We start from the raw sequence: 57,671 nt of genomic DNA, 5'->3' as shown, positions 1-57,671 counted from the left end.
ATCAGTCATTAATAATTCAGATAGTTTTTGAATATTTTCCATATGTTCTTCTGGATTTTTTGCAGCTAAGGTAAAAAATAAACTCGCTTTTTTCTCTTCCTCTGGGTCTTCAAAATAAATATCTTGCTTCATTTTCGTAAAAGAAATTGCTGTCCCAAAAACACCTTCACTTTGCTCTGATGAATGTGGCATTGCCACTTCGGGAACAATTACAATATATGGACCATGCTCCTTCACACAAGCAATAATTTCTTCAATATATGCTTCATTGATAATTTTTTTGTCTAATAAATTTTGACAACTTTCACTGATTGCCTCTTGCCAATCAGTAATATTTTTATCTGAGTACGTTACTAAGTCATTTTCGTAAAAATATTTTAACATCTAAACTCGCTCCTTTTTATAAGAATGAAGGAAATGGTGTATCATTTTCTACTGAGAAAGCATCCTCAAATCCACGATAAAAATTAAATTCCATATCATCTTTGTTCGTTGGATAAGTAAATTTTCCACCTACTTGCCAAATATATGGTTTAAAATCATATTTTAAGCGGTCTTTTTTCATTTTCCATATCTCAGTTATTTCCTTTGGGTCTGCCATAAAATTAGACCAAATATCGTAATGAACTGGAATTACCACTTTCGTCTTCAATGCTTCCGCCATTCTTAACATATCTACAGAAGTCACTTTATCTGTAATTCCTCTTGGATTTTCCCCGTAAGCTCCTAGACAAACATCCACTTTATACTCGTTACCGTGTTCTGCAAATTTATTACAGTAATGTGAATCTCCCGCATGATAAATATTTCCACCCGATGTACAGAATAAATAGTTAACAGCAATCAAATCCATATCTTGTGGAACTTTTCCTCGTAATGACTCTTCTGGATTATCCCAAGTTACTAAAGCAGTACGGTCGAAAGCTTCTAAGGCAACAACTTCAATATCTTTTACTTTAATTTTATCACCCGGTTTAACAATAATTGTTTTTTCTTCTGGAACGCCCCATCCTAACCACGTGTTAACAACTTCTTTTGGACCAATAAATTTTGCCTCTGGACAATTTTTATTAACAGCAGCTGCTGTATTGATGTCTAAATGATCTGAGTGAATATGCGTAACTACTAATGCATCCACATTTTCAATTTCAAATGGATCTAAAACAAAAGGTTGCGTTCTTAAATTGGGTTGCATTTTTTTGACACCACTCATACGCATCATTTGATGACCTTTTTTCATCATACCAGTACCGTGTGTTCGTTTACCTGAACCACACCATAAATCACATAAAATATTTGTTCCTTCATGAGATTTAATCCAAATTCCCGTACAACCTAACCACCACATTGAGACAGTACCGTTTGCTACTTTCTCATCTGCAATTTCTTCGTTTAACCAAGTTCCCCATTCTGGGAAAACAGAATTAATCCATTTTTCTTTTGTAATATCATTTATATTATTCATCATACGACATTCCTCCATTTGATTTTATTTATTGCTATAAATTAATATTACCTATAAAAAAATCAATTGAAAACCCTTTTATATGATTGTTTGAACATTTTTTGATTTTTTAATCTTTTTTTTATTCATTTATGCTACTATTAGTTCATAAAAGAAGGAGGGAAATAGATGAGAAGTTCTGTAAAAACCATTAATCTACGGATGAATAAAATTTTAGATTTGTTACAAGAGCATGGTCAATTGACAACTGACGAATTAGCTGAATTACTCACTACCTCGATTAGTACGGTACGAAGAGATTTGATTACCCTAGAAGAAAAAAATGAGATTATTAGAAAGCACGGATTTTGTTTGTATAATTTTAAAAATAGAGATAACTTTGATGAGTCAGGTCCCGAAAGATTAAAAGCTATGATTGGAGCAAAAGCTGCCGAATTAATATCAAATAATGATTCGGTTTTCATCAATACTAGTTCAACTTCTTTAAATTCTATTAAATATACTAAAGCTACAAATCTCACTATTATTTCTAATAATCTAAAACTGGCTTCACTTAAATTAGATCCTCAATCTTCTTACATACTGACTGGAGGGGAGTTACGAGTACCTAAAGAATCACTTGTTGGAGATATTGCATTTAATACAATTAATGATATGAATGCCGATATTTGCATTATTGGTTGTTCTGGTGTAGACATTCAGCATGGAGTGACAACAAAAATTCTCAACGAAGCAAAAATAAATAAAGCCATGATTGAGAAAACGACAAAAATAAAAGTTCTCGTTGCAGACCATCGAAAAATTGGACTAATTTCTAATTTTAAAATTTCTGATCTGACAGTTTTTGATTACTTAATCACAGATGAATATGCTTCTTCAACTATTATTAAAGAGTATTCCAAATTAGGTTTAAAAATAATACAAGTGTCTGGAATTTAGTATAAAAAAACGTTCAAACCATTATAGTTTGAACGTTTTTTTAATATAATCTTGAATGCCATTTACGCGTGTTTTCTTTATTTCCAGTATAAACTTTACCTTCAATTCCTAAATTGATATTAGTTTTAACTTCTTCTACCACATCTGTACTTTTAAGAATATCTCTGTAATTTAATAATTGATCTTTAATTTTTTCTTTTAAATCTGACATATTTTTTCTCTCCCTTATAAATAATATGATAAGCATAACATAAATAAAAAAAGCTAACAAATTAATGTTAGCTTCTATGAACTGGGCTAGCTGGATTCGAACCAACGATGACGGAGTCAAAGTCCGTTGCCTTACCGCTTGGCTATAGCCCAATAGATAGGCGACTGATGGGAATCGAACCCACGCATGTCGGAACCACAATCCGATGTGTTAACCACTTCACCACAATCGCCATAAAAAAATGGAGGGGGGCAGATTCGAACTGCCGAACCCAAAGGAGCGGATTTACAGTCCGCCGCGTTTAGCCACTTCGCTACCCCTCCAGCTAGTCGCGTTAAAAACCCGACTCAGTAATCATACCTAATTTCACAAAAAAACGCAAGCTTTTTTTTGAAATTAATTATGTAAATTCCAATTTCTTAGAACTTCTTCATAGCCTTGATCCATCGTTTTAGCAAATAACACAAAATTGTCATCACATTTAACTTCAAATTTATTATTATCTACTTCTAAAACTTCACCAATCATTTTTTTTCCAATAAATAATTGATGATAAGCTTTTATTTCTCCATCTTTTTGAAGTGTCTCTTCTTTAATTTCTACTTCAACAGGTTTATTTTTTTTCATTCATCTTCACCTCTTAACTTATTGAGGATAGCATATTTTTTTTGATTTGTTAAGTCATAAAAAAATAAAGTATTAAGGTTTTTCTTAATACTTTATTTCAGCTTATCTTTTTTTGGTTTGAATGGCAGAAATAACATGATACCCAGCATTTTTTAGTATATTTTTTATTTTTTTACTTTCTTCAGAAGTAGTTTGAATCACAATAATAGGTCTTTTTTCTTTACGATAAACAACGATTTGAATAATATTCAAGTTATTATTAGCAAAAATTTGAGTCAAATCTGCTAAAACTCCCTCATGATCTTTTTCAATTTTTATCGCAATTCTAGTTCCAGGCTCTTTGTAACCTGTGATATTCAAAAAAGCATCAAAAATATCATTATTTGTTATAATTCCAACTAGTTCATGACTCGCATTCAATACTGGTAGTACATTAATCTTATATTGTCTCATTTGAAAAATAGCATCTTCCAACAAACAATCTTCTAAGATAACTTCTACTTCATTAATCATGACATCTTCAACTATTGTTTTATTTAACAAATAGTTAGCTTCATAAACACTCAAACTTGTTGCTTTTGATGGCATTGCTTCTTGAATAGTTCCTTCCGTAATCAAACCAATAATAGCATTATTCTCAGTCACTGGGATACGATGAATATTTTTTTGATTCATTAATTCAATAGCATCAAAAATTTTAGTTCCTTTACTAATCGTAACAAGATTCTTTGACATGTAATCTTTAACTAACATAATTAACCTCCTAAATAGGCTTTTTGGATATCTGGACTATCTAACAATTCTTTTCCACTGCCTTTTAAAACGACTTTCCCTGTTTCTAAAACATATCCACGATCTGCAATACTTAAAGCCATTTTTGCGTTTTGTTCAATCAATAATACAGTTGTTCCCTGTTCTTTAATTTCTTCAATAATCGAAAAAATTTCTCTAATAAAGATTGGTGCTAATCCCATGGAAGGTTCATCTAGTAACAATAACTTAGGTCGAGACATGAGCGCTCGTCCCATTGCCAACATTTGTTGTTCGCCACCTGAGAGAGTGGCTGCGTCTTGATTTTTTCTTTCCGCTAAAATAGGAAAACGGTCAAAAATATGTTTCAGTATCAATTCACTTTCCTTTTTATCTTTGTATAAAAAAGCCCCTAACTCTAAGTTTTCCATCACTGTCATTCCTGTAAAAACATGACGACCTTCCGGCACTTGAACTAAGCCATTTTTCACAATGTTGGGAGAGGTTTCTTTTTCAATTTTTTCCCCTTGAAAAGAAATTGTCCCACTACTTGATCTAACTAATCCTGAAATTGTGCGCAAAATCGTTGTTTTTCCTGCTCCATTTGCTCCAATTAAACTGACAATCTCACCTTCATTCACCTCAAAAGAAACTTCTTTTACAGCTTGAATCATGCCGTAATGAACTGAAATATTTTCCACTTTTAGCATTACAAATCACCGCCCAAATATGCTTTAATCACTCGTTTATTTGTTTTTATTTCTTCCGGTTTACCTTCAGCAATCATTTGACCATATTCTAAAACATAAATTCTTTCACAAACATCCATGACAAGTGACATATCATGTTCAATTAAAAGAATCGTTAAATCGAATTCACGCTGAACTTTTTTTATTAATTCTGTTAATTCTACTGTTTCTTGCGGGTTCATTCCTGCTGCTGGTTCGTCTAAAAAAAGCAGTTTTGGCTCTGTTGCCAATGCTCTAACAATTTCTAACCTTCTCTGTTCACCATAAGAAAGGTTTTTGGCTAACGTTTCTTCTTTATTTTTTAAATCAAAAATTTCTAATAACTCCAGTGCTTTTTGTGTCATTCTTTTTTCTGATTTATAAAAATTAGGTAATCTTAGAATTCCAGTTAGAACACCAACCGGTTGTTTACCATTCATCGCAATTAAAACATTCTCTAAGACAGTTAAATCTTTAAATAAACGGATATTTTGAAAGGTTCGGCTTAACCCTTTATTGGCAACTTTAAACGGTTTAAGTCCATTCAAACGCTCCTCTTTTCCCTCATCATAAAACAGAATATCACCTTCACTGGGTTCGTAAACACCTGTTAAAAGATTAAACAAAGTTGTCTTACCTGCACCATTTGGCCCAATCAAACCTACCAATTCATTTTTACCTACTTCAAGATTGACATTCGATACAGCTGCTAATCCACCAAAATTTTTAGTTAAATTATTTATTTTTAATAGGGGCATTTTTACGACCTCCCTTATTAAAAATTTTCTTAAATGATAATTCTTTCATTCCTAAAAGTCCTGATGGCTTAAAAATCATAATAATAATCAACGCTAAAGCATAAACAATCATTCTAATAGTGCCCGCGTCTTGTAAAAACATATTTAAGAAACCTAAAACTATCGCAGCAATAAACGTTCCTGTGATACTACCAACACCGCCAAACACAACAATAATTAAGATATCAATTGATTTCATAAAATCAAAATTTGCCGGAACAATGGTTTGAATATAGCTCGCATAAAGTCCACCTGCTACAGCTGCTGTCATTGCACCTATCACAAAAGCAACTACTTTATATTTAGTTGTATTAACTCCCATCGACTCTGCAGCAATTTCATTTTCCCTAACTGAAAGAGTTGCTCGACCAGCGGCACTGTTAATAAAATTCGTTGTAATAATCGTTGTGAGGCAAACAATGACATAAACCATTGACCACGTTACAAAGGGCGTGATTCCAAATAATCCTGCTGGACCATTTGTAATCCCATCTAAATTCATAATTAGAATGCGAATAATTTCAGATACACCCAAAGTAGCAATAGCTAGATAATCACCTGATAAACGTAATGTTGGGATCCCAACGAATAAAGCAATCAATCCAGATATAATGACACCAACTAATAATCCTATCAAAAACCCTAGTAGTGTTGGATTTTTCATAGAAATAATCGCTGTGGCATAAGCGCCAATTGCCATAAAGCCAGCATGACCTAATGAAAATTGACCTGAAATACCAATCACAAGATTTAATCCGACACCTAGGATAATATTAATGCCGATCATAACCAACGCAGTTTCTAAAACAGGTGACATCATCCCCATACTGTACATTGTTCCTAAAATAATAAATCCGATTACCATTAATCCAACCCAAGAAAGATTGGCCTTTAAATTATTTTTCATCCTTATCACCTACACTTTTTCTTTAACATTCTTACCTAGTAACCCAGCTGGTTTAACCAGTAACACAATAATCAAAATAGCATATACAACTGCATCACGATACGCAGTAAATCCTAGAGCACTAACAAAAGTTTCAATAATTCCAATCACAAACCCACCCAAAGCTGCTCCTGGAATAATGCCAATCCCACCAAATACTGCTGCAATAAAGGCTTTTAGACCTGGTGCAACTCCCATCATCGGATCAATACTATTATAGTAAAGACCAATTAAAACACCTCCTGCAGCTGCTAAAGACGACCCAATAGCAAATGTAAATGAAATCGTATGATTAACATTAATTCCCATTAATTGAGCTGCATCTGGATCGACACTTACAGCTCTCATCGCTTTCCCCATTTTTGTATGTTTAACAATCAGTTGAAGTAAAAACATTAAAAAGATGGAGGTGGATAAAATAATTAATTGAATTTTACTAATTGTAAATAATTTCATATCATAGTTCGTATTTTCGATAATTTGTGGAAAAGGTCGTGTATCTGCTCCAATAAAATAAACCATCAGAGACTGGATTAAAAAAGATACACCAATCGCTGTAATTAAAGCTGCTATACGGGTTGATTTCCTTAGTGGACGGTAAGCTAAAAATTCAATTAGAACACCCAAAATCGCACATATTGTCATTGAGATTAATAAAGTTGGTATTAAACTTAATTTAAACTGATTCGTTACGTAATATCCTACAAAAGCACCCATCATATAAATTTCTCCATGAGCAAAATTAATCAATTTAATAATGCCATATACCATGGTATACCCTAGTGCCAGTAGGGCGTAGATACTACCTAATGACAAGCCATTTATTAATTGCTGAAAGATATCCATCTTCAACATTCCTCCTTTTAATAAAAAGAGACTTCGACAACAACTTAAAAGTTATGTCACAGTCTCTTAATTCTTTACTTGAACAATTTTTATCTTTCCTTGTCTTTATGGATTAACAACATCTGCTGTTTCTTCCACTCCATCTTTAAGACCGATAACAACTGCTGCTTTTTCTGGGTTATGATTTTTATCCATACTCATTTTTCCAGTAACACCGTCAAAATCTTTTAAATTGGCTAACTCTTTAGTGATTTTCTCACTATCTGCTGAGCCTGCTCTATCAATCGCGTCTGCAAACATATAAACTGAATCATAAGCTAAAGCATTAAATGAACTTGGTTTTTTACTGTATTTTTTATCAAAAGCATCAATAAATGTTTTAACTTTATCTGAAGCTGGTGCCTTCTCAGAAAAATGAGCAGTATAGTAAACTGAATTCATATTTTCTTTACCAGCAATATCGATTAACTTAGCATCTGAAAAACCATCTGCTCCTAAAATGGGTTGTTCAATGCCCATTTCTCTTGCTTGTTTAATAATCAATCCCGCTTCTTCGTAATAGCCTGGAAGATAAATAAAATCAAAATCTTTGTCTTTAATTTTAGTCAAGATTGCTTTAAAATCTTTATCTTTTTGATTAAATTTTTCATCCGCCACAATATCCCCAGTAAACGTATCTTTAAATGATGTTGATAATCCTTTAGCGTAATCACTAGACACATCTCCAATGACAACAGCTGTTTTAGCTTTTAAATTAGTCATCGCATAATTCGCTAGAATAACACCTTGAAACGAATCTTGGAAACAAGCTCTGTAAATATACTCTTGTACCTTATCATTTAAAACAGTAATTGAATCATCTGTCCCTGATGGTGTAATAACAGGGACTTTTGCTTTCGTAACATTTGGTATTTGAGCCTTAGACGCTCCTGATGTCGCAGGTCCAATAATCGCTACTACATTTTCTTTTGTTGTTAAATTAGCTGCCACTGCGGCTGCTTCGGCTGTATCAGACTTATTATCTTTAATGACCAATTCAATTTTTTTACCATTTATACCACCCTTTTCATTAATTTCATCTACTGCTAGTTGCGCTCCATCCTTTTCTTGATTACCATAAGCTGCCACGGCTCCCGATAATTCAAGATTTAAGCCAATTTTAATGGTATCTGATTCCTTAGATGTTTCTTTGTTACTACTTCCACTAGATCCACCACCAGGATTTCCGCATGCTGTTAAAAGTATGGTGCTTGCAAATAACAGTCCAATTATTTTTTTCATATAAAAAACTCCTTTTAATTTCTACTACATTAGTTTTTAATTAATATGTTGTTCATTACTATAATCAAATTCTAATGATATGTCAACTGAATTTTCTGACAATTCAAACAAAATAAAAAGAAAGCCTTTATTTCGGGCTTTCTTTCTTATTATATGGACCTGTGTAAGTTTCATCAGGATTTTTTCTTAACGTAAATTTCCTTGGAACATAGTCTATACCACCTTTTACCAAAGGATGGCAACGACAAATACGCCCCGTCCCCATAAGCGTTCCTTTAAACGCACCATGATAGTTAATCGCATCTATCATATATTGCGAACAAGTCGGATGATATCGACAACTAGGCGGAAATAATGGAGAAATATATCGTTGATAAAATCTAACCGGTGCTATCATTATTTTTTTAAACATACTTTTTATTCCGCAACCTTTTCGAGTAAGATAAAAAAGAAGCTGATAGTATCACCAACCTCTTTTTTTACAAGATTCAAATTTGTTACTTAAAAAAATCTAAGATATGATTCCAAGTATCTGGGTTAAAAGCATCCGACCTATAACCTTTTCCAAGGACAACATACCCTATAAAAATCCCAGCAAAAAACAGCGCAACAAATACCAATATTGTTAAAATAACAAGTGAAACTTGTATAATGACACGTTTTGTTATTGTTCCCATCTGTTTCTCCTTCTCTTTTAAATTGATTGAACTTTTACTTTTTGATCTTCGTAGACACGGGTAACATCTGCACCTAAAGCTTGTAGTTTTTTATGAAACTCAAAGTAACCACGATCTAGGTATTCTAAATGATAGACTTTGGTTGTTCCTTCTGCTACTAAGCCTGCAATAATTAATGCTGCTGCAGCTCTTAAATCAGTTGCAGAAACTTCTGCACCTTGTAATCCAAGAACGCCTTCAATATGTGCAACATTTCCAGAAATTTTATGTTTAGCTCCCATACGTTTTAATTCATCTAAATGTTGGAATCTGTTTTCAAATACTGTCTCTGAAAGAACACTTGATCCACTTGAAAGAGTCATTAAAATACTCATCTGTGCTTGCATATCTGTTGGAAATCCTGGATGAGGTAAGGTCGTTACATCAGTTGGTAATAAAACTTCTGGTCCTTTAACACGGATTCCTTTAGCTTCTTCAGTAATAGATACGCCCATTTCAGATAATTTAGAAATTAATGGACGATTATGTTCCATTAGTCCTTCTTCAATTAAAACATTTCCACCGGTTAAAGCCGCTGCTATCATAAATGTTCCAGCTTCAATTCGATCTTGAACAACAGCATGCTCTGTTCCAGTTAAGCTAGTGACACCTTCGATACGAATTGTTTCAGTACCTGCACCTGTAATTTTAGCACCCATTTTATTTAAAAAGATAGCTAAATCTACAATTTCAGGTTCTCTTGCCACATTTTCAATGACTGTAGTTCCTTTAGCTTTAACTGCAGCCATCATGATATTTTGAGTTGCACCAACACTTGGAAAATCTAGATAAATTTTGGCACCTTTTAACTCATCAGCTTTAGCTTCAATATAACCATTTGTTTGCGTAATTGTAGCTCCTAGTGCTTGGAATCCTTTAAGATGTAGGTCTATTGGACGTTTACCAATAGCACATCCTCCAGGCATTGCAACTTTCGCATGACCCGTTCTTGCTAGTAGTGGTCCCATGACAACAATTGATGCTCTCATCTGACTAACATACTCAAAAGGAGCCTCATTTTTTAACTGTCTTGTAGCCGTAATTTCAATAGTGTTATTATCTTGATCGAATTCTATATCTGTGTTTAAATGTTCGATAACATTATTCATCATGAATACGTCCGATAAGATTGGAGCATTAGTAATTTTAGTTGTTCCTTGATCTGCTAATAGAGCCCCAGCTAAAATTGGTAATACTGCATTTTTAGCGCCCTCTATTTTTACCTGTCCTGACAGCTTATTCCCGCTGTGAACTTTAATGTAATCCATAAATTCTCCCTCCAAAAACCTCTGGAAATTTTGTTAAATCTCAATCATTATAACATGAGTTTATACAAAATGGTATTTTTTACTTCTATTTTTAAAACAAGCTTTAACGAGAGAAAACTCCTTGGATTAAGTCACGAGATAAGAACATAACTTCCATGAAAAAATTACTGACTGTATAACCAATAAAAATCGCAACTATTAAGTAAAAAACCTTGATTTGCTTCTCAAATTGTTGTCCTTTTTTAAAAATAGTATCCATTCTTAAGGATTGAAGTGACCAAAACACCAAATAAATAAAAATAAAGTGACTAAAAATTCTTACTATCGCATCCATACCAAACATCAAAAAACCTACCTTTCTATTACAAAATTATTTAAAAAAGAAAAAGGTAAAGGATATAATCCTCTACCTCTTTTTATTTGCCACATTCAAGCGATTGATAGCACGAACTAATGCGATTTCTGCACGTGCTAAGTCAATTTCTTTATTATCTTGAGATTTGGCTTTTTGAATTTTAGCCTCTGCACGTTTTTTAGCTTCCTCTGCACGAGAGATATCTATATTTTTTTCAGTCTCCGCACTATTGGCGATAATCGAAACAATATTATCACGAATCTCTATAATCCCAGCATTAACCGCTACCCAGTCGGATTGTCCACCATCTTCTTCTGTTAGATCGATTCTAACAGCATCAATACTTAGCGGAGAAATAAGGGGGGCATGGTTAGGTAGAACTCCGAGAGATCCAGCTTGTGTTTTAGCTACTAAAAATTTAGCATGACGGTCATAAATCGTACCATCTGGGGTAACGATATTAACTATGAAGGAACTCATATTTTATTACCTCCTTCTTAATAGCTTAATTTCTCAGCTTTTTCAATTGCTTCTTCAATACGACCAACACTACGGAAAGCTTCTTCTGGTAAATTATCGTGTTTACCATCTAAAATTTCTCTAAAGCCTTTAATCGTTTCATGAAGTTGCACGTAACTACCAGGTTGACCTGTAAATTGTTCAGCCACATGGAAGTTTTGTGATAAGAAGAATTGGACTCTTCTAGCACGCCCTACGACAACTTTTTCATCATCAGATAATTCATCCATACCCAAGATAGCAATAATATCTTGCAATTCTTTATAACGTTGCAACAAACGTTGTACTTCTGTTGCTACTTTATAGTGTTCTTCTCCAACAATATCAGGTTCTAAAGCACTAGAAGATGATGCAAGTGGATCTACTGCTGGGTAAATACCTTGTTCAGTTAAACGTCTCTCAAGGTTGGTTGTTGCATCTAAATGGGCAAATGCTGTTGCAGGAGCCGGATCCGTATAGTCATCGGCTGGTACATAGATTGCCTGGATAGATGTAATTGAACCATCTCTTGTAGATGTGATACGTTCTTGTAATTGTCCCATTTCTGTTGCAAGTGTTGGTTGGTAACCAACAGCTGAAGGCATACGACCTAAAAGGGCAGACACTTCAGATCCTGCTTGCGTAAAACGGAAAATATTATCAATAAATAGTAACACATCTTGTTTTTCTTGATCACGGAAATACTCAGCCATCGTCAAACCAGTTAATGCAACACGCATTCTGGCTCCAGGTGGCTCATTCATTTGACCAAAAACCATAGCAGTTTTTTTAATTACGCCAGATTCTTTCATTTCAAAATAAAGGTCATTTCCTTCACGAGTTCTTTCACCAACACCAGCAAACACAGAAATACCACCTAATTCTTGAGCGATATTATTGATTAATTCTTGAATTAATACTGTTTTACCAACTCCGGCACCACCGAAAAGTCCAACTTTACCACCTTTTAAATAAGGAGCTAGAAGGTCAATTACTTTGATACCTGTTTGTAAAACTTCTGAATCTGTACTTAAATTTTCATAAGTTGGTGCTTCTGTATGGATACTACTTCTATCCATGTTTTCTGGAAGTGGTTCATCTAAATCGATGGTTTCACCTAAAACATTAAAGACACGACCTAATGTTTCTCTACCTACTGGTACAGTTATTGGTGAGCCTGTATGTAGAACTTCCATTCCACGTTGTAAGCCGTCTGTTGATTCCATAGCGATGGTTCTGACAACACCATCTCCCATTTCAATCGTAACTTCTAAGACAACTTTTTGTTTGTTTTCCGATTTGTAGACTACTAATGCATCATTGATATCTGGCAATGATTGATCTAACGGAAAAGCCACATCTACAACGGGACCTATTACTTGGACTATTTTTCCGATTTTCATTTCACAAATTCCTCCCCGTTAATCTTCTAAAGCTGCAGCTCCACCGACAATTTCTGTAATCTCATTTGTAATGGCTGCTTGTCTAGCTCTATTAAATGTGATTGTTAAATCATCAATTATGTTGCTTGCATTTTCTGTCGCACTCTTCATTGCTGTCATACGTGCAGCATGCTCAGCAGTTTTAGAGTCTAACACTGCTCCGTAGATCAAACTCTCAGCGTAAAGGGGCAGTAATGTATTCAAAATTGCATCTTCAGAAGGTTCAAGAATATAATCTTGTTCATACGATGTTGCTTCTTTTGAATCTAAATCTTCAATTGGTAACATTTTTTCTGCGCGGAAGGCAGAAGATAAAGTATTCACATGATGATTGTAACAAACGTACAATTCATCAAACACTTCATTGTTATACATTTGAATAGCAGAATTAACAATCTTACGAACTTCATTATAGCTTGGATGGTCACTTAGACCTCTTAATTCATATGAAACAGGTATATTTCTATGTTTAAAGAAATCAGCCCCAGTTCCGCCAATTGACATAATAACGACTTCGTTTTGATCTTCATGATCTTTTTGAAGCACCTCAATTGTATTTTTGATTACTGAACTGTTGTAACCACCAGCAAGACCTTTATCTGAAGTAATAATAATATAACCTGTTTTTTTGACTGGACGAGCTATTAAAAGTTTATGGTACATCTCCATATTATCTTCAAAACTAGAAAAATCAGCATTTTCAATTGCTTGTAATTGTGATGATGCCAAGTGAGTTGTTATTGTTCTCACTTTGTTGGCATATTCTTGAAAACGTCTTGATGATTGTTCAGATTTTGTCAATTTTGAAGCTGCTACCATTTGCATAGCACTCGTAATTTGACTCGTCTTTTTGGTTGAAGCTATTCTCTTTTTTATATCAATAAGGGAAGCGCCCATACTCAATCACCACTTTCTAGGATTGTGTTAACTCATCAGCAACTGAGAATTGACTTGAACTAAAAATGTCTTTAAACTCATCAATTGCTTTTTGAAGGTCATCTTCATTAGGTAAATTTTTAGTATTTTTAATTGTATCAAAGATTGCAGGGTAATTATTCCCCACATATTCAAACAATTCTTTTTCAAAACGTAAAATATCATTGACTGGAATAGTATCTAAGAAACCATGTGTTAATGCATAAAGAATTAGCACTTGTTTTTCAACACCAATTGGTTCATGAACATTTTGTTTTAAAACTTCTACTGTACGTTTACCACGGTTTAATTTAGCTTGAGTTGCCGCATCTAAATCAGAACCAAATTGTGTAAAGGCTTCTAATTCACGGAAACTTGCTAAATCGGTACGTAGTGTTCCTGCTACTTTTTTCATCGCTTTAATTTGTGCAGAACCACCAACACGGGATACTGACAAACCAGGATTAATTGCAGGACGAACGCCTGAATAGAATAAATCACTTTCTAAGAAGATTTGTCCATCTGTAATTGAAATAACATTTGTTGGAATATAAGCTGAGATATCTCCTGCTTGTGTCTCAACAAACGGTAGAGCTGTCATAGAGCCTCCACCTAATGAATCATTCAACTTAGCAGCTCTTTCTAGTAAACGAGAATGCAAGTAGAAAACGTCTCCTGGGAAAGCTTCACGGCCTGGAGGTCTTCTAAGTAATAATGAAATTTCACGATAAGCAGCTGCCTGTTTTGATAAATCATCATACACAACCAATACGTGTTTTCCATTGTACATAAATTCCTCACCCATTGCAGCACCAGCATAAGGAGCTAGATATAGCAGTGGAGATGGTTGAGAAGCACTAGCAGAAATGACAATCGTGTAATCCATTGCTCCAAATTTCTTAAGTGTTTCAACTTGATTTCTAACTGTTGATTCTTTTTGTCCAATAGCAACGTAAATACAAATCATATCTTCATCTTTTTGATTAATGATAGCATCAATTGCTACTGATGTTTTACCTGTTTTACGGTCACCAATGATTAGCTCACGTTGGCCACGTCCAACTGGAACTAATGCATCAATTGCTTTGATACCTGTTTGTAAAGGTTCTTCCACTGACTTACGAGCCATAACGCCTGGAGCGGCTGCCTCGATTGGTCTTGTTTTACGTGTTTTAATTTCGCCAAGACCATCAATTGGTTGACCTAAAGGATTAACAACGCGTCCGATCAAAGCTTCTCCAACTGGTACTTCCATAATACGTCCAGTTCGTTTTACTTTATCACCTTCACGAATTTCTTGATATTTACCTAAAATGATAATACCCACACTATCAGACTCTAAGTTCTGAGCCATACCAAATACACCATTATCAAACTCTAATAATTCTCCTGACATGGCATTCTCTAAACCGTAAGCACGTGCAATACCATCCCCTACATATGAGACAGTTCCTACTTCGTCCACCGTTAGAGATTCTTCGTATTTAGCAAGTTGCTGTTTTATATGCGAACTTATTTCTTCCGCTTTAATACTCATGTACTTCACCTCTCACCTTGTCACTAAGCATTATTTTAGTAATGCAGCATGTATTTCTGATAATTCATTTCTTATACTTTGATCGATCACTCGATGTTCAGATTCTATAACCATACCACCCATAATAGATGGATTGATTTTTGGTCGAATAACAACTTTATTAGCATGGAACTGTATCGCAAGTCTCTCTTCAAGATCATGTCGTTGATCCATGTTAAGCGCTACTGCAGTTGTTACATCTACTACAATAATGCCAAATTGTTCATAGTATAAATGTTCAAATTCGTCAATAATAGCAGGCATTTCATTCATGCGTCCATAATCATAGACTGTATGAATGAACTTACCAACTGTATCGCTAAAGCTATTTTCTAAATCTTTAACGATATTGACTTTTTCATATACTGTTAATCGATCATCACTTAAGATATCGCCAAGATCTGGAACTTGACGATAAACTTCTCTTAACTGAAGCATTTCCTGATAAATTTCAGAAACAGATTTTAATTGGATAGCTTCTGTAAACAAAGCTTTACCATAAGTTCTTGCGACTACATATTTTCTATTCATCCTCTTCGACTCCTAGCTTTTCAATACTAGTTTGAATCAACTCTTGATGAGTGCTCGCCGACAATTCCTTCTTAAGAATTTTAGAAGCAATTTCCACAGATAAATCTGCTACTTCTTTTTTCGCTTCGTCAATCATTCGATCGCGTTCAATACGTAAATCTTCTTGTGCTTGTTTTTTGATTCTTGTCGCGTGCTCTTGTGCTTCAAGTAAGATACCATGAGCGTTATTCTCAGCCGTATCTTTTGCTTGAGCAATAATTTTTTGTGCTTCAGTACGTGACTGTTTAAGTTCCATTTGTCTTTGTTTTTCTAACTTATCAGCTTCAATTTTAGACATTTCTGCATTATCGATGTCTGATGCAATCTTGTTTTCACGATCTTGCATCATGTTGACTACAGGTCCCCATGCAAACTTTTTCAAAGCTAGTAACAATACCAGAAATGAAACAGAAACGAAAAGAATTGTACTTAGCATACTTTGACCTGTATTAGCCAAAACTAACTGGTTGATCATAAGTTTACTACACTTCCTTCCTGAATCATTTTATTATTGAAAATGATTCTACTCTCTTCAAGATATTGTTACTTCATGAAAACTAATAAAAGGGCAATAACCACACCTAGAATAGGCACGGCCTCGATTAAGGCTACCCCAATAAACATTGTTCCTCTTAATTGACCTGACATTTCAGGTTGACGAGTCATAGACTCAAGTGTTTTAGAAATTACTTTCCCGTTACCATAAGCTGCTCCGATAGAAGCGCCAAAAACTGCGATTGCTGCTGCAAGATATTGCATTTAAAATTCCTCCTAATAGTGTGTTCTTTGTATTTTATTCGTCATGTACTTCTACTTTATGTGATAGATAAACCATCATTAAAGTAACAAATATAAAGGCTTGTACTGCTCCAATGAATAATGAGAATGTTTGCCAAATTACCTCTAGTGGCACAGCTAAAATAAATTTAACTGGGCTACTGGCACCTAAGTTTGCAATTAATGTCAGCAAAACTTCACCGGCAAAGATATTTCCATATAAACGAAGACCTAATGTTAAAACATTGGTAAATTCTTCGATAAGTTTAATGGGTAATAAAATTGCTGTTGGTTTCATAAAACTATTAACAAAATAGTTTTTGATACCTTGCCGTTTTAATCCATAATAATGGGTCAAAATAATTGCCATTAAAGCTAATGTTAATGTAACTAATGGGTCTGCAGTTGGACTTTTCCAATACGATGTTTCGCTTGGAAAAATAACGACCTTAGTGATCAAGCCAATTAAATTCGATACCAGAACAAACATAAAGAAAGTAAAGCCTAGTAAATGGTAATCATTTACATCTTTCTTAGCTATATTGTCTGATACAATACCTTTGACAAAATCAACTATAAATTCAAGAACATTTTGCTTTCCCTTTGGCTTCATCTGTAAATTTCGACTGCAAAAATACACAATGCTGAAAACGATTACGCACGTTAAAATCGTCATCAGGCACACCGTCGCATCGAACGGGATTCCTGCAATCTCAATTATCCAGGACTTTTCTTCCACCTCAATTCACCCCTTTTCTTTTTAGAAAATACTCTCCATAAGAATTTTTGAATTCTTTGGTTTTTTTTATGATGAAAAGACTTAGAGAAGTCCATTCCTATCACCAATCGAGCCTTCAAAAAAAGAACTCAACTAGGACCATGATAACACCAAATGATAAATAACACAAAGCAAATCGTAGTTTTTTTATATCATTTTCGTTATTTATTACTTAAAAAAAAAGGAGGGATTTCTCATGAAATCCCTCCCAATTCTAATCTATTTCTGTCTTTCTCTTAATGAACGATTTATTTCACGATTCATGTCTTTTTGTTTTAAATCTTGCCGCTTATCATATTGTTTTTTTCCTTTAGCGACACCTATTAAAACTTTAGCAAATCCATCCTTAATGTATATCTTCAAAGGAATTAAAGCAATACCAGTATTTTTAGCTTCTGCTCCTAGATGGGCGATTTGCTTTTTATGCATAAGTAATTTTCGAGTTCTAAGGGGATCATGATTAAAAAGATTCCCTTGTTCATAAGGGCTAATATGGACATTAACTAGAAAAGCTTCACCATCCCTGATTCTAACATAGCCGTCTTTTAAATTGACACGTCGACTTCTAATCGCTTTAATTTCAGTTCCTTTTAAGACCATTCCAGCTTCGATTGTCTCCATAACTGCATAGTCATGTCTTGCTTTTCTATTTTGTGCAATTAAACTGCCATCACCTTTAGGCAAGTTGATCACCTCTTATTCTTACGATTATTTTTTGTTTTTTTGTTTTTCGCTACTTTTTTATAAAAAGGTTGATTGCTTTTTTTCTTTCCTGGCACTTTTTTTTCATTGCGGAAGGAAGGTTTGTCTCCTTGTTGTTTTGATTTAGGCTGTTCTCTACGAGGGCTTTTATTCTTCTTAGAGTCTCTTAGCAAGTTAGCTGGAATACTTATTGGCTCTGCCGACAACAACTCAAAATCGATTTCTCTTGTATCAACATCTGCTTTGGTAACTTTTATTTTAACCGATTGTCCGATTCGATAAACAACGCTGGTTCTTTCTCCAACTAAAGCCAAATGATTCTCTACAAAATGGAAATAATCTGATTTTAATTGTGAGACATGGATTAATCCTTCTATTGTATTAGATAATTCTACGAACATTCCAAATTTTGTAATAGATGTGATAATCCCATCAAACTCTTGATCAATTTTATCTTGCATAAATTCAGCTTTTTTCATATTATCAGTATCACGTTCTGCTTCAACTGCTCGTCTTTCCATTTTTGAACTGTGAGCTGCAATTTCTGGAAGTGTTTCGCTCCATTTGACCTTCACTTCTTCTTCAATTGGACGGCTCATATAAGATTTAATTAACCGATGAACAATTAAATCTGGATATCGTCTAATTGGTGAAGTGAAATGTGTGTAGTCTTCTGCTGCTAATCCATAATGACCCATTGGATCTTCTGAGTATCTCGCTTGTTGCATACTCCTTAGTAACATCATACTAACAACTGGCTCTTCAGGTTTTCCAGATATTTGATCTAGGACTTTCTGCATTTCTTTTGGACTTACATCATCTTTTTTGCCTTTTACCAAGATTCCAAAATTTGTGACAAATTCAAAGAAACGTTGAACTTTTTCTTCTTTTGGATGCTCATGAATACGATAAATAAATGGTAGCTTCATTTTTGTATAATGAGCTGCAATCGTTTCATTGGCTGCTAACATAAAAGATTCAATCAAACGTTCTGCTACTTTTCTCTCTCTAAGTTCAATATCAATCGGATGTCCTTCATCGTCCACAATAATTTTTGCTTCACGACTTTCAAACGAGATAGCTCCACGATTTGAACGCATATTTTCTAAAATGGTGTGTAGTAACGCCATATCATTAAAGAAAGTAATTAAATCTTTGTAGGCTTCTAACGTTTCTTCATTTGATTTCTCTAGTATTTCATTTACAGCCGTATAGGTCATTCTGGCAGTTGAATTAATAACCGCTTCAAAAATATCATGAGAAACAACTTGTCCTGCCTCATTAATTTCCATTTCACAAGCCATAACTAATCGATCTACCTTAGGGTTTAGTGAACAAATTCCATTCGATAATTTTCTAGGCAGCATTGGGATTACTCGATCAGTTAAGTACACACTTGTTGCACGATCACTCGCTTCTAAGTCTAACGGACTATTCTCAGTCACATAGTGCGACACGTCTGCAATATAGACACCTAAAAAATAATTACCATTGTCCAGACGTTTTACTCTAACAGCATCATCTAAGTCTTTTGCCTCAGCCCCATCAATTGTTACAATTGTTTCATTTCTTAAATCAACTCGACCTTTTAACTCTTCTTCTAACACGACATCAGAGATTTTTTCGGCCTCTTCGATTGTATTTTCATCAAATTCAACGGGAATACTGTGTTGGAGTACGATGGACAAAATATCCATTCCCGGATCATTTTTATGTCCTACCACTTGTTTAACTAATCCTTCAAAACTATTAGTATGTTCGCTATCAGGATAGTAAGTAATCTCTACAGAAACAACACTACCATCTTCTGGTTTAATACCTTCATCAGCAATAAAAACACGATAACGACTTAACTTTTTGTCTTTTGGAATAACCACACCGTATAAACCACTCTTTTGAATGTCTTCCTCAGAGTAAAGTGTAAATATCCCAACAATTTGTGATGAGGCACGAGTCAATACTTCCACGACTTTAGCTTCTGCCGCTTGACCTTCTATTGGATTACCTTGTTTTAAGATTTCAATTTTAACAGTGTCGCCTTCTAAGGCATAGTTTGTAAAATCTTTAGGTACAAAAGCATCATCTTCTTCGCCTTCAATCGTAACAAAACCAAAGCCACGATCATTTGCTCTAAAAATACCTTCAAGATTTTTTTCTTGTTTGTTTAATTTAATTTTTCCTTTTTGGTTAAAAATAATAGCGCCTTCTCTTTCCATTTGTGCAACTGTTTGAACCAATAATTTAAAATCATCGCTTTTTTGTAACTGGAGTCCCTCTGCTATTTGTTCTAAAGAAAATGTCTGTTTTTTACTTTCTGATAGATAGCGAAGAATGGTCTCTTTAATACTATTTGTCATAATCATTCCTTCTTCCATGGGATATGATTTAAAAAGGCCTGTACATCTTCTTCAAACAACTGGCGATCCTTGCTAACAGTAATAACATGAGTACTGTTCGGATACCAGTGAATTTCATGAGATGTTTGTTTTAAGTTCTTAGCAACTTCGTAAACTCCTTGACTGTCAATCATCTCATCTAAAGCTGATTGTGCTAGGAAAATAGGTAGCTTAATTATACCTAATTTTTTTGAAGTTTTACTTGTCACTTCTAATATTGCTTGAAGTTGATTTTTTAAAGGTTCTTTTATCATATCTAATTTTTGTTGTAATTCACTTGGTGATGTACTTGTTTTTTTATACATAAACTCACAATACTTTAAAAAATTGGGATATATTTGTTGCTCACTCCCTGGATTCAACGGTGAACAAAATGCCCCTCCTGCAACAAATTCTTCTGGATAGTCTTCGATTAATTTCATAGCGAATAAACCACCCATTGATAAACCAAAAACTGCTATTTCTTCAAATCCGTCATTTTTTAATTGATACAAAGCTTTTTTTCCATCTTCATACCAAGTTTGTGGCGTTATATTTAATATATTCATAGGATCGTTCGTACCATGCCCAGAAAATAATGGTGCCAAAACAGTATAGCCTGCTCTTTCTAGTTTTCGAGCCAGCATCCTGACATCATTTGGACTTCCGGTATAGGCGTGTAATAAGAGAATCGCTCTTTTTCCATTTTTAAAATAAAGTTCCGTTGGTAACATATGCATCGTCCTTACTATCAATCTTTTCTACATTGTACCAATAAAAAAGTCCCCTGTCATAACAGGAGACTATACACTTACTTATTTTGATGATAGAAAAGCTAATGCGATTGCAATAGCCACCCAAGCAACACCTAAAACAGCAGTTGCTTTTTGCATGAAGGCTTCAAACCCTCTTGCTTTTGTTTTTCCAAACAATTCACTGGCTCCGCCTGAAAAAGCACTCGCCGCACTGTTTTGTTTACTTGGTTGCATCATTACAGCAATAATAATTAGTACTGATAAAATAAGCATAACGGTTAATAAGAGTTGATACATATTATATTCTCCTCATCTCTACTAAACTAATTGACATCTTTATAATTTTATCACAACTTTTTTAATAATTCTACTCATTAATTTTAAATTAATTGACTTACATTAACCTTTTGTTTTTCCACCCACAGCGTAATTACCTTTTTCCATATCTGTAATGACGATATGAACAGCCTCTTCATTAGCACCTGTTGTTTTAACGATAGCTGCTGTTACTTCTTTAACCATCTCATTTTTTTGTTCTTGAGTGCGACCCTCTAATAATTCAATATGAACGATTGGCATAACAATTCTCCTTTATACTCTTTTATTTAACTAGTCTACTCTTTAGACCTAGATTCTGTCAATTTAGTTATTATAAAATAATAAGATAAACAAAAAGCCGTTCTCCCTCCAATTACTAGGCGTAAAACGGCTTTTTCACCATCCTGATATAGTCCGGGTTCAAATGGTAGCTCCTTTCGGTAACTTCAAAAATAAAAATTAATCGAAAAGTGCATCGATTATTTTTTATTTCCTCCAGCTGCTTGGAGCTAAACGCTATTTTCACCACTCTGTTTAAATAATAACTTTATCTGATGCTTTACCTGTTCGACCTGGTTTCATTTCGACTCTACCTTTGCTTATTGCTCCAACAGGACAAACTAGTGTACACAAATGACAGCCGACACATTTATCTGTATTACAATGTGGTACGCGATTTTCATCATCCCATACAATCGCTTGATGAGCACCATCATAACAAGAAATATAACAACGACCACATGCAATACATTTATCCAAATCAATCACTGGGTAAACTTTATAATCACGATCCAATTCTTCAGCTGGGATAATATTTTTAGTTGCTAATCCAACTAAATCTTCTAATCTATCCACACCTTGTTCTTCCATATAATGCATTAAACCATTTTTCATATCTTCTACAATTCGGTAGCCATATTGCATAATACCAGTTGTGACTTGTAATGTTGAGGCTCCTAGTAAAATAAACTCTGCTGCATCTTCCCAAGTTTCGATTCCACCAATACCAGAGATAGGTAATTCTTCCAAGCCTTCTGCTGTTCTAAGTTGTTGCATAAACCTTAAAGCGATTGGTTTAACTGCTTTTCCAGAATACCCAGATATAGATGATTTCCCATTAACAGCTGGTAAACCAATTTTATGTTGTAAATCAATATTGGCAATTGATTTTATTGTATTGATAGTAGCAATGCCATCTGCTCCTCCTTCAAGAGAAGCTTTTGCAACTGGTACCATATCAGTTACATTTGGTGTCATTTTAGCCATCATGGGAAGCTTTGATCCCCTTTTTACTGCAGCGCAATAATTACGACATAAATCAGGATTCGTTCCGACATCTGACCCCATCGCATGAGAGGTCATTTGCGGACATGAGAGATTCATCTCAATCATGTCAGCTCCAGCTTCTTCTACTAAACGAGCCAACTCTTCCCAATCTTCTTCATTGGTCCCCATTATTGAAGCAATCAATACTTTTTCAGGAAATTCTTTCTTTAATTTTTTCAAGTCAGCCAGATTTTCTTCCAAAGAATGTTCAGCAATTTGTTCCATATTTTTAAACCCAACAAATGGCGTCCCCTCTTTAGTTAAAATATCAAATCGAGGCGAGACTTCATCGATCAGAAAATGCTTAGGACCAATCGTTTTAAATACAACACCGCCCCAACCAACTTCATAAGCTTTTTTACACATATCATAACAATTTCCCACTGGAGAGGATGATAAACAGAAAGGATTATCAAATGTTACACCTAAAAAATCAATGGATAAGTCTTTATTAATCATTCGCCTTTACCTCCTAATAGCCCATGTATTTCAGCAGCTACTTCTTTTCCTTTTTTCACAGCCCAAACGACTGTCATATCACCGTGAACAATATCTCCAGTGACAAATACTTTTTTATCTTTTGTTTGATAACCTGACTGCAACATTTGATTATTCTTAATATCTAAGTTCAGATTGTCTGCATCTACTTCTTGTCCCACAGCTAAGATAATCTTCTCTGCTTCTATCATTAATTCATTATTTAAATGACGATGTTTAAAAGTCACTCGATTTCCTTCTACCATTATTGGATAGTAACCATCAATAATTGTCACACCTTTATTTTGAGCTCCTTCAAGTTCTTTTTTAGACGCTTTAAATTCACAAAACTCCTCATAAACCACGTCTGTTACATGTGGCACTCCTAATAATTTTAATGATGTAATAACATCCATTGCAACATCTCCACCACCAATGACAAGTGCATTATCTGGTAGTTCTATTTCACCTTGGTTATCCCTTGCTCTTGATAGGAAAGAAACAGCTGTCTCAACAACTTCATTTTCTTTAAACATTTCTAGTGTTTTTCCTTGACTTGCACCAATCGCTAGAACAACTCCATCATATTTATTTTTTAGTTCTTCTATTGTTATATCTTTTCCAATAGTTGTTTGGTATACAATATTAGCTCCCAAGTTAACTATCCTCAATATTTCATAGTTAACAATAGCATCCGGCAACCGATACTCTGGAATGCCATATCTTAAATAGCCACCCGCTTTTTGACTTTTTTCAAAAATGGTTACATCATAGCCCAATTGAAGAAGAGACGCTGCTGCTTGTAATCCGGATGGTCCACTTCCTACAATTGCTACATGCATTCCGTTAGCTTGACCTTTCGTTAAAATTTCCATCTTTGTTTGTTGTTCAAAATCAGTTACAAATTTTTGAATGCCACCAATATTAATCGGACGATCAATACCTGATCTTGTACAACCCATTTCACAATATTTTTCAGTTGGGCAAACTAAGGCACAGATAGCACCTAACGCATTATTTTCTCTGACAGTTTCTGCTGCCCCTTTAAAATTTCTAAATCTGACACTCCGAATAAATTTTGCTGGGTCTGTTCCAGCTGGGCAAGCTTTAGAACAAGGTGCATCTAAACACAACAGACACCTTTCAGCTTCTTCCATAATAGTCAACATTGAATAAGATGATTCCATTTCTTCTAAGTATTTATTATCCATATTCAGCATCCTCACTTTATTTTATTACATGTGATAAAAATCACAATAGCACTTAAAAATAAAACTACCTTATCTGGTAGCGATTACAACTATATACTACTCTTTTATAATATACTTTTCAATACTAATTATAAATAAAAATCATAATAGCCTAATATTTAAGTAAAAAACTAATTAAAATCGCCTCTTAATTATAATCGTTATAAAAAGGCATTCGTAAATATTTTCCCATCCTGAGTACCCTCTTATTTTTAACTATCTAACTCACTATTTTCGAATCATATTCATGACAAATATTGGCAGAATAATCATTCCCATCCCTATAATTTGATAACTTTTTATTGGTTCATCTAAAATTAGTACACCTGCCAAAATCGTAACAACTGGTGCCAAATTAGAAAAAATACCCCACAGTTGATGCTTCCATATGATGAATGGCAAATATGAAAAAGCAGTAAAAATCTGAACCAATCAGATTTTTACTGCTTTTTATTTATAATCTAATCTCAACATATGCTTATCTACAATTTTTGCTAAATCACCGATCGATTTTTCACTATAATCTTCCCCATAGCCACCTGTCATAATCGTTAGATAATAAGGGGTTTTTTTATCTTTAACAAGGGAGATGTCATTACTCACCATGTACATGGGCATCCAACCTGTTTTATGAACCACATCAACTCCTGGAAGACCTACAGCAACACCGTCATCAAATGTACTGTCTTGCATCCAATCATAAATAAGTTTTATATTCTCACTTTTGTCTTTACGGTCATAAACATAATTCATCGATTTCGTTAAGATATGTGCCGTTGAAAAATAGCGATTATTGGGTGAATTCGGATCTAATTCTGATAAAAATTGAATGAACTGAGGCTCACCAATATAATTAACTAACATCGTATAAGCAACATTATCACTATAGCGGATTGTAAGCTCAGCCAACTCTTTAATCGAATATTCTGTTCCTATTGGTTCAAACTGAATAATACCAGTTCCACCCATTTTATAATTAGCTGTATAAGTTAATTTTGTGTCTAAATCGACTTTTTTATCATCAACCAGGGTCATCACATAAGAAATGAAAGCTAACTTAATACTACTTGCTGTTCGACGAACTTCATCTGCATAAGAATTATAGATAAAGTCATGATCTACTGTTTCTACATAGATTGTAATATCTCCACCATTTTTTTGTTTAAAATCAACTAACGCCTCATCCAACGACTCTTTAAATTCAGCTGGGGATAATTCTTTTTTACGTGACTGTTCTCTTTCTGAAATATATTTTTCCCGAAACTCAAGGATATCCTTTTCAATATAGCCTTTTTTAGGATCACTAATAACTTCGACCCATTTATCATCACTTGGTACTGCTTTAACAGAGACAACTGTCCCTATTGGCATAACATCTTCACTTATTTCAGAGCCGTCGACTTTTTTCCTAGGATATATCTCTTTGGTCACTACCATTTCTTCTTCAAATATTGATTTTTGTTTAGAAACCACTTCTTTTTTAGTTTCTGATGAAGCTTCTGTTTTGACTAATGATTGTTCTTTATCCTTGCTTACTATATTTTCTGCTTTAATCTCTTTTGCAGCTTTTATTTTTTTTATAGATAAACCTGAAACAATAATTAACATAATAACCAACACTAACAACACGACTACTTTTTTCTTCACTTACTCCCTACTTTCTATCCTTTTACATTAATTCAAACTCCCTATGTTTTTAGTATATCATAGGATTATTTCTAGTTAAATAGACAAAATCACAATGATAATTCCGCTTTTTTTCTTAGAAATCAGTAAGTAAGTGTTTTTATCGAAAAAGATTGTGATATCATGAACTTATAAAAAGTAGGAGGATGAGTAGAATGGAAAAAGAGGAATACCTAGAAATGGTAAGAGATGTGGCTGAAGAATATTTTAGATCTGGCACTTATTATTGTTCAGAAGCTGTTGTTGAAACAATCAATGATGTTTTAGGAAAACCTTATGATGATGATGTGGTTCGTTTAGCATCTGGATTCCCAATTGGTATGGGTAAAGCTCAATGTCTATGTGGTGCTGTTTCTGGTGGTCAAATTGGATTAGGTATGGTCTATGGCCGCAAACGTGGTGAACCCATGGATCCCGAAATGTTCGAAATTTCAAAAGGATTACATGATTATATCAAAGAAGAATATCGTTCTTGTTGCTGTCGTGTTATTACTAGGAAATGGCAAGGAGATGAATTTAAATCTGAAGGACGTAGACAACATTGCATCGCAATCACCGGTAATGTTGCTGTTTGGGTTGTTAATGAATTAATTGAACGAGGTAAACTTGATCCAAAAACAGCACCAAAAATTGAACCACGTGTAGAAATGGAGTCATAAAAACTATGAAACAACTCTTAATAAAGCTACCACTACCAGTATCGGCAGTTGGATTAAGTTTTGCAGGACTTGCGAACCTATTGGATGATACTTTCTTTTTTAAGTCTATTTTTACTTTTCTAAGTATGGTCATTTTAATTGCTGTTTTTTTTAAAATTTTCATTGATCCAAAAGAAGTTAAGTCTCAGTTAAGTCAAGTTACTATTGCTGCTACGTTTCCCACCTTTTTTATGGGAATAGCACTTTTAACTAAGCAAATAATTCAATGGAATACAACTTTAGCACTTGTACTATGGGGATTAGCAACTGTTGGGCATATTCTATTCATTCTATATTTTACTGCTACATTTGCTATGAAAAAAAAGCTTTCTTTCGTGCTTCCCTCATGGTTTGTCGTTTATGTTGGGCTTGTTGCTTCAGCAATCACAGCGCCTTTATTCAAACTACCGATATTGATTTTTGTTGCTAAAATTATCTTAGGCTTTGGTTTTATTTCTTTTATTATTCTATTGCCAATCATAATAAGAAGATCTCATTTATTGCCGATTCCAAAACCATTACAAGCAACGCTTGCTATTTTTTCAGCACCAGTCGCACTTAATTTAGTTGGTTATTTTTCCGTTATTCAAAATAAACAAGCCGGTTTAATTTTTTTGCAAATTATTTTGATGTTAGTTTTTTACCTTTGGGTTTTAAGTAACATAATAACTTTTCTAAAAGCGGATTTTTCACCTGCTCAAGCAGCACTCACTTTCCCAATGGTTATTAGTGCCACTGCTATCAAAGTATCGAGTGCTTATTTAATAACTCTCTATCCATTTTTGAAAATATTTGGTTTAATAATTAGCTATCTTTCGTTATTAATAGCTATTTTCATAGTATTTGCTATTTTAGCAAAATATCTCTCTTTTATTTTTTCAGTTAGTAAAACATAAAAAAATGGGCTAAAAGTTGTTATCTTTCCTCCTTGTGACTGGAGAAAAACGTCTTTTAGCTCATTTTTTAATTACTCTTATTTGTGCCATAACTATTTCTATATATTATATCCAAATAATAGCGTGAAACATAAAGATATCGAGCCGATAATTACAATTAACGTCCCTAGTATCACCTTTAAAAGATTGTTAAAACTTAATTTACGACTTCTTACATTTAAATTCATGATAACACAGGTAAAACCAACTAAAATAATAGCAATAATAAACAAACTCAACAAAAATTGGCTTTGAAAAAAGAACATTAAACTCCTCCTTTTATCCCCTACAAATTCATATCAAATATACCGTTTTTTTATCAAAGCTTCAATATTATTGCTTTTAAAATTTTTGAATTTATATTGCTAGTCATTTAGTTTATTTTTGATTTAAACACAATCAACTTATTTTGTAACAAATCTGAAGTTGCTCGTCTACGTGTGTGACATAGCTATCTACTTCAAAAACAGTTTTAATATTATCCACCGTCAATACTTTTTCAGGTGTTCCTGATAAACAAACCTGTCCTTCCTTCATCACATACAAAAGATCACAATAATTAGCAGCAAGATTCAAATCATGAATCACTGATATAACGGTTAAATTTAAATTTCGGACTAAACTTAAAAATTCTAATTGATTTTTCACATCTAAGTGATTGGTTGGTTCATCCAAAATAAGGCAATCTGCTTGTTGCGCCAATGCTCTTGCAAGGATAACACGTTGCTTTTCTCCACCAGATAGGTAAGAAAAGAAACTGTCTTTAAATTTAGTCATGCCTACTTTTTCTAAAGAATCTAAAGCTGATTCCATATCCTTTTGATCCGTCATTTGCCACCATTCTTTATGTGGCTCTCTTCCCATCAAAACAATATCCAATACTGTAAAATTAAAATTAACTTCATTTAATTGTGCCACAACAGCATTTTCTTTGGCAATATCTTTTATTTTCCACTCTTTCAAATCTTTACCTGAAAAAATAACTTTTCCCGAATACTCCCTTATCCCCTTATAAAGAACTTTTAAAAGCGTACTTTTACCACTACCATTAGGACCAATGATACCGATAAAATGATTAACAGGAAGTTGAAGTGTTATTTCCTTTAAAATAGAATTATTATTTAAAGTAACATTTAAATGATTAATATCATACTTCATTCAGTATTACCTTCTTTCCCCAGAACTTTGAACAACTAAATAAAGAAAGAACGGTGCTCCAACAATAGAGACGATGATGCCAATTGGAATTTCAATCCCCTTTATAATGACTCTAGATAAAATATCAGCCCACAACAGAAACAGTCCACCTATCAAAATCGTAACAGGTATCATTTTTTTATGGTTAACTCCCACAAGTAAACGCGCAATATGCGGAACAACCAAGCCAACAAAACCAATAATTCCACAAGAGTAAACAATAAAACCAATTAAAATCGCCGCTAAGATAATATAAATAATTCGGTACATATGATTTTCCTGTCCAAGCGTTACAGCTGCTTCATCGCCAACCAACATGACGTTTAAAATACGTGACTGAAAACAAAAAAACAAACTGATTATTAACACAATAGGGGCTAACAGGTTTACTATTTGCCAATTGGCCGCTGAAAGGCTGCCCAATAACCAAAAATTTAAGGTCATCATACCATTTCGATTATTAGCCGCAAAAACAATGATGCTTGATATAGCTGAACATAACGAACTCAGTGCCACACCAACTAATAATAGCCTTGAAACATCTCTGCGATTGGCTGAATGACCAAACAATAGCACTAAAATGGAGACACTCAAAGCACCTATAAAAGCACAGATACCAACATAGTTTGACCCAAAAGAAATCCCAACACCTAAAAGAATAGCCAAAGTCGCACCTAGGGAAGCGCCAGAAGAAATCCCTAAAATATAAGGATCTGCTAATGGATTGTTAACAATAGCTTGCATAACTGCGCCTGATAAAGAAAGTGATATACCAGCAAGAACGGCAAGCAAAATTCGTGGTAAACGGATTAGCCATACAATATCAATCCATCCCTGCTCAAATTCTTGTAATACTTCTTGATTTCCCGTTATCTTAGCAAACAATATTTGATAGACTTCTTTCATCGAGATATCAGCTGATCCTAAAGTGATCGAATAAATAATTGAGAAGATTAACAGTCCTGTCATTCCTAATAAAATTACATTAAATTTCCAATTTGAACGTTGAAGTTGTTCCATTTACTCATCACCTTTAAGCTTTATTTATTTAACTCTGGGTATAATCCATCAGAAATAGCTTGAATGCCATCCAATGTTCTAATACCTGTTGAATAAACATTACTTAAAACCATCGGATAAACACGTTTGTTTTTAATGGCATCCATACTTTGTAAAGCCTCATTGTCCATTACTGAAGTTAATGCTTGTTTTTCTTCAATAGATTCACCATAATAAACGCTAAAAATAACATCCGGATTCAATTTAACTAATTCTTCTTTAGTGATGTTGCCATTTTTATCAGCAACTAACTCAGCACCAACTTGTTGTGCCATGTCACCACCAATACTGTCTGCTCCATAAATACGATACTGTCCATCTTTATTCACTTCAAAAATAACTGCTGAGACTTTGTCCTTACCTTCAGAATACTCAATTGATTTCTTGATTTCTGCTTTCATATCATCTACCATTTTTTGAGCTTTATCTTCTACATTAAAAATTTTACCAATATTTAAAATATCTTCGTATTCATTTTCTAAAGTATTTGGTGTTTTTATACCACTATTTTGTGCTATATAAGTATTGGTATTGCGGTCCATCCAAAAGTTTACATCTCCTAATGTTTCTGGTCCAAAATATGAATACCAACTAAAGATAAAATCAGGATTTAAACTTAATACTTCTTCCTTACTAGGTGCTTGTTTATAATAGTTGATTTTTTCAAAAGCCTCTTTAAATTCAGGTTTAACATCTGTATCTAATTGAGACGCTACTACCATTTTATCTTCTAAGCCTAACGCTAACATGATTTCAATCGGGCTTTGATAAACAGCCACTACTTTTTCAGGAACTTTTTTGAATGTTTGTTCAACTTCCTTTTTTTCATAATTATATGTTGTAATTACTGTAGATTTATCTGCAGATTTTGCTGTATCCTTTGTTGTCTCAGTTTTGGAATCTTTTGCAGTACATCCTGTAAAAACAAGAATCATCGCTGCTAAAAAAACTAATAATTTCTTTTTCATTATAAAACTCCTCTATTCTTTAAAATGATTATTTCTTTTTTTACTAATTCGTTAGATGTTGCTAAAGGATAACCACCATCTGTCCAGTAATTTAATGTTTGATCAGATGGTTTGATTTTTCCAGGTTTAGGGAAGTCAAAATTATCAACAAATTCTAAAGAATCTGGTAATATGGCTTCGAGATTTTCTTTTAATATAGTCGGTAATGATCGACTAACTGTGTTTCTTTCTTTTGATACCCCTTCACAAAATAATTCGAATATTTGTTGATAAGTAAAACTATTTTTCGATGCATTAATTTGGCTTTCAAGGTGAATGGCTCTTTTCAAATCAATATTTTTTTTACGACTAACTTGAAATGATTGATTAACAGTCATTGTTTCAAGCCAAATTACCCCACTAGGTTCCACCAACTGTGCAAATAATGCTAAAACAGCCGCTTCATTTTTTTGATAGACTAATTCTTGAAACGTTGAATCTGCTACCACAATCACATCAAATTTTTCTTTAATGGGCATTGAAAAAATATTCCCTGCAATCAAGTTAAATAGAGGGGATTTTGTCCACTGTTGATGTTCTAACTGATCAACGAATTCTGAACTCATCTCTACTCCGGTCACGTTTATCCCTCGATTAATTAAAGCATTCGCCACTTTACCTAAGCCTGTTCCTACTTCTAATATTTTCATTTTTTCCATTTGTAATGGGTTTAAATAATCTAAAAAATAATCAATATGCCACTTACCGGAAAACATACCATAATATTTAGCTTCTAAATTTTTATAGTCTGAAAATATAATTGAGTAACGATTTAGATTTTTCATCTGACAGCGGTTACACAATGAGCCGCTTAGCTCTTTAATTGGTGTCTTTGGTGGGACTCCATTTTTTACATCACCTAATTCTTCATCATAAATAAAGTGACAAGTATCACAAAAATACTTATGCATCCACTTAAATCTCCTTTCTTAGTTAGTTTTTCAGATAAATTAAGACACAAAAAAAGACATTCTAGTAACTAGAACGCCTTGTGAAAAGCAGCCCAAAAAAGGCAACCTTAAACAAGACAATTCCCCAATCGAATTATCGAAAAGATTATGTAAAAATGGTATTCTGACTCAATTTCATCCTACTCTCTCGCCTTCTCTTTCGATGGCTATTGAGATTTCGTCCATTATACAGAAGAAAGGGGCTGCTGAGGGTTCTCACCTCATTCCCATTTTTCACATACGCTATCACGTGATTATCGTAACAAAATAAAAATGATAAGACAAGGAGTAATTGATAAATGTTATCAATATCACATAAATGGTTGTATTAATGAATTTCATTTATTTTGTGAACTATGTCTTATAATGAAAAATAACTACTACAAAAAAATCAGCTGTCATACCCAGAAATTATTTTTTCTGAGTATGGCAGCTGGTAATCTTTATTACTGATTATTTATCTTTTTTCATACTTGCTAATCGTTGATAATTTTCATTTCTTTCTGCCACATCTTGTTTTGTATTATCATACATTTCTTCTACCACTCCTTGATCATGAGTCACATTTATTAGTGAAGAAAAACGAGTTTGTGTTTCTAAAAATTCTGGAATTTTATCTAGATCAGCTTTTTTAAAGTCCACTCGCATAGGATCCTTACCTTTATCAGCTAAACGTGGATCGTAACGATATAACTGCCAATACCCTGAATCAACAGCTTCTTTAGCATTAACTAACGCATTACTCATTCCACCTTTAATCCCATGATTAATACATGGTGTGTAACCAATAATTAACGATGGTCCAGGATAACTTTCAGCTTCAGCAATCGCTTTTATGGCTTGATTCGGATGAGCATTAATCGAAATTTGTGCCACATATACATTACCATAAGTGGTCGCCATCATTCCTAAATCTTTTTTAGTTGTCTTCTTACCTGAAGCTGAGAATTTAGCAATGGCAGATTTTTGAGTTGCTTTAGAGGTTTGTCCACCTGTATTTGCGTATAACTCATTATCCATAACAAAGATATTAATATCTTCCCCTGAAGCTAAGACATGATCAATCCCACCAAAACCGATATCATAAGCCCAACCATCACCACCAATTAACCATTGGCTTGGTTTAACAAACATATTTTCTTCCTTCAGCAAGTCTTGGAAAATAACTGCTGTTTCTGCTTCCAAAGCTTTAGAAAGCATTGTGGCACGTTGTCTTGTTCCATTACCCTCTTCATAATTTTCAAGCCAATCAGATAATGCTTCTTTTGTTTCTTGGCTACCTTGATTACTAGCTAATACTTCTTTCACCTTATCAACAACTACTTGACGTTTCACTTGGTTAGCCACATACATTCCAAAACCAAATTCAGCATTATCTTCAAATAAAGAGTTACTCCAAGCAGGTCCTTGTCCAAACTGATTGGTCGTATAAGGCGTTGTTGGTGCAGATGCACCCCAAATAGATGAACAACCTGTTGTATTAGCAATCATCATACGGTCACCAAATAATTGGGTTAAAAGTTTAATGTACGGTGTTTCTCCACATCCTGAACACGCACCAGAAAATTCAAGTAATGGTTGCTCAAACTGTGAGCCCTTCACAGATTCTTTCTTGAATTTCGTTTCTTTTTGTTTTAAAGTCATTGAAAATGCCCAATTAGTAGCTTCTTCTAGCTGTTCCTCGTATGGTTTCATAATAAGTGCTTTCCCTTTAGCAGGACATGCATCCACACACAAACCACAGCCAGTACAATCCTCTACTGACACTTGAATTCGATAATTCAATCCATCTTTACCTTTAAAGTCTCGTGTAATATAGCCTTCCGGTACTTCTGCCATTTCATTCTCATCCAATAAGAAGGGACGAATTGCTGCATGAGGACAAACAAAGGCGCATTCATTACACATTGTACAGGCATCAGCTTGCCATTCAGGAACCTCAAGTGCGATTCCCCGTTTCTCGTAAGCAGCTGTGCCTAAAGGAATTGTTCCACCTAGCATCCCATTATCAATTAAATCATTAACAGACAATTGATCTCCTTCTTGGCGTTCAATTGGTTGGACAATATTTTTTACAAATGATGGCAACTCTGTATTCTCTGCTCTTTCAATTATTTCAAGATTAGCCCATTCTTTAGGAACCTCAATTTTCTTCAAAGCATCAAATGTTTTTTCAATCACTGCCCAGTTTTTATCTACAATTAAAGAAGATTTTTTTCCATATGCATTCTTAATTTCTTCTTTTAATAATGGTAAATATTCTTCTCTCGTCATTAAATCAGTTAATTCAAAGAAAGCTGTTGACATAACGGTATTAATTCGACGCCCTAAGCCTTCACTTTTGGCAATATCCATCGCATTAATAATATAAAAATTAATATTATGTTCTGCTAGATATTTTTTCAAATGTTTAGGTAATAATTTTAAGACTTTTTCCTCTGTCCAAACCGTATTCAGTAAGAAAGTTCCCCCGTCTTTTAGGCCTTTAATTAAATCATATTTATGAATATAGGCCGCATTATGGCATCCTACAAAATCAGGATTTTCCACTAAGTAAATTGAATTAATTTCCTCTTTACCAAAGCGTAAATGAGAGACAGTCAAACCTCCTGACTTTTTAGAATCATAAGCAAAATAGGCTTGAGCATAACGATCAGTGTTATCTCCAATAATCTTAATAGCTTGTTTGTTTGCTCCAACTGTTCCATCAGAACCAAAGCCCCAAAACTTCGCTTGGAAAGTCGTACTAGGTGTTAAATCTAACATTTTTGTCATTGGTAACGACAAATGAGTCGCATCGTCATTAATCCCAATTGTAAAACGCATCTTCATTTCTTTTTCTTCTAATAATAAATGATCATAAACTGAGACAATTTGATTAGGTGTCACATCTTTTGAGCCAATACCATAACGTCCACCAATTACCACCGGGCGATTGGTATGACGATAAAGGACACTTTGTACATCTAATAAAAGAGGCTCGCCATCTGATCCAGGTTCTTTTGTTCGGTCTAAGACAGCAATTTTTTGAACTGTATCAGGTAATTTTTGAAGCAAGTTCTCAGCAGGAAATGGACGATATAAATGAATCGCAATATGTCCCACTTTTCTGCCTTGCTTGTTTAAATAATCCACTGTCTGTCTAATCGTTGGTGTCGCTGATCCCATAGAAATAATTACTTCTGTTGCTTCAGGATCACCGTAATATGTTGTTAAATCATACTCTGTTCCTCTAATTTTATTGATTTCACCCATATATTTTTGAACAATTTCAGGCAAACGATCATAGTATTGATTCACCGTTTCTCTTGATTGAAAGTAAATATCTGGATTTTGAGCTGTTCCTGAAACTGTTGGCGTATTAGGATTCAAGCCACGATTTCTAAAATGTGCTAATCCTTTTTGATCTACTAATGGTTTTAAGTCCTCATAATCAATTACTTCAATTTTTTGAAGTTCATGACTCGTTCTAAAACCATCAAAAAAGTTAACAAAAGGTAAACTACCCTCGATACTTGCTAAATGAGCCACACTAGATAAATCCATAACCTCTTGAACACTACCTTCAGCAATCATGGCATAACCTGTTTGTCTCGTTGCCATGACATCGCTGTGATCACCAAAAATACTTAAGGCATTCGTTGCTATAGCACGAGCTGTTACATGGAAAACAGTAGGTAATAACTCACCTGCTATTTTATACATGTTAGGAATCATTAAAAGTAAGCCTTGAGATGCTGTATAAGTAGAGGTTAAAACACCTGTTTTTAAAGAGCCATGAACTGTTCCAGCTGCTCCTGCTTCAGATTGCATCTCAACTACTTTGACTGGTTGTCCGAAAATATTTTTTTTACCTTTAGCAGACCAATCATCCACAAGTTCAGCCATTGTGGAGCTTGGCGTAATTGGATAGATAGCAGCGACTTCAGTGAAAGCATAAGAGATGTAAGCTGCTGCACTATTACCATCCATTGTTTTTGTTTTTTTCATTCTTCTCTCCCTTTTCTTTCGTATTAACTGTAATCGTTAGGCTAATTTTGCAACTATTTCTTTGGCAAACGCATTGATTTTCTCAACATCTTCACCCTCAGCATCATTTTCAATCGTTAAGGTATCAGCTGCTTTGGTTGCACCCGTTTTAGTTAATGTTTCTTCAAATAAGAAAGCTGCTTTACAAAAGAAATCTGGGTATAATTCACTGTCTCCGCTACCTACTACTGCAAATAATTTATCTGATAATTCTTGGTCAGCTACTTCTTCATAGAAATCTTCAAATCCAAAAGGTATTTCTCCATCTCCATCTGTAAAAGTAGCAATAATTGCAATGTCTGCATCCTCAAAGTAATCTCCATCAATATCGTCTGCTTCTTCTCGTACAACTTCCATGTCTAAGTCTTCAAAAGCATCCTCTAAATATTCTGAAATGCCTTCTGTATTTCCTGTGTTTGATGTGTAAGCTATTTTTACTAATGTCATGTTTTTTCCTCCAATAATTAATTTACTTTTTCCATTGTTTTACATGCGACAACGTTAATACCTGTATCCGAAACATTTTCGATGATAATATCTCCTACAAAAACAGGAGCATGTAGTTCAATTTTATTAATTTCTGTCATAATATCTGTCATTTTTCCCTTTGGAATCGCCTCTACAGTTTTTACTGGAACTCGTGGTAATACTGCTTCACCAATTTTACATGTCGATGTAATCGTTCGAACAGGATTGGTTAGTTCTTGCTGACCATAGATAGCCCCTTTTCGACAAGCATTGCCTGTTACTTTATTGCCATTTTCTTCATCTACATGCAAGTGACAACCTTTGGGACAAACGATACAAATTAATTCTGCCATCCTCTACATCTCCCTTATCGAAATTTCTAAGTCAGTCATACTTTCAGCATCAAAAAATTTCTTTCTTAAATTTAGTGTTTCCATCTCACCAGGAGCTAAATCTTTTTTCTTAAAGGTCGTTACAACTTCACCATGATTTGAAACAACGACTTCACATTGTTCAATCACTCGATTAACTCTAAAATAAATCTCCACTTTTTTATCTACTTGGTTTTTCCTTATTTTTTGAGGTAAACAGTAAGAAACGCCCTCGCCATTTACAATGGTCATTTCCTCATCATGAGTATCACTTGCTAAATTTTGAACGTATTCAGCCGCAGAAGCACCTGCCAGCATACTTTCAGCACTTACATGATCCACTAAATCATGGACATGAAGAACATTCCCACAAGCAAAAATTCCGGGAATGGACGTTTCACGATTTTCAAAAACTAAAGCTCCCTTTGTTTTTTTATCCATCTCAATACCAACTTTTCGAGATAATTCATTTTCAGGGATTAAACCAACTGATAATAATAACGTATCACATTCAATTTCTTGTTCTGTTCCTGGAATAACATTCCGATCATGATCAATTTCTGCCATCGTGATTGATTCTAAACGCTCATTTCCTTTAATATCAATCACGCTATGTGATAAATAAAGGGGAATATCAAAATCATGTAAACACTGAACAATATTACGATTCAACCCTCCCGAATATGGCATCACTTCAATACACGCTAGAACTTCAGCACCTTCCAGAGTCATTCGTCGAGCCATGATTAAACCAATGTCACCTGAACCAAGAATAACTACTTTTTTACCAACCATATAACCTTCCATATTCACATAACGTTGTGCTGCTCCTGCTGTCATAATTCCAGCAGGACGGGCACCTGGGAGTTGAATCGCACCTCTTGTTCGCTCACGGCAACCCATGGCAAGCACAATTGATTTGGCAGAAAGAATTTGATATCCTCGTGTTTTATTCATGATGTGAACTTGTCTTTCTTCTGTAACTTCAAGAACAATCGTATCCAACATAACTTCGACAGTTGTTTCTTTCAATTTTTCAATAAATTTACCGGCATATTCTGGACCAGTTAACTCTTCTTTAAAATAATGAAGACCGAATCCGTTATGAATACACTGATTTAAAATACCACCCAATTCAACATCACGTTCAATGATTAATATTTTTTCTAATCCTTTTTCATACGCACTAACCGCAGCAGCCAGTCCAGCAGGTCCACCACCAACAACTATTAAATCGTACATTTACAAGACCTCCTTGGATTGACTAATTAAAATATGACTATCAAAACGATCCAAATCAACTTCTAATGGTGATATATTTAACTCTTCAGCAATAATCTCTACCACTCGAGGACCACAAAAACCACCTTGGCATCTTCCCATTCCAGCAATCGTCCGACGTTTTACCCCTTCAACTGATTGAGCTGGCAGCGTTTGGTGAAGTGATTCTCTAATATCTGCTTCCGTCACATTTTCACAACGACAGATAATACGTCCATAATCAGGATTTTCTTTAATTAATTGTTGTTTTTCTTCAATGTTTGCTTCATTAAAATGAATTCTTTTACGTTCATCCACATACTTTTCTTTTTTAATTAACTCTAAACCATCACTTGCCATCATCTTAATTAAATAAAGTGAATTAGCCGGAGCTGCTGTTAAGCCAGGTGATTTAATTCCTGCCATATCATAAAACTGAGGCGCTGCTTTTTCGATAATAAAATCAGAACGGTCTGTATTCGCACGTACGCCTGAAAAATTACGAATAGAGTTAGCTAGATTAATAGTGGGAATACTTTTTCTAGCACCCATCGCCACCTCTTTAAGTCCTAATGCTGTATTAGAAACATCTTGCCCTGTGTTTACCCATTCATCAGGAATATTTTCTGCATTTGGTCCCACAATAATATTACCATGAGTGGTTGGTGCCACTAAAATTCCTTTTCCAACTTTGGTTGGGCATTGGAATACAATATGATTAACTGTGTCCGTTTCTTCTAGATCGAGTAAATAATATTCGCCACGACATGGTATCGTTTTAAAAGTTGGTTCAGCTACAAGTTCATGGATTTCACCAGCATTAACGCCTGCTGCATTGATGACATATTTACTTGCAAATGTCTCTGTTTTAGTTATTATTTCATAATGATCTTCTAAAAAATCAATCTGTTCCACTTTTTGGTTGAATTTAAATGTTGTCCCATTGATTATTGCTACTTCTGTCATAGCAATTGCATATTCCCATGGATTTACCACTGCAGCACTTGGCGCATATAAAGCCCCGTATATCTCTTGATTAAGATTGGGTTCTTTGGCTAATGTTTCTTCTTTTGACAAGATCTGAACATTTGGCACACCATTTTTAACACCTTGTTGATGTAACTCTTTCACCGTTTCTAAATCCTCTTCTGAAAAGGCCACAACTAAGGAACCTAATTCTTTTCTTGGAATATCTAATTTCCGACAGATTTCTTTAGCTAATGCAGATCCTTCTACATTAAGTTTTGCATTTAAAGAGCCTGGTTTTGGGTCATACCCTGCATGCAAAATAGCACTATTGGCTTTTGTTGTCTTGACCGCCACATCATTTTCTGCTTCTAACACACATACTTTTAAATCATATTTACTTAATTCATACACTAAGGAAGAACCACTAATGCCGGCTCCAATAATAATAACATCGTACATTTTTTCCCCTCCAATGGTAAGTAAAAGAGCGCACTGAACCAACCTCACGTTAGTGATGGTTGGTTCAGTGCGCTCTTTTCTCTAGCTGTTTATTTTATTGACTTAAGTATAGACTTATTCACAAAGTTTTGCAATCGTTTTCTTTATAATTCCCAAACATTTTTATTTGTGGAGGAAATAGCTGAAGCGCCATTTTTTAAAGCACTAATTACATCGTCCTTATCAGTAATCAAACCACTGACAATTAAAGGACGCTTAATTTGTTCTTTGACAGCTTGAATAATTTTTCCATTAGGATTTGGCATTATTTCAATAAAATCAGGAAATTTACTATTTTGACACTTCTTTAGTGAATTAAATGCTAAGGAATCTACCATAAAAATACGGTAGACTGTTAGAAAACCTAATGTTTGTGCTCTGACTAGTTGAGGCCATTTTGTCGCAATAATTCCAGAAAAAGCCGTATTTTCCTTCAAGTATTTTAAACCAATCTCATCATCAGACAAACCCTTAACTAAACCTAAATGAACAAAGCCAATTTTACCACTTGCTTCAATTTTTTGTGAGATTTCTTTAATCGTAAGTAAAGAAGATTGTAAAACAAAAATCACTTCCACCTCTGATTTTAGTAATTCATCCAAATCGGATTCTTCTTTAATCGCAGCAATAATCGGATTATTTCTGAGTCGTTCATAGATATTCGCTTCTTTCACAACAAATCCCCCTCTTCTCTTACTGCCATTATACCTAAAAATGATCACCTTTAGCTTAAAATCAGATAAAAGATTATTTAATGACTAGGGGGAAAACGATTTTTAGCTCACCTTGTTTTTTTGATTCATCATCTATTGGTTCTGAAATAATAACCCCTTTGCCATCAATGCTCATTTTTTTATACTGACTTTTAAGCATTTTCTGAGAACTGATTTTATCAACTATTGATTCTTTTAATACTGACACCTCTAGTTGATTAAAGCTAATTTCAGTGGTGACTGGCTTATCTTTTGTGGTATATTCCGTTATTTGGAAACAAAACGGTTCGCTCTGTTCATACAAACTAACCATCGTTTTCATCTCTTCTTGGAAAACGTCTTCGAAATAGTCAATTTTTTTAGTAGTAATTTTTTTGACTTTTTGAGGTGCCATTTCACCACCACTATATCCTTTTTTTACTTGATGCGTCTCTAATAACATGACCTTTTCTTCTTCAAACTTAAATGTATAGTAAATAATTGGTTCTTCTATTTTTTGAATGGATATAACCTTGTCATTAGCCTTAATAATTTCGTATAATTCATGATTAATAAGTAGTTTTTCATCTGCTTGATCAACTGTATAAATAATTCGGTCCTCACTCATCCAGGCTCCTAGTATACTATCCAGGGATTTCTTATCAATTTTTTCAGAATCTTTTGATGGCTCTGAATTATTCTCATTTTGACATGCTACAACAACTAGTGAAAAACAAAAAATGAATAAGATATAACTTATTTTTTTCATCGTCGTTAACCTCTCAAATTCTTTTTTCTACATATAAATGAACGTACAAACACGTGCCAATCACTATAAATCCTTCTAACATTATTAAAAGAAATAGCACATCAATATGAAATACGAAAAAAAGCAGATATTCAGTAATTATCAATAGAATTCCAAGAACGAGTAACGCCTTTCTTGCTTTTTTATAGGCAGTTATCATTAATTTTTGAGCTTTTTCCCAATTCTCTTGATTTTTCATCGCTTTCTTGCTTCGGTATCCTTCAAAACGGTTAATTTTCTGAGGATACTCATAAAGTGGTGGAGAAAACAAATAAAGAAATAACGACATCAATAGCAAAACCATACAAATACGCTCCTCACTTATCACACTTTGTATTTATAATTATTTTACCATAGTTCTTTTTCTTATTCATAATCCACTTGATCTAAAAGAAAACTGTAATATGGTGATAAAAAAAGATTTAAGGACATTTCTGTTCCTTAAACCTTTTACTTTTCTAATTTAATTTTTTCTTCACTGGATCAGGTAACTCTGATTCTTTGACTTCTTCCCAGCTTAACGGACCTCTTTTAGGGTTCATTAAAATTTTGATATAGGCATTTTTCTTTAGTGGACGCTCTTTGTGAACAGTAAATTCAATTAGTTTTTCATTAGCCTCTTTATCATATCCAGTCATTTCATAAGTGTAAACAACACCCTGTACCACATTTTTATCATCCAATGCTTTTTCTTTATTAATTGGATCAGTAGTTACTTTAACATAATAATCTGTTCCACCTGCATAATCATTGTAAAAATAATAGCCTACACCACTTAAAACTAAAATACTAGAAATAATAATAATTAATTTCATCGGTACTTTTTTCATCCTGTTCACCTTCCTTTAGTTGTTAGTTTACCATCTACAACAACTAAAGTTAATGGACCATGAGTCCTATTTTTTTGTCAGACTTCTGAATAGTTTTTAAGTTCTGCTCTTTAAAAAAATGTCGAAATTAAAGCTACAATAGCTAACCCACCTTGAGTTAAGATAATTTTTTTGTTACTTGTAAAACCGCCATACAAAGCCACTAAGATAATATAAACTAATAACAAACGACTAATTTCAAGAGAAGCACTAGACAGAAAGACACTGTATAGTAATCCTAAACCAATCAAGCCGTTATAAATCCCTTGATTTTTGAATAATGTATTTAAATCTGCTCTTTTAAGTTCTTCTTTAGTTAAATTAAACACTCGGCTAGTGGCATCTGATGTTGTGGCAAATGTCTCTAAATACATAATATAAAAAAATTCTAATGCTACTAAACATATTAGGACAGTTGTGATTATTGTCATTTTTTCTCCTATCATTTATGACTATTTTTACTTAAACTCTGTAATTTTCTCTGCAGACAATCTAGCAGATGGATAACCCGCTTCTTTGGCTTTTCCTATAGAAAGAATCATGACTGGAATATAACGTTCTTTCTCTAAATCAAAGGCTTCTGCCAATTGATCTGCTTCAAATCCACCTATTGGATTCACTTCATATCCATGAGCACGAGCAACCAACATGAACTGCATCGCAGCTAAACTTGAATCAATTTTAACCACATCATTCATCTGTTCTTTAGTAAAATTTTTGTAATGAGGAATGATAGCTGCCAATTGTTGATCTCTCACTTCTGCCGGTATCTTGCCTTCTTCCACCGCTTGATTGTAAATATCTTCACCATATTCATAACACAACATATCACCGAATACTAAAACCATCGCAGAAGAAGTATCATTTTGAACAGTATTAAAACGAATTAATTTTTTCAATTTTTCTTTTTGCTTTGAACTTTCGACAACAACAAAACGCCACGGTTGCATGTTTACAGATGATGGCGCTGTGGTTGCTTCTTGAATCATTTCAAGCATTTCTTCTTGAGAAATTTTGTAAGTTTCATCGTATACTCTAACTGATTTTCTTCCAAACATAATATCTGAAAAATCATTATTGATTTTATTTTTTGACATATTTTTTCCTTCTTTCATTTAACTAATTTCATTAACAATGCTAATAATAAATCGGCTTCCTGTTCACTTAAAGAAACATCTACTCCATTACCATGAGAATGCTCACATACTTTTAAATCTTCTAATGCTTTATTTGTGATTTTCACAAGAATTTCACGATTATTTTGTTTGTTTCTTTCACGTGTGACATACTGTTTTTCTTCTAGTACTTTCAAATGTCTCGTGATTGCGGCACTATCGATCTTTAATTCATTTTGGAGTACCGTTTGTGAACACTCCTCAATTTCTTTTAAAAACATCATTAATTCATAACGAGTAATACTAAATCCTGTTTCTTGTTCAAACTTAGTCGTCATTTCTTGATTAGCTAGTTTTAGTTGATACAATAGTTTACTTAACTGTCTAAGATCCATTAGAATCTCCTTCCTTCATTTGATTAATCAACAGTTGACTGATCAACTATATAACGAATTAGTTGATTTGTAAATTATTTTGTTTTACAAAAAAAACTTCATCTTATCTCCAATCGAAGTATTAACTGCCTTTTTATTCATAGTATGAACATAATGTAATTAATTTTCGTACTTTAAAAGTAAATTTTGGTATAATAAATAAAAAAGGAAATTGGAGCAGATAAATTGAGTAAAGACACTAAGAATTTAACAAGAAGTTTAAAAAATGATAGAAACAATAAAGATTTGTTACGTACTGAAATAAACAATGCTACTGACCCTAACGTTAGATTGGAGCTAACTAAAATGTTAGTAGAGCTTGAACGGGAAGAAAAAAAGAAAAAAGCCACAAAATGGATATTTTTAACCATTATTTTATTGGCTATTCTGCTTTCACTTCTTTATTTAGGAAATAAATCATCTAAAGACTCACCTGTTACTAAAAAAACTAATATCTCTTCAAGTTCAACTCAACAAACACAGACCAGTGAATCAACTAAAGAATTAGTTAAAGAAACTAATCTTTCTGAGGATGAACTAAAGAATTGGGTCATGGCCGTTTTAGATTTAACTCCGCCACCACCAACCAAATACATATTAAAAGTTCGTGTCGATGATACAGATAAGTTAGCCTACATACACGTAGGTGTTGACCAACTTGATGGAGCAGGAACATTCCGAGTGAATGCTAAAGGGCAGCTAGAATATTTACCACGTATGGGACAAGCTACCGGATCTAGTCAATGGATTCTAATGTCTGATAAATACATGGATACTTCACTTGCTGAAAAATATTACGAAGAACAATCAGAAAAACAAACTAAAGAAGATGATGATCTTAATAAAATTAAAAATCAACTGATTGGAAAAAAATACGTCATTAAACCAATTCTCTATGATGGTATAGATGCTGAACAAGCCATGAATGATCGTAAAGCTCCTCAAAATTTAATCCACGACGGAGTTCAACCTGTTACTTTTACTAATGATACAACTGTTCATATCGAATTAGCAGGAACATATCGTCCAGACTATGATGAAACATATACAATTAATTCTAAAACTATCAATCTAAAAGACTACTATATTCCATATACATTCAATAATGGAAACTTTACATTTGATACATGGACAACAAATATTGACGGACATACAGTTACTTGGGCAATGACACCTCAATAATTTAATAGAAGAGACAAGGAAATTATCATAAAATGAAATTTACTTGTCTTTATTTTATCGCTCATCAATAAGCAATAAATATTTTCTTATCCATATCAATCTCCATACTCAATTCTAAAGTAATCTAAGTACTTCATTTAATTTATACAGTATAAAAGAAGATAATAAAATTAATCACATTATTGAAAAACAAAAAAACAGAAGCAACCTATCAGCTTCTGTCTTTCTTTTCATTAATAGGTTCCTTCTTCTCCCTGAGAAGTTAAAATAACTGGTCCATTTTTAGTAATCGCTAAACTATGCTCATACTGGCAACTCAAACTACCATCTAGAGTTTTTGATTCCCAGCCGTTTGATTCCATCTTCATTTGCCAAGAACCAATATTTACCATTGGTTCGATAGTAATTGTCATGCCTTCTTTTAAACGTATTCCCTTACCCTTTTCCCCGTAATGAGCGAAAAATGGCTCTTCATGAATCGAGGGACCAATGCCATGAGCGATAAAATCACGAACCACACTGTAGCCTTCTTTTTCAACATAGGTTTGAATCGCGTAACCAATGTCACCTGTTCGATTGCCTTCTTGTGCTTGCTCAATGCCTAAATATAAAGCTTTTTTAGTGACTTCCATTAAACGTTTCACATCTTCAGACCCCTCACCAACCACATAGGCCCAACAAGAATCTGAAATAGCTCCATTTAGATCAATACACATATCCACTTTGACTAAATCATTATTTTTTAATACCTGTTTTTTAGGAAATCCATGACAAATCTCATCATTCACACTAATACACGTTGCATATTTATAGCCTTCAAAACCTATCTGTGCTGCTATTCCACCATGTGATTCAATATAATTTCTCACAAATTTTTCAATCTCTAAGGTCGTTATTCCAGGTACAATAAAGGTTCTTAATTCTTTATGAACATCAGCTAGTAATTCCCCTGATTTTTTCATTAATTCAATTTCTCTTGGTGATTTTATAGTAATCATCTCACGCCTCCTTAAGTAAATTAAGTTTAACAGAATCCTTAGAATTCGCCAATTGTAAAGGATTATACTTAAAATTTTATCGCTCATTTTATCACTCATTAGCAAGCGATAAAACGAGCGATAAATTATATAACTATTATTAATAATTAAAAATCAATCACCATACTCAATCCTAAAGTAATCTAAATAAGTTTTAAATTTATCTTGAGCATTCAAAAATGTATCTGTTAAATATCCTTCTTCATTTTCCCACTGCTTCAACCCTCTATAATAAAACATTTTTAATTCGTCATCTATGATAAAAGGTGTGATATCATACTTTAAGCATTCTTTAAATAAGATCAGCCTACCTACTCGCCCATTACCATCTTGAAAGGGATGAATCGTTTCAAACATATAATGGAAATCTATCAAATCTCTTAATGTTTTTTGTTCAATTTTATGATAGTCACTAAGCATTTTTTTCATCTCTTTTGCCACGTTTTCAGGTAATGTTGTTTCTTTACCTCCAACTTCATTGGGCAACTGTTTATAATCTCCCACATTAAACCAGTCATTTCTTGAATCACTCGTGCCATTTTTTATTATTTTATGCAGCTCTTTTATAAAGTTCTCACTTAATTTAGTATTGGCATTTTCAATCACTAAATCGATTGCTCTAAAATGATTGGCCGTTTCAACAATATCATCAACATTAACAATCTTATTCTCCAAGCCGATGGTGTTCGTTTCATAGATATATCGGGTTTCATCATGAGTTAATTTACTTCCTTCAATTCTGTTCGAGTTATAAGTCAAATCTATTTGAACTCGGTGATAAATACTACCTTTTCTACTACTTCTTTTCTCTTCTTTTAATATGTCGAGTAATCTTTTGGGTTGGTCTATTTTTTTATTTAATCTCATTGGTTTTTCAGCATTAGCTGGAATTTTCCATACACGCCCATCTAATTGAGCGCCTGGAATCCGATTATTTTTAGCATAATTTCTAACTGTACGTTCTGATAGATTCCATTTTTTTGCAATCTCTACTACTGATACATAATCCATGATTATCACCTCTTAGATTATTGTAACATTTTGTCGGCAATAAATATATTTTTATTATTTTGACATTTATTTATTACCGATAAAGATTACATAATGATCTATTTACAAAAGGAGGAGCGTAGAAACTCAATATTTTAAGTTATACTTAATTTTTATTAGATTCATCAAATTAACTTCCGTAATATTTTTTTAAAGAATTATACTTTTCATCGTTGCTAGCATAGGCTGTCAGGATATTCAAATATTTATATAGGCTATTTTCATTAGTATCATAGTTTGCTTTCTCAGAATGTAATAATTCTGGATGAGCGCACAATAATTCTAAAACTTGTTCTTGTTCTTCAATTCGTTTTTTATTATTTCCATTTCTAATAAAATTTAACTGTAATTTTTGCAATTCTAGCTTTCTTTCTGCTAGTTTTGGATTAGTTTCTACAAATAATTTTGATTCCACTCCATCAACTCCTTCTCTGAGCTATTATTTCTTTAATTATAACAATTAAAGAAAAGGAAATTTAATATATCATTAAATTTACAAACAAAAAAACACCCCCTAGTCACCTAGAGAGTGTTACGTCCGAACAGTTTTAATTCCTATTAGAATAAGCTTTATTTAAACTAAAATTATTTATCGTTTAAGTTGTAGAATGAAGCTAAACCTTTGTATTGAGCTACTTCACCTAATTGGTCTTCAATACGTAATAATTGGTTGTATTTAGCAATACGGTCAGTACGGCTAGCAGCCCCTACAAACTCTCAAGAGAGTTTATTTTTTGATTTATCAGCTTTTCTTGTTGCAGACACTTACTTTTCTTTTATTTAGTCAGCATCTTACCTTCGATTAAAATATAAGTCAAATCAAAAAATAAAAGGTAATGTATAACTAAATAGGACGCTTTTTAAAGTTTGCAATACATTACCTTTATACTAAAATTTTTCCACAAAAATCGTTATTTTACCTATAATTTTTTGTTTAATTTCCAATTATTTTTTGAAAATCCTCATCAATTTTTACTTTTTCTAGTTTTATTTTTTTTATTAATTCCTGTCTATCATTGTTTTTTATGTATAAATTAGATTGCAAACTAACTAGATTTCCCCCTCCTGAAATACTACCATCTTTATTAATAGTTTTATTTTTTAATACATCCTTGTTAATACCAGTTTTTTTCATTGTCTGACTATTAAATTTATTGGTAATATTTCTCATGACATTGATTGGATTCAATAATTCTTCATTAACATGTTTAGTTTTTATGTTTTTAAAATAGTATTCAATCGCATCTAGAGAAGGTTTCAATTTAATATCAGTATTATTTTTTTGATAACCATACTCTCTATAAACGTTATTTGTATAGTTTTTTACATCCAACAAATTATTTAATAAAATTAATTCACTTGAATTTTCAATATCTTTTGAGGAAAATCTATAACTTTTAAACTCTTTGTCGTTAATAAACCCTTTTTTTTCTGAATATTCAAGCTCTAAAATTAGTCTATAATAATATTTAGTAGCTAAGGTTAGTGTAAAGAAATAATTATAGATAACTTTATACATATCATCATCCATTGAAATCAATTTTATATCTTTAACACAATTTAAAATTTTAGTTTCGATTGATAGCAAATCTGAAATCAAGTGATGTAGATATTTAACATACTTTTCTACCCTTATGTTTCTTTCAACCTTATTTAAATTTTTCCAATTTTTAAATGCAAATGAACAGTCATATAAATCAACGATAAATTCTCCCGCATATAAGCCTTGTTTAAATTTATCAAAGTATCTGCATGCAAGGTTAACAGCATGTCTTTTATCATCACTACCATTGAAAAAAAATTTTTTATTTCTACCACTTTCACCAAATATAATGTGAAATTCTTTAGTGTTATACAATTCATTAAACCCAATTAAAAAACATTGGTCTTCAAAAGATAATTCTTCTTTAATCAAAGAAAGCCTTTTCGGGGAATACCCTTTTCTTTTAATCTCTAATAATCTTTCTTGGAGAAATTCAGCTCTTTCTTCTTTAGAACTTATTCTATTTATGGGCGTATAAAAATAATTTGCAATTCCCTCTTTATATAATCCATAGGTATAGTAATTAGGTAAACTTACTTTGGATTCTTTAGTGGTTAACTTTATAATTTTCCTGCCAATTAATCTTGAAAAATCTGCAAAACGATTCTTTGAAACAATAGTCATATAATCATCACGTTCGCAAGCAATACTATTCAATCCCAATTCATATGCTGATATGCTTATAGCTCCACTTCCTGAAAAACTATCTAAGACTGTCATACCTGGTTTAGCATACCTTTTTAAAAGTTTGTTTAACATTGGAGCTGGCTTAGGAGTGTCATGTATTATATCATCTATTTGATAGGCACTTGGCGAAAATATACTATTATATATTTCAGAAGATTCTTCGAAGCTTTCATCAATAGTATCCAAATTTTCATAAGTTAGATTATCAAGTAATGTTTCATAATCTAAGCTTTCTTCCACCAATTCATCTATAAATTCACCATCTACTTTAGCTTTTCTTAGTGCTGTATAATCATACAACCCTAACATAGTTTCAAACTTTTTATATCCACTAACGGCAGTAATAACATATTCACTTTGTTTATTAAAATGAACGCTTGGTCTAGGATTAGTTTTTGCCCACTCAAGGTAGGGTAGAATAGTAAATAAACTGTCTTTCATTAAACTATCTATCCACTCCTCCTTGCTGTCTTCTAAATTACCATCATTAACACTGTCATAATAGTTCTCTGCATAAGCAATCTGTAAAGATTTTTCAATAATTTCAATATTAGAATAATCATTAAAAATTAGTATTGTAGCTTCCGATTTTAACTTGGGAATTAATGATTTAAAGTAATCTGTAAAAAATTCATACCTTCCTTTTTCATCAAGCTCATCATCCCAATCATTTTCTGCATAATTTATAAAATATGGTGGGTCTGTTAATACAATATCTATACTATCATCAGGTAAATTTTTATGTAATGTTTCAAAGTCAGCATTGATTATTAAATTTTGTTCCCCAGCACCAACTTTTTCTTTAGAACTACTCATAATTTTACCCAAGTCTTCTAATAAATAATCTTCCAATTCTCTAGGAATTATTGAAGTATAGTTAGTATTTTCCTCTTCGTTTTTATGCTCTCCGTAAAACCATACATCTTCACTATATTCATCGAACGGTATTGATTTTTGATAATCGTATGAAGGATACAAATAGGGTCTTGTAATAAAAATAAACTTATATATTTCTTCAAAGTAATTAACAATTATTTGTATAAAAAAGTTATTTTCACCTATAGAATTAAAATATTCAACTAGTTCGACAAAATTGTTTTCACTATATTTTTCCAATATATTTTTTCTTGTATCTTCGTTTTTTTTAGTTAAATACTCTATTTTGTCTTCCTTCGTGAAATTTTTTTTACTGCATCTATTAAACCATATATATTTTAATTCAAGAGAAACGGGCAATTCAATAAATTCACTAAAAAAATCATCCAATATAATTTGAAGTATTTTATCCAGTCTTTTGTTGTGCTCATCTTCCTTACCATAAACATCTTGTTTTAAATCATTATAAATCACATACTCTAATTCTAAGCGTCTATACAAACTATTCCTTATTCTACGTAATAACGACGTTAAATTGGAAAACTCTTGTTTTATCATTACCATGTTCTCTTGATTACTTTTTTTAGTTATTTTTCCTTTCACATCAAAGATTTCTTTATAAGCGTTATAGACTTGTTTTTTTTGATAACTAGAAAATACTGTTGAATATTGACCTAGACTATAAAGACTATTTTTTTTAGAGTCTTCCATAGTAATCACCTCTTTAATTATATTTCTTTAAACAGTTATACAATAATATTTAGACTAAAAAAAATTGACTATAACTTAGATTCCAAACTTTCTCCATCATTTACCACATTTGATAAATCTTCTATGAAATCATCACGTTGCTTATCATTAAAGATTTTAACACTTGATAATCTGACGTTTTCATCTTCACCGATTATTCTAATGCCTTCACCTATTTGTATTTCTTCAAGTAATTTTTGTTTCCACATGTCAGTTGCTACAAGGTGTTCACCCTTTAGCATGCTGAAGAAAGTAATCAACGGCTATATGATGCAAAAAAAGATATTGTTAAAAGTGTTTTTTTATTATAAAATCTTCTTCTATTATTTCCATAAATTATCTCAGCTTTATACTTACTCTTGTTTTTTTATAAATTCAAATAAAAAATATATTCTATATGCTAAATTTTTTTCGATAATATTTTTAAGAATTTGGAATAAATTGATGAATTATTCCCTCAATGTTATAAATTGTCCACTTTCCATTCGGTACTAATCTATTGTGAACTTCGCCATCTACTTCATAAATCATTCTAAAATCTATTTCACTAGTATATTTAATTTTATTAATATCATAAGCTACATTAATTTTTACGTTTGATACTGCTGATGCCGAATCTTCAATACTTATTATTTCTATATTATTAATTTCAATATTTTTAAACTGTTTTTTTAGTAGTCCTGCTTTTTCATTCTTTATAACTGACTTAAACAATGATTGTGGATAAAAATCTACTGGTGAACCATAATTTTTATTTTGGATATACTGTAAAAATAAAACAGCATTTAATTCAGGTGTACCTTCCTCGACATTTTCAAGAATAGGGTTCAACTTTCTTGGTTCCCATAACTTCTGCAACTTTTCAAATTCTTTTTTTTCTTTATTGTGTTGTTTCAGTTTTTTTAAAACTGAAAATAAGGATACATCCTCAGCTTGTGATTTTTGATATTCTTCTATCCTATTTTCTTCATCTCTTAAACTTCTAGCCCAATCTGCAATATAAAAAATAAGAGCAAAAGATTTAATCGCAACTTCCTTACTGTAATAATTCAAATCTCTACCATGTAATATACCATTTCGATATGGTAAATCTAATTTATCTGTAGTTGTCTTCTTTCTACTTTTATTTAATATTTGAGTCAAAGCTTTTAAACCTGTTGAATGGCCTGAAATTGAATCCCATAACTCCAAATCAGTAGTTGAAGCGAAAAGGCCCGTATTTCTTATGTCATTTATCATACCATCAGACATCATCAACAATATCGGAATACAACTGTAGTATCGACCACTAAAATAATCTTCTTTTGCAAAAGTTAATAATTCCTGCCTTCTAATGAATAATGTGTTTGCCATTGCAATTCTAAAAAATCTATCAAAATTTTCCTCATAATAAGAAATTAAAATACTATCAACTTTATCAGGACAATTTATACATTTCTTCATAATTTCAGGATTTATTAAATCATGTGCAATCCAACCTTTGGATACAAATAACTCATTAAATTTATCAGGTAAATTAACTAATTCAGTGTATTCCCTTTCTAATTTAGAAATTTCCAATCCTGTGTTAATTCCTAAAGGCTTAGTGATTTTTTCTATTAGTTTAAGTCCTTCTAAGTTTTCACCTAAGTCTTTAATCGAATTATTATCTGAAATTTTCTTACTCAAAACAACAACCTCCTCACTTCTTTATAATACTCAATCACATTGACATATTTCCAAACCAATATCTCTTTATTGACTAACATCCTATATTTATAACCACTTTTAGTGCAGTGATAGAATTTGTGATTTATTAATTAATTTATATCTTAATATTATAATGAAATATCATCTTCCTCAGTATCTTCTTGAATACTTTTGAAAATTTTTAGTTTTTCAGAGTTCTCCTTAAATGAACTACTATAAATTTTTGTTTTCTTTACATGCTTTTTTACATTATAATGTTCTAATTCTGGATAAATATAACTATTATCTATATTCATAGTAGACAAACTTTCTAAAAGATTTTCCTCACTACTATTAGACTCAATTCCCATAATTTCAAAGGGAATTTCCCATCTTTCTAAAATATAATCTTTATTCAAGAAATTGCGCTGACTTCCAAATCCTTTTAATATAAAACCACCTTGTTGATTTTTTATTCTCTCATTACTTTTATGAGGGATAATAAGATAATCTTTACATAAATCATCTAGTACTAGTTCATCTCTGAATCCTGGTTTATAATTTCTAACTTCATGCATCAGTCTTTTTACTGAAGTCATATTATTATATATTTCGTTAACTCTTTTCATAGCATCTTGAAATCTATCATAACCATCAAAATAAAAATCTTCTACTCTAGAAAATAATAAAAACTCATTCAGAATTATTTCAACATCCTTTATATCTTTTAAAATCGACTCATTTGTATAATCAGGATACTCATCATAAATAGACATTCCTAATTCAGTTGAACCTATTACTTTAATCAAATCACTTAAAGGCTCATTAGAAAAAAGTTTTTCCATAAAATTTGTAAAATCAAACTCTTCAATTCTTTTTATTTCATGAAAATACTCATCTATCATTTCTTCATCTGAAGAATAATCTTTTTCTTCCATTTCATTATTTTCAATTTTTAAAAAATTGCTGAATCTCTTTTTTTCTATTACACTCAAGTACCAAATAATAACTTCCACTTTAATTCTCAAATAACTATATAAGGAATCCTCAAGTTCATCTTTTTGTGTATCTTTCAAACGTGATAAAGATGACATAATAGATACCTTATCACTAAAAATTGTTTTTGTTTCTAACTCATTTCCATTTATAATATAAACTATTCCTATATTGGGATTAGTTGATTTATTACTACTTCTAGTTTCTGAATCACAAGAAAAAAATAAAGAAATATAAGGATTAAAAGATACATCCAATAATCTTGTAGGTATTCCATAATGTTGTAATTTTAATAAAATTTCTAAATTACTTTCTACACCCTGAAATTCATTAGGTAATTCACTTAAAATACCATTTATTAACTCACTTTCATCAATATATAAGTGTTCTTCTCTAAACAATTTAGGTATTAGTTCATTAGAATTATTTTCATAATCGACTATGCCACGATATATAATATTTGGATTATTTTTTTTAACTCTTTTAACATTGTCTATAAAATTATTGAAACTTTTTATTTTAACTGCATTCATAGCAATCCTACCTTTTTAATCAATTATACCATTTTTTATTTTATAAATGGTATTTCTACTAATCTTTAAATTTGTTGCTAAATTTTTTACTGATATTCCATCCTCTAACCCCTTTATTATGGCATCATACACCAACTTATCCGCTCCAGTTGCATCTTCATGGTATTTTAGTAGCCTACCTTTATACTTGCCTTCTTGCTTTGCTAGTTCAATTCCCTGTCTTTGATTATTTTTAATACGTTCCCTTTCTTCTTCAACCATCCATGAAAGAAGTTCAAATACAATATCTGAAACAAGTTGCCCCATACTCCCTAAATCTTTATATTTTTCTGTGTTTAAGATAGGCATATTTACGACCTCTATATTTATTCCCCTATCAATTAACTCTTTCCACACGTCTTTAATATTTTTCTTGTTCCGTGATAACCTAGACAAGTCTTGAACTACTAATGTATCTTCCACCCTCAAAGTATTCATTAGCTTTTTCCATTCAGGTCTCTCTAAATTTTTCCCTGACTCCTTATCTATGTAAATACACTCTTTATTTATGCCCATTTCCTTTGCGATTTCTAACTGTCTACCTTCATTTTGTTCCTTACTGCTAACTCGAATATAAAAAAATTTCATTCTCCTCTCCTCCATATTTTTTAATCTATTTACTGAATAAGTCAAAATGAACTTTCTAAATCATCCGTTTTAACTGTCATTACTGTATTCTTAATTCTAGATATTTTGTCCTTTTTAGGTATACCCACTGCGAACATTTAATTAGTATAACTCTGCTCTCTTTTATCTGCTAATATTTACATACTTTTTAAAAATCGGTATTATTTACGGAATTAAAGTCGGTAAAATACCCGTATCTATTCCCGTAAATTTAGCCGATTCTATCCAAAAGTCGACTTTATAGTCGTAATTAAAGTCGGATATTTTTACGGAAATATAATCGTATAATTTTACGGATTTATAGTCGACTATTTAAAAGATATCCTTTTCTCCACCGTTAATAATTTGTTCTACATCCTCTAAATACTTGTTATTTGTATTAAATTTTCTTGTGAAGTCAGTCGCTATTTCTTGCTTACTAATGTTTGAAGTATGCAAGATACTAAAACTACTTGCATAGTCCGAACCATTGCCGTTTATTTTAATTTCACTGTTAATAAAAAATTTCCCCTGGGCTCCTTTTCCACGACTATCCAAATCCTTGTAATATTTAGTAATTTCACCACTACTGTCCAAGCTTGCCAACTCGAAATTGTCTATTTGTCGCCCTAAAATCATTATGTTTACGTTTTGACGGATATTTTTTAGGTCTTCTTTTTTAGCACTTTGTTGGATTACCATAATGTTTATGTTTTGACTTCTACTCGTTCTTAATAGTATAGCTACCTTACCTAAAATTCTTTTTTTGGTTTCGTTGTCCGTTCCTTCTAATAAATTTTGGAACTCATCTAGTACTAGAAGAATATTCCCCATATAACTTTCTATAATATTTTTTACCTCTATTTGTTTATTTAAATTATTTGCGTTGTCCAAACGGTGCTTTTTTAGAATATTGATTCGTTGGGTATTAATAGTTGAAACATAATCAACCATTTTTTCCATATCTTCCACGCTATCCCTAACTACTATTCCACGTTCGTCCAACCTTGCCTCAAGGTAATCCTGACTTTTTAAGCTAACAATTAAACAGTCTTCATACATGTATTTCCCTTTAAATTTCAAATTTAGTAAGCTCGTTAATAGATTTAAGACTAATACACTTTTTCCTGAGCCACTCAACGCACTTATTAGCCAGTGGGATACTGTTTTATTAAGGGAATCTGCTGTTATTTCCGCCGAGCCATTTTCTGTATTCCCCATAAGTATTTTTCCGTTTTCTGCGTGGGATATTCGGTCTTTTACTGAAATTTCATTTACTTTAATGTTAGTATTAAAAATTACTTTTAAAGTAAAGTATCTTGCGTCAATACTGTCCTCAATTATTTTCATGTTTTTAAAGCTTGTTTTCTGTTGTAATATGTGTAAACTATCCCTTACACTCTTAATGGTTTTCCCCTCAAACAACCTACATTTTATTTCACAACTATTTACATTTTCATTAGTAAATAGTTGGTTTTCTTCATGGTAAATGAACCCTAGACTATTTTTATTTTCTAAAATATTACGCAAAACCTTATGAACTTTCGGGGAAATATCATTATTTTGGCGGAAGACTTCTAACCTTTCCAACTGTTCATTTTTACTAATATCAGTTTTCCCTCTTAAGTAGTCATGACATTTATTAAAATTTTGGGTATTTAGTGAATAATATCTTTTCCCCTCTTCAAAACTTTCTAATCTTAACATTGTGAACACTAAATCCACGTAGATTTCTTCTACAGTTAACAGTTTAAAGCTACTGTCTACTTGTTCCCTGTATATTTCTTGTATCTTCTTAAAATATAATTTTGGTAAATTTCTTCTATACACTACGTCTACAACTATCATTAAAATTATTGGTAATGTTAAAAATAATACTATTTTTAAATTTACTAGTAATCCCAATTCTATTAACATGAATCCCCCTAATAATGCGTAAAGTTGTATTATCCTTGTTCTATCTTCTTGTATTTCGTTTAAACGCTTAAAATAAGTTAGTTTAGCTTTAGACTTGTTGAATCTCTGTACAGTCCAATTTTTTAGTTGAGTTAGTAAATTCTTGACTAAGGTTTTTAATTCTTGCCCGTCAATTTCTACTTTTATTAAATTATTGTTTTTGCTCATCTTCCTTTCCTCCAATTATTTTCCTTTCAAATTCGTATTTCTCCTTTACATTAATGTATAAGTCTTCGTTATTTTGGCGGTCGTGCTTATTTTTTAAAGCCATTAAATTTTCTTTTGTAAATTGAATAATTGTGTTGTTGCTGTAAATACTCAAATACATTACTTTAAAGCTATGATTAATTGTTATGAATATGAAATCTTCTTTTAAATTGTTGATTACCATGTTTAATCCGCTCTTTGAATTATAAGTATCTGTTATGAATATTTTTAAATGCTTACTGTTCCCTAAAGTTTGTATTTTCCCTGTAAGAACGTCTTTCTGCTCCAGAAATATACATTCTGTGTTGATTAAAGTGTTTTGGGTTAGGAACATGGAAAAATACAGGTTCTTGTTTAGAATTGTAAAATTGTCCAAGTAAAGCTTATCCTGTTCCTCTTCCATTAAGCTGTTTATGTAGTTTATTGCATAAGGAATGTAGCTCAACATATTGTTGTTAATTGCCTCGTCTAAATTTAGTTTTTTGTTAAAAAATGTCTTACTTGGGCGGTGTTCTATCCCACTCATCAACTCATTATTTAGTTTTAGGTTAGCTAACATTTTAGTTGAATAAGACCCCGTTATTCTCATTAAACTGTTCTGCGTTATTGTCGTATCTTTAATAATGTTTGCTAGTTCATTAGCCGTTGTTTTTCTAAAAGTTTTCTTCCATTTGTCCGAGTAAATTTCTGTTCTTTGGCTAGATTGATACATGTTTTTTGGTAAACCTGGTCTTTTCAGTCGTACGGTCTCCTCATTTACTTTAAATTTAAATTCTCCTTTCTCATTTATTGACATTTTTTATCTCCT

At 32.6% G+C, this 57,671-nt stretch carries 62 protein-coding genes, 3 tRNA genes, 1 pseudogene and 1 riboswitch (1 of these 67 only partly in view); of the genes and pseudogenes, 4 read left to right on the top strand and 62 right to left on the bottom strand.

From position 1 onward, the window contains the following. On the bottom strand, window positions 1–384 hold the 5' portion of the coding sequence (locus FM121_RS10150) for a PTS sugar transporter subunit IIA (protein ID WP_086952051.1). 75 nt of this gene lie to the left of the window's left edge; the window shows 384 of its 459 coding nt (coding positions 1–384); its start codon is at window positions 382–384; its stop codon lies off the left edge, out of view. 16 nt (window positions 385–400) lie between these two features. Continuing rightward, window positions 401–1,465, bottom strand: coding sequence for an L-ascorbate 6-phosphate lactonase (gene ulaG / locus FM121_RS10145; protein ID WP_373385083.1), 1,065 nt, complete (start codon window positions 1,463–1,465; stop codon window positions 401–403). Between the two features lie 168 nt (window positions 1,466–1,633). Here ulaG and FM121_RS10140 point away from each other — a divergent pair, with 168 nt between their 5' ends. After that, window positions 1,634–2,404, top strand: a complete 771-nt coding sequence (locus tag FM121_RS10140; RefSeq protein WP_086952049.1) for a DeoR/GlpR family DNA-binding transcription regulator — start codon at window positions 1,634–1,636, stop codon at window positions 2,402–2,404. A gap of 40 nt (window positions 2,405–2,444) precedes the next feature. On the opposite strand, the gene FM121_RS14465 is transcribed toward FM121_RS10140, so the two are convergent. The 32 genes from FM121_RS14465 to FM121_RS09985 all read right to left on the bottom strand — a co-directional run bounded on the left by FM121_RS14465 (window position 2,445) and on the right by FM121_RS09985 (window position 26,335). Continuing rightward, on the bottom strand, window positions 2,445–2,615 hold the full coding sequence (locus FM121_RS14465; RefSeq protein ID WP_179203853.1) for a hypothetical protein: 171 nt from the start codon (window positions 2,613–2,615) through the stop codon (window positions 2,445–2,447). 81 nt (window positions 2,616–2,696) lie between these two features. After that, window positions 2,697–2,767: transfer RNA gene (locus FM121_RS10135), tRNA-Gln, on the bottom strand. 7 nt (window positions 2,768–2,774) lie between these two features. Then, window positions 2,775–2,847 (bottom strand) — tRNA-His (locus tag FM121_RS10130). Between the two features lie 10 nt (window positions 2,848–2,857). Beyond that, window positions 2,858–2,938 (bottom strand) — tRNA-Tyr (locus FM121_RS10125). A 73-nt stretch (window positions 2,939–3,011) separates the two neighbouring features. Then, window positions 3,012–3,242 (bottom strand): DUF2969 family protein, encoded by a 231-nt coding sequence (locus FM121_RS10120; RefSeq protein WP_086952048.1) that lies wholly within the window; start codon window positions 3,240–3,242, stop codon window positions 3,012–3,014. A gap of 102 nt (window positions 3,243–3,344) precedes the next feature. Beyond that, complete coding sequence (locus tag FM121_RS10115) at window positions 3,345–3,995, bottom strand: CBS and ACT domain-containing protein (protein WP_086952047.1); 651 nt, start codon at window positions 3,993–3,995, stop codon at window positions 3,345–3,347. A gap of 2 nt (window positions 3,996–3,997) precedes the next feature. After that, window positions 3,998–4,702 (bottom strand): ABC transporter ATP-binding protein, encoded by a 705-nt coding sequence (locus FM121_RS10110; protein ID WP_086952046.1) that lies wholly within the window; start codon window positions 4,700–4,702, stop codon window positions 3,998–4,000. Next, window positions 4,702–5,478, bottom strand: a complete 777-nt coding sequence (locus FM121_RS10105) for an ABC transporter ATP-binding protein (RefSeq protein ID WP_086952045.1) — start codon at window positions 5,476–5,478, stop codon at window positions 4,702–4,704. The genes FM121_RS10110 and FM121_RS10105 overlap by 1 nt, the downstream gene beginning before the upstream one ends. After that, window positions 5,456–6,424: a branched-chain amino acid ABC transporter permease gene (locus tag FM121_RS10100; protein ID WP_086952044.1), complete on the bottom strand. Its 969-nt coding sequence runs from the start codon at window positions 6,422–6,424 to the stop codon at window positions 5,456–5,458. The genes FM121_RS10105 and FM121_RS10100 overlap by 23 nt, the downstream gene beginning before the upstream one ends. A gap of 9 nt (window positions 6,425–6,433) precedes the next feature. Then, window positions 6,434–7,309, bottom strand: a complete 876-nt coding sequence (locus FM121_RS10095; RefSeq protein ID WP_086952043.1) for a branched-chain amino acid ABC transporter permease — start codon at window positions 7,307–7,309, stop codon at window positions 6,434–6,436. A 105-nt stretch (window positions 7,310–7,414) separates the two neighbouring features. Next, complete coding sequence (locus tag FM121_RS10090; RefSeq protein WP_086952042.1) at window positions 7,415–8,590, bottom strand: ABC transporter substrate-binding protein; 1,176 nt, start codon at window positions 8,588–8,590, stop codon at window positions 7,415–7,417. Between the two features lie 127 nt (window positions 8,591–8,717). Continuing rightward, window positions 8,718–9,002: a membrane protein insertion efficiency factor YidD gene (yidD, locus tag FM121_RS10085; RefSeq protein WP_086952041.1), complete on the bottom strand. Its 285-nt coding sequence runs from the start codon at window positions 9,000–9,002 to the stop codon at window positions 8,718–8,720. A gap of 85 nt (window positions 9,003–9,087) precedes the next feature. Continuing rightward, window positions 9,088–9,267 carry a DNA-directed RNA polymerase subunit beta gene (locus FM121_RS10080; RefSeq protein WP_086952040.1) on the bottom strand — a complete coding sequence of 60 codons (180 nt, stop codon included), beginning with the start codon at window positions 9,265–9,267 and terminating at the stop codon, window positions 9,088–9,090. 17 nt (window positions 9,268–9,284) lie between these two features. Further along, window positions 9,285–10,574, bottom strand: a complete 1,290-nt coding sequence (gene murA, locus FM121_RS10075; protein WP_086952039.1) for a UDP-N-acetylglucosamine 1-carboxyvinyltransferase — start codon at window positions 10,572–10,574, stop codon at window positions 9,285–9,287. A 103-nt stretch (window positions 10,575–10,677) separates the two neighbouring features. Beyond that, the gene (locus FM121_RS10070) at window positions 10,678–10,917 is read right to left on the bottom strand and encodes a DUF1146 family protein (protein WP_086952038.1); all 240 of its coding nucleotides are present in this window, start codon (window positions 10,915–10,917) and stop codon (window positions 10,678–10,680) included. Window positions 10,918–10,980: 63 nt separating this feature from the next. Then, a complete protein-coding gene (locus FM121_RS10065; RefSeq protein WP_086952037.1) occupies window positions 10,981–11,409 on the bottom strand; it encodes a F0F1 ATP synthase subunit epsilon in 429 nt (142 codons plus the stop codon). Between the two features lie 17 nt (window positions 11,410–11,426). After that, window positions 11,427–12,830, bottom strand: coding sequence for a F0F1 ATP synthase subunit beta (gene atpD, locus FM121_RS10060; RefSeq protein ID WP_086952036.1), 1,404 nt, complete (start codon window positions 12,828–12,830; stop codon window positions 11,427–11,429). Window positions 12,831–12,848: 18 nt separating this feature from the next. Further along, the gene (locus FM121_RS10055; protein ID WP_086952035.1) at window positions 12,849–13,766 is read right to left on the bottom strand and encodes a F0F1 ATP synthase subunit gamma; all 918 of its coding nucleotides are present in this window, start codon (window positions 13,764–13,766) and stop codon (window positions 12,849–12,851) included. Between the two features lie 16 nt (window positions 13,767–13,782). Further along, window positions 13,783–15,321, bottom strand: a complete 1,539-nt coding sequence (gene atpA / locus FM121_RS10050; RefSeq protein ID WP_086952034.1) for a F0F1 ATP synthase subunit alpha — start codon at window positions 15,319–15,321, stop codon at window positions 13,783–13,785. A 30-nt stretch (window positions 15,322–15,351) separates the two neighbouring features. Continuing rightward, window positions 15,352–15,891: an ATP synthase F1 subunit delta gene (atpH, locus tag FM121_RS10045; RefSeq protein WP_086952033.1), complete on the bottom strand. Its 540-nt coding sequence runs from the start codon at window positions 15,889–15,891 to the stop codon at window positions 15,352–15,354. Continuing rightward, window positions 15,884–16,405 carry a F0F1 ATP synthase subunit B gene (atpF, locus tag FM121_RS10040; RefSeq protein ID WP_086952032.1) on the bottom strand — a complete coding sequence of 174 codons (522 nt, stop codon included), beginning with the start codon at window positions 16,403–16,405 and terminating at the stop codon, window positions 15,884–15,886. The genes atpH and atpF overlap by 8 nt, the downstream gene beginning before the upstream one ends. 68 nt (window positions 16,406–16,473) lie before the next feature. Then, window positions 16,474–16,689 carry an ATP synthase F0 subunit C gene (atpE, locus tag FM121_RS10035; RefSeq protein WP_086952031.1) on the bottom strand — a complete coding sequence of 72 codons (216 nt, stop codon included), beginning with the start codon at window positions 16,687–16,689 and terminating at the stop codon, window positions 16,474–16,476. A gap of 34 nt (window positions 16,690–16,723) precedes the next feature. Beyond that, window positions 16,724–17,446 carry a F0F1 ATP synthase subunit A gene (atpB, locus tag FM121_RS10030; RefSeq protein WP_086952030.1) on the bottom strand — a complete coding sequence of 241 codons (723 nt, stop codon included), beginning with the start codon at window positions 17,444–17,446 and terminating at the stop codon, window positions 16,724–16,726. Between the two features lie 258 nt (window positions 17,447–17,704). Continuing rightward, window positions 17,705–18,169, bottom strand: coding sequence for an SsrA-binding protein SmpB (smpB, locus tag FM121_RS10025; RefSeq protein WP_086952029.1), 465 nt, complete (start codon window positions 18,167–18,169; stop codon window positions 17,705–17,707). 5 nt (window positions 18,170–18,174) lie between these two features. Next, window positions 18,175–20,547, bottom strand: coding sequence for a ribonuclease R (gene rnr, locus FM121_RS10020; RefSeq protein WP_086952521.1), 2,373 nt, complete (start codon window positions 20,545–20,547; stop codon window positions 18,175–18,177). Then, window positions 20,547–21,296 carry an alpha/beta hydrolase gene (locus tag FM121_RS10015; RefSeq protein WP_179203852.1) on the bottom strand — a complete coding sequence of 250 codons (750 nt, stop codon included), beginning with the start codon at window positions 21,294–21,296 and terminating at the stop codon, window positions 20,547–20,549. Before FM121_RS10015 ends, rnr begins: the two co-directional genes overlap by 1 nt. An 81-nt stretch (window positions 21,297–21,377) precedes the next feature. Next, window positions 21,378–21,614 carry a preprotein translocase subunit SecG gene (gene secG, locus FM121_RS10010; protein ID WP_086952027.1) on the bottom strand — a complete coding sequence of 79 codons (237 nt, stop codon included), beginning with the start codon at window positions 21,612–21,614 and terminating at the stop codon, window positions 21,378–21,380. Window positions 21,615–21,716: 102 nt separating this feature from the next. Beyond that, window positions 21,717–21,896: a 2-hydroxymuconate tautomerase gene (locus FM121_RS10005; RefSeq protein WP_086952026.1), complete on the bottom strand. Its 180-nt coding sequence runs from the start codon at window positions 21,894–21,896 to the stop codon at window positions 21,717–21,719. A 273-nt stretch (window positions 21,897–22,169) separates the two neighbouring features. Then, complete coding sequence (preA, locus tag FM121_RS10000) at window positions 22,170–23,420, bottom strand: NAD-dependent dihydropyrimidine dehydrogenase subunit PreA (protein WP_086952025.1); 1,251 nt, start codon at window positions 23,418–23,420, stop codon at window positions 22,170–22,172. After that, a complete protein-coding gene (locus tag FM121_RS09995; protein WP_086952024.1) occupies window positions 23,417–24,649 on the bottom strand; it encodes an FAD-dependent oxidoreductase in 1,233 nt (410 codons plus the stop codon). Before FM121_RS09995 ends, preA begins: the two co-directional genes overlap by 4 nt. Window positions 24,650–24,916: 267 nt before the next feature. Then, window positions 24,917–25,120 (bottom strand): EamA family transporter, encoded by a 204-nt coding sequence (locus FM121_RS09990; protein WP_086952023.1) that lies wholly within the window; start codon window positions 25,118–25,120, stop codon window positions 24,917–24,919. Between the two features lie 18 nt (window positions 25,121–25,138). Next, window positions 25,139–26,335: a serine hydrolase gene (locus FM121_RS09985; protein WP_086952022.1), complete on the bottom strand. Its 1,197-nt coding sequence runs from the start codon at window positions 26,333–26,335 to the stop codon at window positions 25,139–25,141. A 194-nt stretch (window positions 26,336–26,529) separates the two neighbouring features. Here FM121_RS09985 and FM121_RS09980 point away from each other — a divergent pair, with 194 nt between their 5' ends. Together FM121_RS09980 and FM121_RS09975 are read left to right on the top strand one after the other, a co-directional pair. Further along, a complete protein-coding gene (locus FM121_RS09980) occupies window positions 26,530–27,033 on the top strand; it encodes a C-GCAxxG-C-C family protein (protein ID WP_086952021.1) in 504 nt (167 codons plus the stop codon). Between the two features lie 5 nt (window positions 27,034–27,038). Continuing rightward, complete coding sequence (locus tag FM121_RS09975) at window positions 27,039–27,968, top strand: SLAC1 family transporter (protein WP_086952020.1); 930 nt, start codon at window positions 27,039–27,041, stop codon at window positions 27,966–27,968. 98 nt (window positions 27,969–28,066) lie between these two features. Here the strand turns inward: FM121_RS09975 and FM121_RS09970 are convergent, their stop codons facing one another. The 17 genes from FM121_RS09970 to FM121_RS09890 all read right to left on the bottom strand — a co-directional run bounded on the left by FM121_RS09970 (window position 28,067) and on the right by FM121_RS09890 (window position 43,694). Then, the gene (locus tag FM121_RS09970; RefSeq protein WP_086952019.1) at window positions 28,067–28,273 is read right to left on the bottom strand and encodes a hypothetical protein; all 207 of its coding nucleotides are present in this window, start codon (window positions 28,271–28,273) and stop codon (window positions 28,067–28,069) included. A gap of 133 nt (window positions 28,274–28,406) precedes the next feature. Then, window positions 28,407–29,165, bottom strand: a complete 759-nt coding sequence (locus FM121_RS09965) for an ABC transporter ATP-binding protein (protein ID WP_086952018.1) — start codon at window positions 29,163–29,165, stop codon at window positions 28,407–28,409. 6 nt (window positions 29,166–29,171) lie between these two features. Next, a complete protein-coding gene (locus FM121_RS09960) occupies window positions 29,172–30,224 on the bottom strand; it encodes a FecCD family ABC transporter permease (protein ID WP_086952017.1) in 1,053 nt (350 codons plus the stop codon). Between the two features lie 20 nt (window positions 30,225–30,244). Then, complete coding sequence (locus FM121_RS09955) at window positions 30,245–31,231, bottom strand: ABC transporter substrate-binding protein (RefSeq protein WP_086952016.1); 987 nt, start codon at window positions 31,229–31,231, stop codon at window positions 30,245–30,247. Then, the gene (locus FM121_RS09950; protein ID WP_086952015.1) at window positions 31,231–32,181 is read right to left on the bottom strand and encodes a methyltransferase domain-containing protein; all 951 of its coding nucleotides are present in this window, start codon (window positions 32,179–32,181) and stop codon (window positions 31,231–31,233) included. The genes FM121_RS09955 and FM121_RS09950 overlap by 1 nt, the downstream gene beginning before the upstream one ends. Window positions 32,182–32,317: 136 nt before the next feature. Next, a riboswitch (cobalamin riboswitch) is annotated at window positions 32,318–32,498 on the bottom strand. Between the two features lie 175 nt (window positions 32,499–32,673). Next, complete coding sequence (nifJ, locus tag FM121_RS09945; RefSeq protein ID WP_086952014.1) at window positions 32,674–36,210, bottom strand: pyruvate:ferredoxin (flavodoxin) oxidoreductase; 3,537 nt, start codon at window positions 36,208–36,210, stop codon at window positions 32,674–32,676. A 36-nt stretch (window positions 36,211–36,246) separates the two neighbouring features. Then, window positions 36,247–36,696 (bottom strand): flavodoxin domain-containing protein, encoded by a 450-nt coding sequence (locus FM121_RS09940; protein ID WP_086952013.1) that lies wholly within the window; start codon window positions 36,694–36,696, stop codon window positions 36,247–36,249. A 17-nt stretch (window positions 36,697–36,713) separates the two neighbouring features. Further along, the gene (locus tag FM121_RS09935; protein WP_086952012.1) at window positions 36,714–37,070 is read right to left on the bottom strand and encodes a DUF1667 domain-containing protein; all 357 of its coding nucleotides are present in this window, start codon (window positions 37,068–37,070) and stop codon (window positions 36,714–36,716) included. Window positions 37,071–37,073: 3 nt separating this feature from the next. Next, the gene (locus FM121_RS09930; RefSeq protein WP_086952011.1) at window positions 37,074–38,330 is read right to left on the bottom strand and encodes an NAD(P)/FAD-dependent oxidoreductase; all 1,257 of its coding nucleotides are present in this window, start codon (window positions 38,328–38,330) and stop codon (window positions 37,074–37,076) included. Next, complete coding sequence (locus FM121_RS09925; protein WP_086952010.1) at window positions 38,331–39,776, bottom strand: NAD(P)/FAD-dependent oxidoreductase; 1,446 nt, start codon at window positions 39,774–39,776, stop codon at window positions 38,331–38,333. A gap of 143 nt (window positions 39,777–39,919) precedes the next feature. Further along, on the bottom strand, window positions 39,920–40,489 hold the full coding sequence (locus FM121_RS09920; RefSeq protein ID WP_179203851.1) for a glycerol-3-phosphate responsive antiterminator: 570 nt from the start codon (window positions 40,487–40,489) through the stop codon (window positions 39,920–39,922). 73 nt (window positions 40,490–40,562) lie between these two features. Further along, window positions 40,563–41,276, bottom strand: coding sequence for a hypothetical protein (locus FM121_RS09915; protein ID WP_086952008.1), 714 nt, complete (start codon window positions 41,274–41,276; stop codon window positions 40,563–40,565). A gap of 13 nt (window positions 41,277–41,289) precedes the next feature. Further along, window positions 41,290–41,619, bottom strand: coding sequence for an SdpI family protein (locus FM121_RS09910; RefSeq protein WP_143597080.1), 330 nt, complete (start codon window positions 41,617–41,619; stop codon window positions 41,290–41,292). 154 nt (window positions 41,620–41,773) lie between these two features. Continuing rightward, window positions 41,774–42,145, bottom strand: a complete 372-nt coding sequence (locus FM121_RS09905) for a YxeA family protein (protein WP_086952007.1) — start codon at window positions 42,143–42,145, stop codon at window positions 41,774–41,776. A 110-nt stretch (window positions 42,146–42,255) separates the two neighbouring features. Next, window positions 42,256–42,615, bottom strand: coding sequence for a DUF1304 domain-containing protein (locus FM121_RS09900; protein WP_086952006.1), 360 nt, complete (start codon window positions 42,613–42,615; stop codon window positions 42,256–42,258). A 27-nt stretch (window positions 42,616–42,642) separates the two neighbouring features. Continuing rightward, entirely contained in the window at window positions 42,643–43,281 is a 639-nt protein-coding gene (locus FM121_RS09895; protein WP_086952005.1) for a nitroreductase family protein, read from the bottom strand. A 14-nt stretch (window positions 43,282–43,295) separates the two neighbouring features. Next, entirely contained in the window at window positions 43,296–43,694 is a 399-nt protein-coding gene (locus tag FM121_RS09890; protein WP_086952004.1) for a MarR family winged helix-turn-helix transcriptional regulator, read from the bottom strand. A 225-nt stretch (window positions 43,695–43,919) separates the two neighbouring features. On the opposite strand from FM121_RS09890, the gene FM121_RS09885 reads away from it, so the two are divergent. After that, window positions 43,920–44,915, top strand: coding sequence for a hypothetical protein (locus FM121_RS09885; RefSeq protein WP_086952003.1), 996 nt, complete (start codon window positions 43,920–43,922; stop codon window positions 44,913–44,915). A 233-nt stretch (window positions 44,916–45,148) separates the two neighbouring features. Here FM121_RS09885 and map read toward each other — a convergent pair whose 3' ends face one another. The 11 genes and pseudogenes from map to FM121_RS09830 all read right to left on the bottom strand — a co-directional run bounded on the left by map (window position 45,149) and on the right by FM121_RS09830 (window position 57,659). Next, window positions 45,149–45,913 (bottom strand): type I methionyl aminopeptidase, encoded by a 765-nt coding sequence (gene map / locus FM121_RS09880; RefSeq protein ID WP_086952002.1) that lies wholly within the window; start codon window positions 45,911–45,913, stop codon window positions 45,149–45,151. Window positions 45,914–46,066: 153 nt separating this feature from the next. After that, on the bottom strand, window positions 46,067–46,963 hold the full coding sequence (locus tag FM121_RS09875; protein ID WP_086952001.1) for a Fic family protein: 897 nt from the start codon (window positions 46,961–46,963) through the stop codon (window positions 46,067–46,069). A 169-nt stretch (window positions 46,964–47,132) separates the two neighbouring features. Next, the gene (locus tag FM121_RS09870; protein ID WP_086952000.1) at window positions 47,133–47,417 is read right to left on the bottom strand and encodes a hypothetical protein; all 285 of its coding nucleotides are present in this window, start codon (window positions 47,415–47,417) and stop codon (window positions 47,133–47,135) included. A 170-nt stretch (window positions 47,418–47,587) separates the two neighbouring features. Continuing rightward, a pseudogene (locus tag FM121_RS09865) lies at window positions 47,588–47,710 on the bottom strand (hypothetical protein); the annotation flags it as partial. A 226-nt stretch (window positions 47,711–47,936) separates the two neighbouring features. Next, window positions 47,937–50,819: a site-specific DNA-methyltransferase gene (locus tag FM121_RS09860; RefSeq protein WP_086951999.1), complete on the bottom strand. Its 2,883-nt coding sequence runs from the start codon at window positions 50,817–50,819 to the stop codon at window positions 47,937–47,939. Between the two features lie 68 nt (window positions 50,820–50,887). After that, window positions 50,888–51,100, bottom strand: coding sequence for a hypothetical protein (locus FM121_RS09855; RefSeq protein WP_143597079.1), 213 nt, complete (start codon window positions 51,098–51,100; stop codon window positions 50,888–50,890). A 181-nt stretch (window positions 51,101–51,281) separates the two neighbouring features. Next, window positions 51,282–52,526 (bottom strand): hypothetical protein, encoded by a 1,245-nt coding sequence (locus FM121_RS09850; RefSeq protein ID WP_086951997.1) that lies wholly within the window; start codon window positions 52,524–52,526, stop codon window positions 51,282–51,284. A 149-nt stretch (window positions 52,527–52,675) separates the two neighbouring features. Beyond that, window positions 52,676–54,055, bottom strand: coding sequence for an FRG domain-containing protein (locus FM121_RS09845; protein ID WP_086951996.1), 1,380 nt, complete (start codon window positions 54,053–54,055; stop codon window positions 52,676–52,678). A 15-nt stretch (window positions 54,056–54,070) separates the two neighbouring features. Beyond that, the gene (locus FM121_RS09840; RefSeq protein WP_086951995.1) at window positions 54,071–54,682 is read right to left on the bottom strand and encodes a recombinase family protein; all 612 of its coding nucleotides are present in this window, start codon (window positions 54,680–54,682) and stop codon (window positions 54,071–54,073) included. A 351-nt stretch (window positions 54,683–55,033) separates the two neighbouring features. After that, window positions 55,034–56,824 (bottom strand): hypothetical protein, encoded by a 1,791-nt coding sequence (locus FM121_RS09835; RefSeq protein WP_086951994.1) that lies wholly within the window; start codon window positions 56,822–56,824, stop codon window positions 55,034–55,036. After that, on the bottom strand, window positions 56,808–57,659 hold the full coding sequence (locus tag FM121_RS09830; protein ID WP_086951993.1) for a hypothetical protein: 852 nt from the start codon (window positions 57,657–57,659) through the stop codon (window positions 56,808–56,810). The genes FM121_RS09835 and FM121_RS09830 overlap by 17 nt, the downstream gene beginning before the upstream one ends. Between the last annotated feature and the right edge of the window lie 12 nt (window positions 57,660–57,671).

Source organism: Vagococcus fluvialis bH819 (assembly GCF_900163795.1).
Lineage (GTDB): Bacteria > Bacillota > Bacilli > Lactobacillales > Vagococcaceae > Vagococcus > Vagococcus fluvialis_A.
Note: the sequence above shows the minus strand (reverse complement) of the source record. Positions and strands in the feature narration are given on the sequence as shown.

Excerpts from the sequence above, each read along its gene's own strand:
- ulaG (WP_373385083.1), bottom strand. The coding sequence starts at position 1,465 with ATGAATAATATAAATGATATTACAAAAGAAAAATGGATTAATTCTGTT.
- FM121_RS10140 (WP_086952049.1), top strand. The coding sequence starts at position 1,634 with ATGAGAAGTTCTGTAAAAACCATTAATCTACGGATGAATAAAATTTTA.
- FM121_RS14465 (WP_179203853.1), bottom strand. The coding sequence starts at position 2,615 with ATGTCAGATTTAAAAGAAAAAATTAAAGATCAATTATTAAATTACAGA.
- FM121_RS10120 (WP_086952048.1), bottom strand. The coding sequence starts at position 3,242 with ATGAAAAAAAATAAACCTGTTGAAGTAGAAATTAAAGAAGAGACACTT.
- FM121_RS10115 (WP_086952047.1), bottom strand. The coding sequence starts at position 3,995 with ATGTTAGTTAAAGATTACATGTCAAAGAATCTTGTTACGATTAGTAAA.
- FM121_RS10110 (WP_086952046.1), bottom strand. The coding sequence starts at position 4,702 with ATGCTAAAAGTGGAAAATATTTCAGTTCATTACGGCATGATTCAAGCT.
- FM121_RS10105 (WP_086952045.1), bottom strand. The coding sequence starts at position 5,478 with ATGCCCCTATTAAAAATAAATAATTTAACTAAAAATTTTGGTGGATTA.
- FM121_RS10100 (WP_086952044.1), bottom strand. The coding sequence starts at position 6,424 with ATGAAAAATAATTTAAAGGCCAATCTTTCTTGGGTTGGATTAATGGTA.
- FM121_RS10095 (WP_086952043.1), bottom strand. The coding sequence starts at position 7,309 with ATGGATATCTTTCAGCAATTAATAAATGGCTTGTCATTAGGTAGTATC.
- FM121_RS10090 (WP_086952042.1), bottom strand. The coding sequence starts at position 8,590 with ATGAAAAAAATAATTGGACTGTTATTTGCAAGCACCATACTTTTAACA.
- yidD (WP_086952041.1), bottom strand. The coding sequence starts at position 9,002 with ATGTTTAAAAAAATAATGATAGCACCGGTTAGATTTTATCAACGATAT.
- FM121_RS10080 (WP_086952040.1), bottom strand. The coding sequence starts at position 9,267 with ATGGGAACAATAACAAAACGTGTCATTATACAAGTTTCACTTGTTATT.
- murA (WP_086952039.1), bottom strand. The coding sequence starts at position 10,574 with ATGGATTACATTAAAGTTCACAGCGGGAATAAGCTGTCAGGACAGGTA.
- FM121_RS10070 (WP_086952038.1), bottom strand. The coding sequence starts at position 10,917 with ATGTTTGGTATGGATGCGATAGTAAGAATTTTTAGTCACTTTATTTTT.
- FM121_RS10065 (WP_086952037.1), bottom strand. The coding sequence starts at position 11,409 with ATGAGTTCCTTCATAGTTAATATCGTTACCCCAGATGGTACGATTTAT.
- atpD (WP_086952036.1), bottom strand. The coding sequence starts at position 12,830 with ATGAAAATCGGAAAAATAGTCCAAGTAATAGGTCCCGTTGTAGATGTG.
- FM121_RS10055 (WP_086952035.1), bottom strand. The coding sequence starts at position 13,766 with ATGGGCGCTTCCCTTATTGATATAAAAAAGAGAATAGCTTCAACCAAA.
- atpA (WP_086952034.1), bottom strand. The coding sequence starts at position 15,321 with ATGAGTATTAAAGCGGAAGAAATAAGTTCGCATATAAAACAGCAACTT.
- atpH (WP_086952033.1), bottom strand. The coding sequence starts at position 15,891 with ATGAATAGAAAATATGTAGTCGCAAGAACTTATGGTAAAGCTTTGTTT.
- atpF (WP_086952032.1), bottom strand. The coding sequence starts at position 16,405 with ATGATCAACCAGTTAGTTTTGGCTAATACAGGTCAAAGTATGCTAAGT.
- atpE (WP_086952031.1), bottom strand. The coding sequence starts at position 16,689 with ATGCAATATCTTGCAGCAGCAATCGCAGTTTTTGGCGCTTCTATCGGA.
- FM121_RS10015 (WP_179203852.1), bottom strand. The coding sequence starts at position 21,296 with ATGTTACCAACGGAACTTTATTTTAAAAATGGAAAAAGAGCGATTCTC.
- secG (WP_086952027.1), bottom strand. The coding sequence starts at position 21,614 with ATGTATCAACTCTTATTAACCGTTATGCTTATTTTATCAGTACTAATT.
- FM121_RS10005 (WP_086952026.1), bottom strand. The coding sequence starts at position 21,896 with ATGCCAATCGTTCATATTGAATTATTAGAGGGTCGCACTCAAGAACAA.
- preA (WP_086952025.1), bottom strand. The coding sequence starts at position 23,420 with ATGATTAATAAAGACTTATCCATTGATTTTTTAGGTGTAACATTTGAT.
- FM121_RS09995 (WP_086952024.1), bottom strand. The coding sequence starts at position 24,649 with ATGGATAATAAATACTTAGAAGAAATGGAATCATCTTATTCAATGTTG.
- FM121_RS09980 (WP_086952021.1), top strand. The coding sequence starts at position 26,530 with ATGGAAAAAGAGGAATACCTAGAAATGGTAAGAGATGTGGCTGAAGAA.
- FM121_RS09975 (WP_086952020.1), top strand. The coding sequence starts at position 27,039 with ATGAAACAACTCTTAATAAAGCTACCACTACCAGTATCGGCAGTTGGA.
- FM121_RS09970 (WP_086952019.1), bottom strand. The coding sequence starts at position 28,273 with ATGTTCTTTTTTCAAAGCCAATTTTTGTTGAGTTTGTTTATTATTGCT.
- FM121_RS09965 (WP_086952018.1), bottom strand. The coding sequence starts at position 29,165 with ATGAAGTATGATATTAATCATTTAAATGTTACTTTAAATAATAATTCT.
- FM121_RS09960 (WP_086952017.1), bottom strand. The coding sequence starts at position 30,224 with ATGGAACAACTTCAACGTTCAAATTGGAAATTTAATGTAATTTTATTA.
- FM121_RS09955 (WP_086952016.1), bottom strand. The coding sequence starts at position 31,231 with ATGAAAAAGAAATTATTAGTTTTTTTAGCAGCGATGATTCTTGTTTTT.
- FM121_RS09950 (WP_086952015.1), bottom strand. The coding sequence starts at position 32,181 with ATGCATAAGTATTTTTGTGATACTTGTCACTTTATTTATGATGAAGAA.
- nifJ (WP_086952014.1), bottom strand. The coding sequence starts at position 36,210 with ATGAAAAAAACAAAAACAATGGATGGTAATAGTGCAGCAGCTTACATC.
- FM121_RS09940 (WP_086952013.1), bottom strand. The coding sequence starts at position 36,696 with ATGACATTAGTAAAAATAGCTTACACATCAAACACAGGAAATACAGAA.
- FM121_RS09935 (WP_086952012.1), bottom strand. The coding sequence starts at position 37,070 with ATGGCAGAATTAATTTGTATCGTTTGTCCCAAAGGTTGTCACTTGCAT.
- FM121_RS09930 (WP_086952011.1), bottom strand. The coding sequence starts at position 38,330 with ATGTACGATTTAATAGTTGTTGGTGGTGGACCTGCTGGACTGGCTGCT.
- FM121_RS09925 (WP_086952010.1), bottom strand. The coding sequence starts at position 39,776 with ATGTACGATGTTATTATTATTGGAGCCGGCATTAGTGGTTCTTCCTTA.
- FM121_RS09915 (WP_086952008.1), bottom strand. The coding sequence starts at position 41,276 with ATGAAAAAAATAAGTTATATCTTATTCATTTTTTGTTTTTCACTAGTT.
- FM121_RS09910 (WP_143597080.1), bottom strand. The coding sequence starts at position 41,619 with ATGGTTTTGCTATTGATGTCGTTATTTCTTTATTTGTTTTCTCCACCA.
- FM121_RS09905 (WP_086952007.1), bottom strand. The coding sequence starts at position 42,145 with ATGAAAAAAGTACCGATGAAATTAATTATTATTATTTCTAGTATTTTA.
- FM121_RS09900 (WP_086952006.1), bottom strand. The coding sequence starts at position 42,615 with ATGACAATAATCACAACTGTCCTAATATGTTTAGTAGCATTAGAATTT.
- FM121_RS09895 (WP_086952005.1), bottom strand. The coding sequence starts at position 43,281 with ATGTCAAAAAATAAAATCAATAATGATTTTTCAGATATTATGTTTGGA.
- FM121_RS09890 (WP_086952004.1), bottom strand. The coding sequence starts at position 43,694 with ATGGATCTTAGACAGTTAAGTAAACTATTGTATCAACTAAAACTAGCT.
- map (WP_086952002.1), bottom strand. The coding sequence starts at position 45,913 with ATGATTACTATAAAATCACCAAGAGAAATTGAATTAATGAAAAAATCA.
- FM121_RS09875 (WP_086952001.1), bottom strand. The coding sequence starts at position 46,963 with ATGGATTATGTATCAGTAGTAGAGATTGCAAAAAAATGGAATCTATCA.
- FM121_RS09860 (WP_086951999.1), bottom strand. The coding sequence starts at position 50,819 with ATGGAAGACTCTAAAAAAAATAGTCTTTATAGTCTAGGTCAATATTCA.
- FM121_RS09855 (WP_143597079.1), bottom strand. The coding sequence starts at position 51,100 with ATGCTAAAGGGTGAACACCTTGTAGCAACTGACATGTGGAAACAAAAA.
- FM121_RS09845 (WP_086951996.1), bottom strand. The coding sequence starts at position 54,055 with ATGAATGCAGTTAAAATAAAAAGTTTCAATAATTTTATAGACAATGTT.
- FM121_RS09840 (WP_086951995.1), bottom strand. The coding sequence starts at position 54,682 with ATGAAATTTTTTTATATTCGAGTTAGCAGTAAGGAACAAAATGAAGGT.
- FM121_RS09835 (WP_086951994.1), bottom strand. The coding sequence starts at position 56,824 with ATGAGCAAAAACAATAATTTAATAAAAGTAGAAATTGACGGGCAAGAA.
- FM121_RS09830 (WP_086951993.1), bottom strand. The coding sequence starts at position 57,659 with ATGTCAATAAATGAGAAAGGAGAATTTAAATTTAAAGTAAATGAGGAG.